At 68.2% G+C, this 56,191-nt stretch carries 55 protein-coding genes (2 of these 55 only partly in view); 28 read left to right on the forward strand and 27 right to left on the reverse strand.

What is annotated here, in order from left to right; translation table 11 throughout:
- The 4 genes in view from ABE546_RS08890 to ABE546_RS08905 are tightly spaced (at most 53 nt apart) and all read left to right on the forward strand, a layout consistent with a single transcriptional unit that may run on beyond the window.
- Positions 1-18, forward strand: the 3' end of a protein-coding gene (locus ABE546_RS08890; RefSeq protein WP_346463360.1) for a D-tagatose-bisphosphate aldolase, class II, non-catalytic subunit. Its footprint begins 1,311 nt before the window's first position; 18 of the gene's 1,329 nt are visible here — the last part of the coding sequence; the start codon falls outside the window, past its left edge; it ends in the stop codon at positions 16-18.
- A gap of 34 nt (positions 19-52) precedes the next feature.
- Positions 53-829 carry a DeoR family transcriptional regulator gene (locus ABE546_RS08895; RefSeq protein WP_123729905.1) on the forward strand — a complete coding sequence of 259 codons (777 nt, stop codon included), beginning with the start codon at positions 53-55 and terminating at the stop codon, positions 827-829.
- A complete protein-coding gene (nagA, locus tag ABE546_RS08900; RefSeq protein WP_346463362.1) occupies positions 826-1,941 on the forward strand; it encodes an N-acetylglucosamine-6-phosphate deacetylase in 1,116 nt (371 codons plus the stop codon). The genes ABE546_RS08895 and nagA overlap by 4 nt, the downstream gene beginning before the upstream one ends.
- Positions 1,942-1,994: 53 nt before the next feature.
- Entirely contained in the window at positions 1,995-3,800 is a 1,806-nt protein-coding gene (locus ABE546_RS08905; RefSeq protein WP_346463364.1) for an MFS transporter, read from the forward strand.
- Between the two features lie 23 nt (positions 3,801-3,823).
- Here ABE546_RS08905 and ABE546_RS08910 read toward each other — a convergent pair whose 3' ends face one another.
- From ABE546_RS08910 to ABE546_RS08920, 3 genes are all read right to left on the reverse strand, one after another.
- Positions 3,824-4,324: a hypothetical protein gene (locus ABE546_RS08910; RefSeq protein WP_346463366.1), complete on the reverse strand. Its 501-nt coding sequence runs from the start codon at positions 4,322-4,324 to the stop codon at positions 3,824-3,826.
- A gap of 47 nt (positions 4,325-4,371) precedes the next feature.
- Positions 4,372-4,932 (reverse strand): HdeD family acid-resistance protein, encoded by a 561-nt coding sequence (locus ABE546_RS08915; protein ID WP_346463367.1) that lies wholly within the window; start codon positions 4,930-4,932, stop codon positions 4,372-4,374.
- Between the two features lie 71 nt (positions 4,933-5,003).
- Complete coding sequence (locus ABE546_RS08920) at positions 5,004-5,717, reverse strand: ComF family protein (protein ID WP_346463368.1); 714 nt, start codon at positions 5,715-5,717, stop codon at positions 5,004-5,006.
- A 70-nt stretch (positions 5,718-5,787) separates the two neighbouring features.
- Between ABE546_RS08920 and bioB the strand changes: the two genes are divergently transcribed.
- The 5 genes from bioB to bioC are packed head-to-tail and all read left to right on the forward strand — an operon-like array spanning position 5,788 to position 10,639.
- Positions 5,788-6,858, forward strand: coding sequence for a biotin synthase BioB (gene bioB, locus ABE546_RS08925; protein ID WP_346463369.1), 1,071 nt, complete (start codon positions 5,788-5,790; stop codon positions 6,856-6,858).
- A 26-nt stretch (positions 6,859-6,884) separates the two neighbouring features.
- Entirely contained in the window at positions 6,885-8,096 is a 1,212-nt protein-coding gene (gene bioF, locus ABE546_RS08930) for an 8-amino-7-oxononanoate synthase (protein WP_313219369.1), read from the forward strand.
- Positions 8,097-8,112: 16 nt separating this feature from the next.
- Positions 8,113-8,874: a pimeloyl-ACP methyl ester esterase BioH gene (bioH, locus tag ABE546_RS08935; protein ID WP_346463370.1), complete on the forward strand. Its 762-nt coding sequence runs from the start codon at positions 8,113-8,115 to the stop codon at positions 8,872-8,874.
- Between the two features lie 60 nt (positions 8,875-8,934).
- On the forward strand, positions 8,935-9,717 hold the full coding sequence (locus tag ABE546_RS08940) for an SDR family oxidoreductase (RefSeq protein WP_313209358.1): 783 nt from the start codon (positions 8,935-8,937) through the stop codon (positions 9,715-9,717).
- Positions 9,718-9,754: 37 nt separating this feature from the next.
- Positions 9,755-10,639 carry a malonyl-ACP O-methyltransferase BioC gene (gene bioC, locus ABE546_RS08945; protein ID WP_313209360.1) on the forward strand — a complete coding sequence of 295 codons (885 nt, stop codon included), beginning with the start codon at positions 9,755-9,757 and terminating at the stop codon, positions 10,637-10,639.
- Between the two features lie 84 nt (positions 10,640-10,723).
- On the opposite strand, the gene ABE546_RS08950 is transcribed toward bioC, so the two are convergent.
- Together ABE546_RS08950 and ABE546_RS08955 are read right to left on the reverse strand one after the other, a co-directional pair.
- The gene (locus ABE546_RS08950) at positions 10,724-11,335 is read right to left on the reverse strand and encodes a YdcF family protein (protein WP_313209362.1); all 612 of its coding nucleotides are present in this window, start codon (positions 11,333-11,335) and stop codon (positions 10,724-10,726) included.
- Positions 11,320-12,279, reverse strand: coding sequence for a pyridoxal-phosphate dependent enzyme (locus ABE546_RS08955; RefSeq protein ID WP_313209364.1), 960 nt, complete (start codon positions 12,277-12,279; stop codon positions 11,320-11,322). The genes ABE546_RS08950 and ABE546_RS08955 overlap by 16 nt, the downstream gene beginning before the upstream one ends.
- 148 nt (positions 12,280-12,427) lie before the next feature.
- Between ABE546_RS08955 and ABE546_RS08960 the strand changes: the two genes are divergently transcribed.
- The 9 genes from ABE546_RS08960 (at position 12,428) to ABE546_RS09000 (ending at position 22,990) form a co-directional block, all read left to right on the forward strand.
- On the forward strand, positions 12,428-12,952 hold the full coding sequence (locus ABE546_RS08960) for a hypothetical protein (RefSeq protein WP_346463372.1): 525 nt from the start codon (positions 12,428-12,430) through the stop codon (positions 12,950-12,952).
- 492 nt (positions 12,953-13,444) lie between these two features.
- Positions 13,445-15,334 carry a tRNA uridine-5-carboxymethylaminomethyl(34) synthesis enzyme MnmG gene (gene mnmG / locus ABE546_RS08965; RefSeq protein WP_346463374.1) on the forward strand — a complete coding sequence of 630 codons (1,890 nt, stop codon included), beginning with the start codon at positions 13,445-13,447 and terminating at the stop codon, positions 15,332-15,334.
- Positions 15,335-15,469: 135 nt separating this feature from the next.
- Positions 15,470-16,000, forward strand: a complete 531-nt coding sequence (locus ABE546_RS08970) for a gamma carbonic anhydrase family protein (RefSeq protein ID WP_313209370.1) — start codon at positions 15,470-15,472, stop codon at positions 15,998-16,000.
- 121 nt (positions 16,001-16,121) lie between these two features.
- A complete protein-coding gene (locus tag ABE546_RS08975) occupies positions 16,122-16,811 on the forward strand; it encodes an RDD family protein (RefSeq protein ID WP_346463376.1) in 690 nt (229 codons plus the stop codon).
- Positions 16,808-17,800 carry a stage II sporulation protein M gene (locus ABE546_RS08980; RefSeq protein WP_313219364.1) on the forward strand — a complete coding sequence of 331 codons (993 nt, stop codon included), beginning with the start codon at positions 16,808-16,810 and terminating at the stop codon, positions 17,798-17,800. The genes ABE546_RS08975 and ABE546_RS08980 overlap by 4 nt, the downstream gene beginning before the upstream one ends.
- Positions 17,790-19,481, forward strand: a complete 1,692-nt coding sequence (locus tag ABE546_RS08985; protein ID WP_346463378.1) for a DUF4129 domain-containing protein — start codon at positions 17,790-17,792, stop codon at positions 19,479-19,481. The genes ABE546_RS08980 and ABE546_RS08985 overlap by 11 nt, the downstream gene beginning before the upstream one ends.
- The gene (locus tag ABE546_RS08990) at positions 19,478-20,656 is read left to right on the forward strand and encodes a DUF4350 domain-containing protein (RefSeq protein WP_313209379.1); all 1,179 of its coding nucleotides are present in this window, start codon (positions 19,478-19,480) and stop codon (positions 20,654-20,656) included. The genes ABE546_RS08985 and ABE546_RS08990 overlap by 4 nt, the downstream gene beginning before the upstream one ends.
- The gene (locus tag ABE546_RS08995; protein WP_346463380.1) at positions 20,653-21,660 is read left to right on the forward strand and encodes a MoxR family ATPase; all 1,008 of its coding nucleotides are present in this window, start codon (positions 20,653-20,655) and stop codon (positions 21,658-21,660) included. Before ABE546_RS08990 ends, ABE546_RS08995 begins: the two co-directional genes overlap by 4 nt.
- Before the next feature lie 31 nt (positions 21,661-21,691).
- A complete protein-coding gene (locus ABE546_RS09000) occupies positions 21,692-22,990 on the forward strand; it encodes a DUF58 domain-containing protein (protein WP_346463382.1) in 1,299 nt (432 codons plus the stop codon).
- A 3-nt stretch (positions 22,991-22,993) separates the two neighbouring features.
- Here ABE546_RS09000 and ABE546_RS09005 read toward each other — a convergent pair whose 3' ends face one another.
- A complete protein-coding gene (locus ABE546_RS09005) occupies positions 22,994-24,172 on the reverse strand; it encodes a glutathionylspermidine synthase family protein (protein ID WP_313219357.1) in 1,179 nt (392 codons plus the stop codon).
- Positions 24,173-24,175: 3 nt separating this feature from the next.
- Positions 24,176-24,739 carry a DUF1190 domain-containing protein gene (locus ABE546_RS09010; RefSeq protein WP_259262015.1) on the reverse strand — a complete coding sequence of 188 codons (564 nt, stop codon included), beginning with the start codon at positions 24,737-24,739 and terminating at the stop codon, positions 24,176-24,178.
- 204 nt (positions 24,740-24,943) lie between these two features.
- Between ABE546_RS09010 and ilvD the strand changes: the two genes are divergently transcribed.
- On the forward strand, positions 24,944-26,782 hold the full coding sequence (ilvD, locus tag ABE546_RS09015; protein WP_313209533.1) for a dihydroxy-acid dehydratase: 1,839 nt from the start codon (positions 24,944-24,946) through the stop codon (positions 26,780-26,782).
- A 164-nt stretch (positions 26,783-26,946) separates the two neighbouring features.
- Here the strand turns inward: ilvD and dinG are convergent, their stop codons facing one another.
- The 3 genes from dinG to aroE form a co-directional block, all read right to left on the reverse strand.
- Entirely contained in the window at positions 26,947-29,007 is a 2,061-nt protein-coding gene (gene dinG, locus ABE546_RS09020) for an ATP-dependent DNA helicase DinG (protein WP_346463443.1), read from the reverse strand.
- Positions 29,008-29,190: 183 nt separating this feature from the next.
- Positions 29,191-29,553, reverse strand: a complete 363-nt coding sequence (locus ABE546_RS09025) for a hypothetical protein (RefSeq protein WP_313209390.1) — start codon at positions 29,551-29,553, stop codon at positions 29,191-29,193.
- A 10-nt stretch (positions 29,554-29,563) separates the two neighbouring features.
- Positions 29,564-30,409, reverse strand: coding sequence for a shikimate dehydrogenase (gene aroE, locus ABE546_RS09030; protein WP_152152162.1), 846 nt, complete (start codon positions 30,407-30,409; stop codon positions 29,564-29,566).
- A gap of 52 nt (positions 30,410-30,461) precedes the next feature.
- Here aroE and ABE546_RS09035 point away from each other — a divergent pair, with 52 nt between their 5' ends.
- Entirely contained in the window at positions 30,462-31,334 is an 873-nt protein-coding gene (locus tag ABE546_RS09035; protein ID WP_346463384.1) for a TolB-like protein, read from the forward strand.
- A 66-nt stretch (positions 31,335-31,400) separates the two neighbouring features.
- Here ABE546_RS09035 and ABE546_RS09040 read toward each other — a convergent pair whose 3' ends face one another.
- From ABE546_RS09040 to ABE546_RS09055, 4 genes are all read right to left on the reverse strand, one after another.
- On the reverse strand, positions 31,401-31,670 hold the full coding sequence (locus ABE546_RS09040; RefSeq protein WP_284128632.1) for an SHOCT domain-containing protein: 270 nt from the start codon (positions 31,668-31,670) through the stop codon (positions 31,401-31,403).
- 33 nt (positions 31,671-31,703) lie between these two features.
- Positions 31,704-32,693, reverse strand: coding sequence for a porphobilinogen synthase (gene hemB, locus ABE546_RS09045; RefSeq protein WP_313209399.1), 990 nt, complete (start codon positions 32,691-32,693; stop codon positions 31,704-31,706).
- A gap of 39 nt (positions 32,694-32,732) precedes the next feature.
- Positions 32,733-33,650, reverse strand: a complete 918-nt coding sequence (locus tag ABE546_RS09050) for a bestrophin family ion channel (protein WP_313219351.1) — start codon at positions 33,648-33,650, stop codon at positions 32,733-32,735.
- A 134-nt stretch (positions 33,651-33,784) separates the two neighbouring features.
- The gene (locus ABE546_RS09055; protein WP_019185442.1) at positions 33,785-34,033 is read right to left on the reverse strand and encodes a hypothetical protein; all 249 of its coding nucleotides are present in this window, start codon (positions 34,031-34,033) and stop codon (positions 33,785-33,787) included.
- A gap of 181 nt (positions 34,034-34,214) precedes the next feature.
- Here ABE546_RS09055 and ABE546_RS09060 point away from each other — a divergent pair, with 181 nt between their 5' ends.
- Positions 34,215-34,673, forward strand: a complete 459-nt coding sequence (locus ABE546_RS09060) for a hypothetical protein (protein ID WP_019185443.1) — start codon at positions 34,215-34,217, stop codon at positions 34,671-34,673.
- 83 nt (positions 34,674-34,756) lie between these two features.
- Here ABE546_RS09060 and ABE546_RS09065 read toward each other — a convergent pair whose 3' ends face one another.
- The 5 genes from ABE546_RS09065 to ABE546_RS09085 form a co-directional block, all read right to left on the reverse strand.
- Positions 34,757-36,568: a DUF885 domain-containing protein gene (locus tag ABE546_RS09065; protein WP_313209416.1), complete on the reverse strand. Its 1,812-nt coding sequence runs from the start codon at positions 36,566-36,568 to the stop codon at positions 34,757-34,759.
- A 109-nt stretch (positions 36,569-36,677) separates the two neighbouring features.
- On the reverse strand, positions 36,678-37,940 hold the full coding sequence (locus ABE546_RS09070; protein ID WP_313209418.1) for a M12 family metallo-peptidase: 1,263 nt from the start codon (positions 37,938-37,940) through the stop codon (positions 36,678-36,680).
- 159 nt (positions 37,941-38,099) lie between these two features.
- The gene (locus tag ABE546_RS09075; protein WP_346463386.1) at positions 38,100-38,600 is read right to left on the reverse strand and encodes a cytochrome c oxidase assembly factor Coa1 family protein; all 501 of its coding nucleotides are present in this window, start codon (positions 38,598-38,600) and stop codon (positions 38,100-38,102) included.
- A 39-nt stretch (positions 38,601-38,639) separates the two neighbouring features.
- Positions 38,640-40,868 (reverse strand): S9 family peptidase, encoded by a 2,229-nt coding sequence (locus tag ABE546_RS09080; protein WP_346463388.1) that lies wholly within the window; start codon positions 40,866-40,868, stop codon positions 38,640-38,642.
- Positions 40,869-41,038: 170 nt separating this feature from the next.
- The gene (locus ABE546_RS09085; RefSeq protein WP_313219347.1) at positions 41,039-41,728 is read right to left on the reverse strand and encodes a glutathione binding-like protein; all 690 of its coding nucleotides are present in this window, start codon (positions 41,726-41,728) and stop codon (positions 41,039-41,041) included.
- A 106-nt stretch (positions 41,729-41,834) separates the two neighbouring features.
- Between ABE546_RS09085 and ABE546_RS09090 the strand changes: the two genes are divergently transcribed.
- Together ABE546_RS09090 and ABE546_RS09095 are read left to right on the forward strand one after the other, a co-directional pair.
- The gene (locus tag ABE546_RS09090; RefSeq protein WP_346463390.1) at positions 41,835-42,470 is read left to right on the forward strand and encodes a TIGR00645 family protein; all 636 of its coding nucleotides are present in this window, start codon (positions 41,835-41,837) and stop codon (positions 42,468-42,470) included.
- A 187-nt stretch (positions 42,471-42,657) separates the two neighbouring features.
- Positions 42,658-43,653 (forward strand): energy transducer TonB, encoded by a 996-nt coding sequence (locus tag ABE546_RS09095; RefSeq protein ID WP_313209428.1) that lies wholly within the window; start codon positions 42,658-42,660, stop codon positions 43,651-43,653.
- A gap of 82 nt (positions 43,654-43,735) precedes the next feature.
- Here the strand turns inward: ABE546_RS09095 and ABE546_RS09100 are convergent, their stop codons facing one another.
- The 6 genes from ABE546_RS09100 to ABE546_RS09125 all read right to left on the reverse strand — a co-directional run bounded on the left by ABE546_RS09100 (position 43,736) and on the right by ABE546_RS09125 (position 50,258).
- Positions 43,736-44,398 (reverse strand): LysE family translocator, encoded by a 663-nt coding sequence (locus ABE546_RS09100; protein WP_346463392.1) that lies wholly within the window; start codon positions 44,396-44,398, stop codon positions 43,736-43,738.
- Positions 44,399-44,613: 215 nt separating this feature from the next.
- A complete protein-coding gene (locus ABE546_RS09105; RefSeq protein WP_121040808.1) occupies positions 44,614-45,798 on the reverse strand; it encodes an ABC transporter permease in 1,185 nt (394 codons plus the stop codon).
- Entirely contained in the window at positions 45,795-46,541 is a 747-nt protein-coding gene (locus ABE546_RS09110; RefSeq protein WP_313209434.1) for an ATP-binding cassette domain-containing protein, read from the reverse strand. Before ABE546_RS09110 ends, ABE546_RS09105 begins: the two co-directional genes overlap by 4 nt.
- A gap of 34 nt (positions 46,542-46,575) precedes the next feature.
- On the reverse strand, positions 46,576-48,093 hold the full coding sequence (locus ABE546_RS09115; protein WP_346463394.1) for an alpha/beta hydrolase: 1,518 nt from the start codon (positions 48,091-48,093) through the stop codon (positions 46,576-46,578).
- Between the two features lie 116 nt (positions 48,094-48,209).
- The gene (locus ABE546_RS09120; RefSeq protein WP_313219339.1) at positions 48,210-49,379 is read right to left on the reverse strand and encodes a GGDEF domain-containing protein; all 1,170 of its coding nucleotides are present in this window, start codon (positions 49,377-49,379) and stop codon (positions 48,210-48,212) included.
- A 129-nt stretch (positions 49,380-49,508) separates the two neighbouring features.
- Complete coding sequence (locus ABE546_RS09125; protein WP_346463396.1) at positions 49,509-50,258, reverse strand: ferredoxin--NADP reductase; 750 nt, start codon at positions 50,256-50,258, stop codon at positions 49,509-49,511.
- A gap of 104 nt (positions 50,259-50,362) precedes the next feature.
- Between ABE546_RS09125 and ABE546_RS09130 the strand changes: the two genes are divergently transcribed.
- From ABE546_RS09130 to ABE546_RS09145, 4 genes are read left to right on the forward strand one after another with little or no spacing between them, the layout of a single operon-like run.
- Complete coding sequence (locus ABE546_RS09130; RefSeq protein WP_346463398.1) at positions 50,363-51,322, forward strand: ABC transporter ATP-binding protein; 960 nt, start codon at positions 50,363-50,365, stop codon at positions 51,320-51,322.
- A complete protein-coding gene (locus ABE546_RS09135) occupies positions 51,319-52,119 on the forward strand; it encodes an ABC transporter permease (protein WP_259261992.1) in 801 nt (266 codons plus the stop codon). Before ABE546_RS09130 ends, ABE546_RS09135 begins: the two co-directional genes overlap by 4 nt.
- Positions 52,119-53,057, forward strand: a complete 939-nt coding sequence (gene panE / locus ABE546_RS09140; protein ID WP_313209443.1) for a 2-dehydropantoate 2-reductase — start codon at positions 52,119-52,121, stop codon at positions 53,055-53,057. The genes ABE546_RS09135 and panE overlap by 1 nt, the downstream gene beginning before the upstream one ends.
- 5 nt (positions 53,058-53,062) lie before the next feature.
- Positions 53,063-53,959 carry an NAD-dependent epimerase/dehydratase family protein gene (locus ABE546_RS09145; protein WP_346463400.1) on the forward strand — a complete coding sequence of 299 codons (897 nt, stop codon included), beginning with the start codon at positions 53,063-53,065 and terminating at the stop codon, positions 53,957-53,959.
- Between the two features lie 79 nt (positions 53,960-54,038).
- Here the strand turns inward: ABE546_RS09145 and ABE546_RS09150 are convergent, their stop codons facing one another.
- Positions 54,039-54,836: a TatD family hydrolase gene (locus ABE546_RS09150; protein ID WP_346463402.1), complete on the reverse strand. Its 798-nt coding sequence runs from the start codon at positions 54,834-54,836 to the stop codon at positions 54,039-54,041.
- A gap of 52 nt (positions 54,837-54,888) precedes the next feature.
- The gene (locus tag ABE546_RS09155; protein ID WP_346463404.1) at positions 54,889-55,365 is read right to left on the reverse strand and encodes a hypothetical protein; all 477 of its coding nucleotides are present in this window, start codon (positions 55,363-55,365) and stop codon (positions 54,889-54,891) included.
- Positions 55,366-55,501: 136 nt separating this feature from the next.
- Between ABE546_RS09155 and hrpB the strand changes: the two genes are divergently transcribed.
- Positions 55,502-56,191: the beginning of an ATP-dependent helicase HrpB gene (gene hrpB / locus ABE546_RS09160; RefSeq protein WP_346463406.1), read on the forward strand. Its footprint extends 1,815 nt past the window's final position; 690 of the gene's 2,505 nt are visible here — the first part of the coding sequence; it begins with the start codon at positions 55,502-55,504; its stop codon lies off the right edge, out of view.

Genomic DNA, 56,191 nt, shown 5'->3' on the forward strand with positions numbered 1-56,191 from the left:
GAGCTTTCGGAACGGTAAGCTTCGGCTTTCCCTTTCGAACGGAATCGCCCCCATGCGAAACACCCGGCAGCGCCGCCAACAGATCCTCCAGACCCTGGTCGAGCACGGCAACGTGCAGGTCAGCGAGCTGGTGGCGCGCTTTGCGGTCTCGGCGGTCACCATCCGCGCCGACCTGACCCACATCGAGTCGCAGGGGCTCGCCACGCGCACCCATGGGGGTGCGACGCTGGTGCGCACGCCGCCACAGGAACAGGACATCCACGAGAAGGATGCCTTGAACCTGCCGATGAAGGACCGGATCGGTATCGAGGCGGCCAAGCTGGTCAAGGCCGGCGACAACATCATCATCGACTCCGGCTCGACCACGATGACCCTGGCGCGGCACCTGCGCGGGCATCGCGACGTCACGGTCATGACCAACGGGCTCAACATCGCCTGGGAGCTGGCCAATGCGCCCGGCGTGGAGCTGCTGCTCACCGGCGGGTTGCTGCGCAAGCAGTCGCTCTCGCTGCATGGCAGCCAGGCCGAGGCGAGCCTCAACACCTACAGCTTCGACACCCTGTTCCTGGGCGTGGATGGCCTGGACCTGCAGTTCGGCCTCACCACCCACCATGAGGCCGAAGCCAGCCTCAACCACCGCATGGTCGAGCGCGCGCGCCGCATCGTGGTGCTGACCGACGCCTCCAAGTTTGGCCGGGTCAGCCTGCACCGCATCGCGCGGCTGGACCAGGTCCATACCATCATCACCGACGGCAGCATCGAGCCCGAGTACCTGGAAGGGCTGCAGCGGCTGGGCGTCGAAGTGATCATCGCCGAGTCCCCGCCTTGACCGAGTCCCGCTCCCTGCACGGCCGCCTGCTCACCGACACCGGTTGGGTCCGCGGCGATATCCATTTCGACCAGCGCATCACCGCCATCGATACGGTGCACGCCGATCCGCGCGGCGACAATGAGGTGCCGCTGATCCTGCCCGGCTTCATCGACCTGCATGTGCATGGCGGTGCCGGGGTGGACATCATGCAGGGCGGCACGACCGCGCAGACGGTGGCCCGCGCGCACGCCCGGCACGGCACCACCGCGCTGCTGGGCACCACCATGACCGCGCAGGAAGACGACATCACGCGCGCGCTTGAAGGCCTGTCCACCGCGATCGCCACGCGCGCACCCGGCATGGCCCGCGTACTCGGTGTGCATCTGGAAGGCCCCTTCATCAGTGCGCAGCGCCTGGGCGCGCAGCCACCGCTGGTGGTGGAGGCCACCCTGGCCGACGTGCAGCGCCTGCATGCGATCGCCCCGATCAAGGTACTCACTCTCGCCCCGGAAATCGGCCAGCACCTCGCGCTGATTCCCGCGCTCAGTGCGCTCGGCATTCGCGTGCAGCTCGGCCACAGCGCCGGCAGCTACGAAGACGGCGTCGCCGCATTGAACGCCGGTGCGGCCGGCTTCACGCATCTGTTCAACGGCATGACCGGCGTGGACCACTACCAACCCGGCATCGCCACCGCCGCGCTCGCGCACGCGCAGTACGCCGAACTCATTCCCGATCTGCAGCACGTGCATCCCGGCGCGATCCGCACCGCCCTGCGCGCGATCCCGCGTCTGTACTGCGTCACCGATGCGACCGCAGCGACCGGCATGCCCGATGGCGAGTACGCGCTCGGCGTACAGCGTGTGCACAAATGCCTGGGGTGCGTACGGCTGTCGAGCGGCTCGCTGGCCGGCAGTGCGCTGACCATGGACCAGGCGCTGCGCAACCTGGTCTCGCTCGGTCTGGACATCGCCGATGCCTCCCACCGGCTGTCGCGCTACCCGGCCGACTACCTCGGCATCGACGACCGCGGCCGCATCGCGACCGGCGCCTGGGCGGACCTGGTGGTGCTCGACCACGACCTGCGCGTGCGCGGCGTGGTGGTGGAAGGCGACGACATCGCGCTCGACTGAGCGTGGACTCCCGCGCCGCCATGGCGCACGCACTTGCAGACAGGACCGGCACGATGAACGACGTTTCCGCAGCCATGCCCGTGCACGCCGGCGCCTCCGCGCCGCGCTGGCCGGTACGCTATCTGTTGTTCATCGGCGGCATGGGGGGGCTGCTCTACGGCATCGACATCGGCATCATCGCCGGCGCCCTGCCCTATCTGGAGGCCACCGCCACCGCGAGCTGGCACCTGACCAGCCAGCAGCTGGGTTTCGTGGTGGCCGCGGTGCTGCTGGGCAGTGTGCTGTCTTCGCTGTTTGCCGGGATGGTCGCCGACCTGATCGGCCGCCGTGGCGCGATGCTGCTGGCCGGCGTGCTGTTCACCGCCAGCATTCCGGTGATGGCCCTGTCCGATGGCTATGGCGCGCTGTTGATGGGACGCCTGCTGCAGGGCATCAGTGGCGGGCTGATCGGCGTGGTGGTGCCGCTGTATCTGGCCGAAGTGCTCAGCCCGGAACGACGCGGGCGCGGCGCGGCGATGTTCCAGCTGCTGCTGACCATCGGCCTGGTGCTGGCTGCGGTGATCGGGCTGTACCACGCGCATGCCGTGGATGCCGCGACCGCCGCGGTGCGCCATCTGCCCGGTGCGGAGCAGCAGCGCCTGCTGTTCGACGTCAAGGACCATGCCTGGCGCACCATTTTCTGGAGCTGCCTGCTGCCCGGCCTGGTGTTCACCGGCGGCGTGCTGCTGATCAGTGAATCCCCGCGCTGGCTGGTGCGCCGTGGCCGCATCGAGACAGCGCGCCACGCCCTGCAGCGTACCGTCGCCGCGAGCGACGTGGAGCCGACCCTGCAGCGCATGCAGGCGCCGGAGGAGCTCCAGATCGGCCGCAACGGCAAGCGCGACCCGCTGCTCAGCCGCCGCTACGTGTGGCCGTTCGTGCTGGCCTGCCTGGTGCTGGCCTTCACCCAGGCCACCGGCATCAACTCGGTGCTGGCCTACGCGGTCAACATCCTCAACCAGGCCGGCCTGCCCGGCTCTGTGGCCAACGGCGCCGATGTGGCGATCAAGCTGCTCAACGCGGTGATGACCGTGGTCGCACTGGTGCTGGTCGACCGCAAGGGCCGCAAGTTCCTGCTGATGCTGGGCAGTGGTGGCATCACGCTGTCGCTGCTGGCGGCTGCGTTGTTGTTCGTGCAGAGCGAGCGCGGGCGGCTGGATGTGCAGGCCGCGCTGCAGCAGCAGGTGAGCGGCACCACCCTGTTGCTGCCGCTGGATGCCGCGCACTGGCAGCGGCTGGAGGGCAACGCCGGCGGCGCGCCGCAGCAGCTGACCGTGTCGTATGCCTACGGTGGCTTCAGCAACGTGCGCTCACTGCGCAGCGACAACCCGATCGACGCCACGCTGCAGATCCGTCGCGAAGACGCGGTGTCGGCCGACAGCGTGATCGGCCGCTTCTTCCGCACGCTGCATCTCAATCCTTTCCCGGATCCCGCCCAGGCCGCCAACGCGCCGCTGGTGATCGAACGTGCGGTGATCGGCCCGGTGCCCTCGCCCACCCACGGCTGGCTGGTCGCCGGCTGCATTCTGCTGTTCGTCGCGTTCTTCGCGGTGGGCCCGGGCGTGTGCGTGTGGCTGGCGCTGTCCGAGCTGATGCCGACCCGCATCCGCTCCAACGGCATGAGCATCGCACTGCTGATCAACCAGTTCGTCTCCACCGTGATCGCCGCGATCTTCCTGCCCACGGTCGGCCATCACGGTTACGCCAGCATGTTCTTCTTCTGGGCCGGCTGCACGTTGCTGTATTTCCTGATCGCCGCGTTCTGGCTGCCGGAAACCAAGGGCAAATCGCTGGAGCAGATCGAAGCGAATTTCCGCTGAGGCCGTCAACAGCGGCGAGGCACTCAAGGCGCCTTGCCGGTGACCTCGGTATAAAGACGGTGGGCGTCGGCGGTGCTGTCCAGCCCGGTCACCTGCATGGACTGCGCGAAGGGGCCGGCGATGACGGCGACATTGAGGACCTGATCGCCGACGGTAAATGCCACACGCTTGGCGACGCGCGCTTCGGTCGCGGCGAGGATGCGCGGTGCCGCGGCCTCCGTGAAACGCAGGATCAGGGTCCCGTGTCCGGTAGACCCGTCGCTGCCCACGGCCACCGTGGCGATGTCGGCCGTGGTGATGAAGGCCGGCTCGATCAAGGACAGCGCGTTGCCGTCGCGGTCCTTGAGCGTGGTGACGCCGGGGTGGCGGGCATCCTCGGCCACCTCACGCATCTGGATGCGTGCGTTCGCCAGCGGTGCGACGCCCGCCGGCGTCTCGGACGCGGCGGGTGCGGGCGGCGCCTGGGTGCAGGCGCTGAGGCCGGCCCCCAGCGCCATCGTTACGATCAACAGACTGCTGCGCATGCGTGTCTCTCCATCAGGACGGGCACGAGTATCGCCGCTGCGCGTGCTCAGCGCAGGCGGCGGATGCGCCAGGCGACCATGATCTGCAGCACGCCGTAGAGCAGGCTGCCGATGCCGACCCACAGCGTGGTGACGGCAATGCCTGCCATCGGATTGGCCACCATCATCGCGCCGAGCACGATCGCCAGCACACCGCTGAGGATCAGCAGCCACTCGCCCTGGATTTCCTTGCGCACCCGGATCGCGAACACGATGCGGTAGATGCCGGCGACGATCAGCCAGGCGGCCAGCAACAGGATCAGCACACTGGCCGTGGCCAGCGGGTTGAGCACGGCCAGCACACCGAATGCCACCGAGGCCAGCGCGTAGACCAGCAGCCACCCGCGCGGCACGCCACTGCGGCCAAACAGCGCGAACAGGCTGATCAGGCCTTCCACCAGCGCCATCACGCCGATCGCCCAGGCCAGTGCGGTCGCGGCCGAGAGCGGCCGTGCAATCGCGATCAGGCCGAAGACCACGGCGACCACGCCGTACAGCATCAGCACCCACCAGCTGCGGCCGATGGCAGTGAGAAGCGGTGAGGTGCGCGGATCCGGCGGCAGGTTCATGGGACGTCCTTGCGAGGGTGATGACCGCCCGATGGTACGTCCTGGCAGCGTGCAAGGCGCGGCAACGGCGCTTACGGCACCCGCGCACAGACCCAGACCTGCATCGGGCCGGCACCGGCGTACTGCAGCGCGCGCAACGCGGCATCGGTGGTTGCCCCGGTGGTCATCACATCGTCGAGGATCGTCAGCCCGGCGGGTGGATGGCCGCGTACCGCGAACGCATCGCGCAGATTGCAGCGCCGGGCATCCGCATCCAGGTTCGATTGCGCCACGGTCTCGCGGGTACGCTGCAGCCCGTTCCAGAGCGGGCAGCACAGCCCGCGCGCCAGCGGCTTGCTCAGTTCCAGCGCCTGGTTGTAACCGCGCTGGCGCAACCGGCGGCGGTGCAGTGGCATCGGCTGCAGCGGCCCGGCCAGAAACGGCGGCACGCGCTGCAGCATGAGCTGCGAGAGCAACCGTCCCGCGGCCAGGTCCTGGTGGAATTTGAACCGGATCAGCAACCGGTCGATCGGCGGCGCGTACAGGAACGCGGCACTGGCCGCCACCTGGCGGGGATACTCGTCCACGCAACGCTCGCAGTGATCCCCCGCTGCATCACCGGGATCGTTCGCCATCAACGGCAGTGCGCAGCGACGGCAGGCACGGTCGTTCCACGGTAGCGCCTGATGACAGGCGCGGCACAGATCCATCCCGTCCTCGCCCGGGCACTCGCAGACCAGGCAGCGCAGCGGCAGGATCTGCCAGCCGAGCCAGCCCAGGGCTCCGTAAACTTTTGATAAGGCCATATGGTTGACAGATGCAGGCAGCCTCACCAGACTGCCGCCCTTTCGTTCCACTATCTGTCAGGACACCCCCATGGCTTCTGTCATCCGACACGACTGGCACCGCGAGGAACTGCTGGCGCTGTTCGCGCTGCCCTTCCCGGTGCTGCTGCACCGCGCGGCCAGCGTGCACCGCGAGCAGTTCGATCCGGCGGAAGTGCAGGTCTCGACCCTGCTGTCGGTCAAGACCGGCGGCTGCCCGGAAGACTGCGCGTACTGCCCGCAGGCGCAGCGCTACAGCACCGGGGTGGATGCACAGAAGCTGATGGCCACCGACGACGTGGTCGCCAAGGCCCGCCAGGCCAAGGCGGTGGGCGCCTCGCGGTTCTGCATGGGCGCGGCCTGGCGTTCGCCCAAAGACCGCGATATCCCCAAGGTGGCAGCGATGATCCGCGAGGTGAAGGCACTCGGCCTGGAGACCTGCGCCACGCTGGGGATGCTCAGCGGCGAACAGGCCACCGCCCTGCGCGACGCCGGGCTGGACTACTACAACCACAACCTGGATACCGCGCCGGATTACTACGATTCGATCATTCACACGCGCCAGTACCAGGACCGCCTGGACACGTTGGCGCACGTGCGCGATGCCGGGCTGAAGACCTGCTGCGGTGGCATCGTCGGCATGGGCGAGACCCGCGAGCACCGCGCCGGCCTGCTGCTGGCGCTGGCCACCCTGCCCGCGCACCCGGATTCGGTGCCGATCAACTGCCTGGTACAGGTCGCCGGCACGCCGCTGCATGGCACCGCCGAGTTGGACCCCGTCGAGTTCGTGCGGATGGTCGCGGTGGCCCGCATCGTGATGCCACGGGCGATGGTGCGGCTCTCGGCCGGGCGCGAGGCGATGAGCGACGAGCTGCAGGCGCTGTGCTTCCTGGCCGGGGCCAACTCGATTTTCTACGGGGAAAAGCTGCTGACCACCGGCAACCCGGACACCGAACGCGACCTGGCCCTGTTCGCACGGCTGGGCCTGCGCCCGATGCCGGTCACGGTGGATGCCGACGGGCACGACCACCCAGGCACGGTCCACGCCGACATCACCGCCGGCGGCCGCGGCGGGCGGGCGGCCTGGGCCCCGAGCAGCGGGCCCGGCAACCGGGTACGCTAACGGCCCACCCGGACCCCCTGACGACCATGGCCCGCCCTGACCTGCACGACCGCATCCAGGCCCAGCGCAAGCTCCGCGACGCGCAGGGGCGCCTTCGCGTGCGCCGCGTGGTGAACCGGCGCGATGGCGTGCGGCTGGACGTCGATGGCCAGTGGCTCACCGGTTTCTGCAGCAATGACTATCTGGGCCTGTCGCAGCAGTTCGGCGTGGTCAGCGCATTGCAGGATGCTGCCGCGCGCGAAGGCACCGGCGCCACCGGATCGCACCTGATCTGCGGCCACCACGCGCTGCATGACGCGCTTGAACGGGAAATGGCCGATTGGCTCGGCTATCCCCGTGCGCTGCTGTTCGGCAGTGGCTTCGCCGCCAACCTCGCGGTGCAGCAGGCGCTGCTCAGCGAAGAAGACGATGTCTGCGTGCAGGACCGGCTCAACCACGCCAGCCTGCTCGATGCATCGCGCCTGGCCGGTTGCCGCCTGCGCCGCTACCCGCATCTGGATACCGAAGGCGCGCTGCGCCAACTCAAGCACGCGCCCAACGGCGCGGCGATGCTGGCCACCGACGGCGTCTTCAGCATGGACGGCGACATCGCCCCGCTGCGATCCCTGTCGCTGGTGGCGCGCATGCAGGAAGCGCTGCTCTACGTCGATGACGCGCACGGCATCGGCGTGGTCGGCGAACACGGCCGCGGCTGCGTGGCCGATGCGGGCCTGGGTGTGAACGATGTGCCGCTGCAGCTGGCCACGCTCGGCAAGGCGCTTGGCGGCAGCGGTGCGGTCGTGCTCGGCGACGAGGCGATGATCCAGCACCTGGCCGAAACCGCGCGCCCCTACATCTACACCACCGCCGTGCCGCCGGCGCAGGCCGCCGCCGCCCTGGCCGCGGTGAAGCTGGCCCGCCGCGACGACTGGCGCCGCGAAAAGCTCACCGAACTGATTGGCATCTTCCGCACCGGCGCCCGCCAGCACGGCCTGGAACTGATGCCATCGGATACCCCGATCCAGCCCCTGCTGTGCGGCGCCGAATCGACGGTGATGGGCATGTCGGCCGCGCTGGAAGCCGCCGGTTTCCTGGTCAGCGCGATCCGTCCGCCCACCGTACCGGAGGGCAAGGCGCGCCTGCGGGTGACCCTGTCCGCCCTGCACGCACCCGCCGAGGTGCGCGCACTGGTCGATGCGATCGCGCACGCCCGCGACACCGTGGTGCAGCCGCCATCGCTGACTGCCCTGACCGCGTGACAGCGCTGGGTTGAGCATGCAGATCGATGTCATCGGCCAAGGCCCCGCGCTGGTCCTGATCCACGGCTGGGCCCTGCACGGCGGCGTGTTCGCGCCGTTGGTGGACCGCCTGTCGGCGAACCTGCAGCTGCACCTGGTGGATCTGCCCGGCCACGGCGCCAGCCGCGATGACACCACGCCGCTGCGCCTGCCGTACGTGGTCAACGCCATCGCCGCCGCCACGCCGCCGGCGGTCTGGTGCGGCTGGTCGCTCGGCGGGCTGTTCGCGCTGCATGCGGCCGCGACCCTGCCCCAGGTGCGTGCCCTGGCGATGATCGCCGCCACGCCGCGTTTCGTGCGCGGCGACGATTGGCCGCATGCGGTGGAGCCGGCGGTGTTCGAACAGTTCGGTCAGGACCTCGCGCAGGACTATCGCGGCACGCTGGAGCGCTTCCTCGCGCTGGATGCGATGGGCTCCGAACACGCCCGTCAGGAACTGCGCACGCTGCGCGAGATGCTGGTCGCGCGCGGTGCGCCGGCCCCACGTGCGTTGCAGGAGGGCCTGCGCCTGCTGGAGAACACCGATCTGCGGGGCGCCCTGGCCCAGCTGGGCAAGCCCAGCCTGTGGCTGGCCGGCCAGCGCGATCGGCTGGTCTCGGCGCGGGCCATGCAGGCTGCCGCCGCGCTGGCGCCGGGCGCGCAGGCGCATGTGATCGCCCAGGGCGGGCATGCGCCCTTCCTCGGCCATACCGACGAAGTGGCCGCGCAGCTGCAACACTTTGTTGCCGCGCTGCCTTGACCTGTTCCGGCCGCGCATCGCCGATCATGTACGCCTGCCTTTCCCCACAGGACTGACCCCATGGATCTTGGAATCGCCGGCCGCTGGGCCCTGGTCTGCGCCGCCAGCAAAGGCCTCGGGCTGGGCTGTGCACGCGCACTCGCCCGCGAGGGCGTCAACGTGGTCATCGCCGCGCGCGGTGAAGCGGCCCTGGAACGCGCCGTGCTCGAACTGCAGGCCCTGCCGGGCGCACGCAGGGTGATCGGCGTGGTTGCCGACATCACCACGCCGGAAGGCCGTACCGCCGCGCTGGCCGCGTGCCCGCAGGTCGACATCCTGGTCAACAACGCGGGGGGCCCGCCGGCGGGCGATTTCCGCCAGTTCACCCGCGAGGACTGGATCGCCGCGCTGGATGCCAACATGCTGGCCCCGATCGAGCTGATCCGCACCACGGTGGATGGCATGATCGAGCGTGGTTTCGGCCGCGTGGTCAACATCACCTCTTCTTCGGTGAAGGCCCCGATCGACATCCTCGGGCTCTCCAACGGTGCGCGCTCCGGGCTGACCGGGTTCGTGGCCGGGCTGGCACGCAAGACCGTCGCCCACAACGTCACCCTCAACAATCTGCTGCCGGGCCAGTTCGATACCGATCGCCTGCGCGGCAACTTCGCGTACCTGGCGCAGCAGCAGGGCATCGATGCCGGCCAGCTGGCCGAGCGCAAACGCACGCATATTCCCGCCGGCCGCTTCGGCACCGCCGATGAGTTCGGTGCCGCCTGCGCCTTCCTGTGCAGCGCACAGGCCGGCTATATCACCGGGCAGAACCTGCTGATCGATGGCGGCGCCTACCCCGGCACCTTCTGAGTCCACCCGCACCACCGTTTTGAGCCGTGAGTACCCCATGACGTCCAGCTTCGATCCCCATCATGTCCGCCGCGCCTTCTCGCGCGCCGCCAGCAGTTACGACGCCGCCGCGGCGCTGCAGCGCGAGGTGGAAAAGCGCCTGCTCGAATCGCTGGATTACCTGGAAAGCCGCCAGCCGCAGGTGGTGCTCGATGTCGGCAGCGGCACCGGCCATGCCAGCGCGCTCATGAAGAAGCGCTGGCCGAAGGCACAGGTGATCGCGCTGGACCTGGCCCAGCCGATGCTGCGCGAGGCGAAGAAGCAGGCCGGCTGGTGGAAGCCGTTCTCGCGGGTGTGCGGCGATGCGCAGGCGTTGCCGGTGCTGGACCAGAGCGTGGATGTGATCTTCAGCAACCTGTGCCTGCAGTGGGTGGAGGATCTGCCGGCGGTGTTCGCCGGGTTCCGCCGCGCGCTCAAGCCCGGGGGCCTGCTGCTGGTCTCCACGTTCGGGCCGGAGACCCTGATCGAACTGCGCGATGCGTTCGCCGCCGCCGACGACGTACCGCACGTCAGTCGCTTCGCACCGATCGCACAGTTCGGCGATGCGCTGATGATGTCCGGCTTCCGCGATCCGGTCCTGGACCGCGACCTGTTCACCCTGACCTACGACGACCTGACCGCGCTGATGCGCGAACTGCAGGCGATCGGCGCCACCAACGCGCGCCAGGACCGCCGCCACACGCTGACCGGGCGCGGGCGCTTCGATGCCGCGCGCGCAGCCTACGAGCCGCTGCGGCGCGAAGACGGCAAGCTGCCCAGCAGCTGGGAAGTGATCTACGCACACGCGTGGGCGCCGGAAGGCGGCGCGCCGATCCGCGAGCGGGGGCACGATGTCGCCACGGTGCCGATCTCGGCGATTCCGATCCGCCGCAAAACGCCCTGAGCCGACCACGCTGATCGCGTAGAGCCGAGCGTTGGTCGGCTGGACCGCCGAGCCACCATGCGTCCAGCCGACCAACGGTCGGCGCTACGACGGGAACAGATCGCGATGGAAGAAGTAGATTTCCTGCGCCAGGAACCGCCAGCTGGTGTGGAAGCTGCGGAAGCGCGTGCTCGGCGTGGACGAGGCCAGCGCATCGATGCCCAGCTCGCGGCACAGGCGCAGCGCGCGGGCCATGTGCAGCGGGTCGCTGACGATGATCACGCGGTGCAGCTTGCGCTGATCCATCAAGCGCCGCGCCTCGATCAGGTTCTGTCGCGTGGTGCGTGAAGCGGTCTCGATCAGGATCGCATCGTCGGGGACGCCCTGCTTGAGCGCGTAGCGGCGCGCCACCTGCGATTCGGAAAAGCGTGCGCCGGTGCCGCCGTAGCCGCCGGTGAAGATCAGCAGCGGCGCATAGCCCTGCTGGTACAGGTCCAGCCCGTGCCGGATGCGCTCTTCGAACACCGGCGACGGCTTGGCGTCATAGGCCGCGGCGCCGAGCACGATGATCGCATCGGCCTTCTGCGCCTGATCGCGCTCGCCGATCCAGACGATCCACGCGGTGACCCCAAGCAGCCACACCGCCAGCACGATGCACAGCCGCCACAGCCACCCGAACAACCCCACCCGCGTGCGCCGGCTCATGCCGCGCCCCACGGCAGGGCATCCAGATCGACATTGCCACCGGACAGCACCACGCCGACCCGTTTGCCGGCAAAGCGCGCCGGTTCGGCGAGGATCGCCGCCAGGGCGATGGCCGAGGATGGCTCCACCACCTGCTTGAGCACCTGCCAGATCTGCCGCATTGCGGCCACGGTGGCCGCATCGGCGACGGTGATGACCTGCGCCGCGCCCTGCAGCAGGGCGAAGTTGGGCGCGCCGAGCGTCCCGCGCAGGCCATCGCAGACGGTGTCGGGGGTGAAGTCGATGCGGCGCTCGCCAGCCGCCAGCGAGCGTGCGGTATCGGCCGCGCCCAGCGGTTCGGCCAGCACCAGCCCGGTCGCCGGCGCGACCGCCTGCAGCGCCAGCCGCGTGCCCGAGGCCAGGCCACCGCCGCCCACCGGCACCACCATCATGTCCAGGCCCTCGCTGGCGTGCACCAGCTCCAGCGCAGCCGTGCCCTGGCCGGCAATGACCTGGGGGTCGGTATACGGATGCACCAGGGTCGCCCCGGTTTCGGCCTGGACCTGGGCGCACATCGCTTCGCGCGCGGCGATCGAGGCATCGCAGCGCCACAGCGTGGCCCCGTGACGGCCGATGTTGGCCAGCTTGGCGGCCACCGCGCCGTCGGGCACGACCACGTGGCAGGCGATGCCGCGGGTGCGGGCGGCCAGCGCCAAGGCCGCGCCATGGTTGCCGGAGGAGTGGGTGACCACCCCGCGCCGCGCCTGCGCCTCCTCCAGCGCCCAGACGGCATTGCAGGCACCGCGGAACTTGAACGCCCCGCTGCGCTGCAGATGCTCGGCCTTGAAGAACACGGTGGCGCCGGTCATCGCATCCAGCGTGCGCGAGCGCAGTACCGGCGTCACGCAGGCGTGCACGGCAATGCGCGCCGCCGCCGCCAGCACGTCGTCAACACAGGGCAAGGGTGAATCGCTCATGACGCAAGATTAACGTATGCCCCACGTCCACACCCGCCTGGATGAACGTGTCAGCATGGCAACCATTCATTCGGATCGGGCCGAGTTAAGGGCCGATTCAATGCCCTGGGCGGAAGCTGGCCCTACAGCCCTTTGGGGGGACCCCATCATGAAAATGCGCCTTGTTCTTGCCGGTGGCCTGTTATTGGCCCTGTCCGGCTGCGCGACGTACGACTATGTCGGCGGTGGCGGCGGCAATGGCTACTACCACGGCGCACCTTCGGTCGAGTATCGCTACCCGGCCGGGTATCCCTACGGATACGGCAGCGGCTACTACGGGGGTGGCTACTACGGTTACGGCGGTGGGTATGGCGGTGGCTACGGCTATCCGGTGTATCGCCCGTACCCGAACTATCGCCCGCCGCACAATCATCGGCCGCCGCCGCGCCCCGGCAACGGCAACGGCAACCCCACCCGTCCGCCGGATCGCCCGCGTCCGAACAACGGCGGCTCGCCGTGGCGGAACATGGATTCGGTCGGTGGCCCGCGCCGCCCGCAGCAGCGGCAACAGCAGCGCCCGTCGCCGCCGCCCCAGGCACGCCCGGCCCAGGCACCGCGTCCGTCTGCGCCGAGGATGAACGGTTCCCCGTGGCGGAATCTCAACAATGCGAACCAACGCACAGTTGAGCCTTGAGATGGCTTGATTTTCACGCGCCCGGCAGTTCACTCTAGCTGGGCGGTGACAGTCACGGTCACAAAGTGCCAAAAGCGACAAGTGGCGTCACATTCGGCTCTATGTCGATATCCGCCAGGAACATCTGGATCCCCCCTGTTCCGGCCCTGTCGGATGTCGGCACCTACAACGCAGAAGGCCCCGCCAATGGCGGGGCCTTTTGTATCTGGCGCCCATGAAACCGGCGCGGGCCGGCAAAAAAACAGGGCCGGCAGTCCCCCGACTACCGGCCCCTCTGCTTCCCCACGATGCGCTTGGACCGGCCCCTGTTCCAATTCCGGTCCGTTACGCACAAGGCGCATGCCATCCTGGGTGCTATTGGGTTATCTGCAGAAAACGTGCCAACTTGAGGGTGGATGTTATGGCCCCCGACGAATGGCGCTAAAATCGCCACCCGCGCCCTGCCTCCAGGGCTGATCCGGGCTGCCCGGCCCCGTCCCGAGTTCCTCCGCCATGACTGACACCTTCTACCGCTACGACGTGATCGTCATCGGCGGCGGCCACGCCGGCACCGAGGCCGCGCTGGCGGCCGCGCGCAGCGGTGCGCGCACCCTGCTGCTGACCCACAACGTGGAAACGATCGGCGCGATGAGCTGCAACCCGGCCATCGGCGGGATCGGCAAGGGCCACCTGGTCAAGGAAATCGACGCCCTGGGCGGCGCGATGGCGCATGCCGCCGACCGCGCCGGTATCCAGTGGCGCACGCTCAATGCCTCCAAAGGCCCGGCCGTGCGCGCCACGCGCTGCCAGGCCGACCGCAATCTGTACCGGATGGCGATCCGCCAGATCGTCGAAGCCCAGCCCAACCTGACGGTCTTCCAGGCGGCGGTCGATGACCTGATCATCGAAGGCGATGCCGTGCGCGGTGCGATCACCCAGACCGGGCTGCGCTTCAGCGCGGCCGCGGTGGTGCTTACCGCCGGCACCTTCCTGGCGGGCAAGATCCACGTCGGTGAAACCCAGTACGCCGCCGGTCGCATGGGCGACCCGCCGGCAACCACGCTGGCCGCGCGCCTGCGCGAGCGCCCGTTCGTGATCGACCGCCTCAAGACCGGCACGCCGCCACGGATCGACGGCCGTTCGCTGGATTACACCGTGATGGAAGAACAGCCCGGCGACGATCCGCGCCCGGTGATGTCCTTCCTCGGCAGCGTGGACGAGCACCCGGCGCAGGTGAGCTGCTGGATCACCCACACCAGCGAGCGCACCCACGAGATCATCCGCAACGCCCTGCACCGCTCGCCGCTGTACAGCGGCCAGATCGAAGGCATCGGCCCGCGCTACTGCCCCTCCATCGAGGACAAGGTGGTGCGTTTCGCCGAAAAGGCCAGTCACCAGATCTTCGTCGAGCCGGAAGGGCTGGATGTGGTCGAAATCTACCCCAACGGCATCTCCACCTCGCTGCCCTTCGATGTGCAGCTGGAACTGGTGCGCAGCATGCGTGGCTTCGAGAACGCGCACATCACCCGCCCCGGCTACGCGATCGAATACGACTTCTTCGATCCGCGCGGGCTGAAGAACACGCTGGAGACCAAGACCGTCGGCGGCCTTTTCTTCGCGGGCCAGATCAACGGCACCACCGGCTATGAAGAAGCCGCCGCGCAGGGCCTGCTGGCCGGGCTCAACGCCGCGTGCTTCACCCGTGACGACGCCGGCTGGTGCCCGCGCCGCGATGAGGCCTACCTGGGCGTGCTGGTCGACGATCTGATCACCCACGGCACCAACGAGCCGTATCGCATGTTCACCAGCCGCGCCGAGTACCGGCTGCAGCTGCGCGAGGACAACGCCGATGTGCGCCTGACCGGCCTCGGCCGCGAGCTGGGCCTGGTCGACGACCGCCGCTGGGCCGCCTTCCAGACCAAGCAGGACGCCGTGACGCAGGAAACCGCACGGCTGCGTGCGCTGTGGGCCACGCCGGGCAATGCGCTGGGCCGCGAAGTGGAGGCCACGCTGGGCGTGGCGGTCAGCCGCGAAACCAATGTGCTGGATCTGATCAAGCGCCCGGAACTGGACTACGCCACGCTCATGCAGGTGCCCTCGCTTGGCCCGGCCGTGGCCGATGCCAAGGTCGCCGAGCAGGTCGAGATCGGGGTGAAGTACGCCGGCTACCTGGACCGCCAGCGCGACGAGATCGAACGCCAGCAGCGCCACGAGAACACCGCGATCGCGGCCGATTTCGATTACGCCGGCGTGCGCGGCCTCTCGGCGGAAGTGCAGCAGAAACTCGAACGCGTGCGGCCGCAGACCCTCGGCCAGGCCCAGCGCATCCCCGGCATGACCCCGGCGGCGATCTCGCTGCTGCTGGTGCATCTGGAGCGCGCGCGCCGCACCCGCGCCGCGTAACACAGCACCCACCGCCGGTAGAGCCGACCGTTGGTGTACGGGTATCGGCGGGTGGCGGGCGCCCCCGCGCTATCATCGGGGGCCGGGACAACGCTGCAGGCGGCGTCCCAGCCCCTGCGTTGCCGGAGTTTGCGCATGTCCCCGATCCGCCCCTTCCTCGACAAACTGCCCGTGCTCGGCGAGCGCGTCTACATCGATCCGGCCTGCACGATCATCGGCGATGTGGTGCTGGGCGATGACGTCTCGGTGTGGCCGGGCACGGTGATCCGCGGCGATGTGAACCACGTGCGGATCGGTGCGCGCAGCAACATCCAGGACGGCACCATCATCCACGTCAGCCACCACAGCCCGTTCAACAAGGGCGGCTACCCGACGATCATCGGTGAGGGCGTCACGGTCGGCCACGGCACCATCATCCATGCCTGCACGATCGGCGATTACTGCCTGATCGGCATGGGCGCCTGCATCCTGGACGGCGCGACGGTGAGCACCCATGGTTTCCTCGGCGCCGGCGCGGTGCTCGGCCCGGGCAAGGTGGTCGGCGAAGGCGAACTGTGGCTGGGCAACCCGGCACGGCTGGCGCGCACGCTCAGCGACAAGGAGATCGAGTCGCTGCATTACTCGGCCGATCACTACGTGCGCCTGAAGGACCAGTACCGGGGTTGATTGCGGTAAAGTCCTCAGCCGACCAGGAAGCAGTCGAGAACCCCATGCCCCCGCTGGCAGACCGGAGAGGAATCCGGCGTCCCCCGTGGCCTTCCGTACGATCCACCGTGAAGCGCCGCCGATGAGCGCACCCATGCTGGATACCTACCGGGAGGTCATCACCCCTGAAGGCGTGCCCCTGCACCTGCCGGTCGCCGGGCCGTTGCCGCGTGCGCTGGCGTGGGCGATCGACTTCGTGATCCGGGTCGGCGCATTGATGATGCTGAGCATTCCGCTGGCCTTCCTCGGCGGGTTGGGCCAAGGGCTCTACCTCGGCCTGATGTTCCTGCTGATGTGGGCCTACACCATCGTCCAGGAAGCCTGCTGGGGCCGCACGCTGGGCAAGCGCGCGATGGGCCTGCGCGTGGTCGCGCGCGATGGTGGACCGATCGGCTGGATGAGCGCGATCACCCGCAACCTGCTGCGCACCGTGGACATGCTGCCGTTCGGCTACGCGCTGGGACTGCTGTCGAGTCTGTTCGATGCGCATGGCCGCCGCCTTGGCGATCTGGTCGCCGGCACCGTGGTGATCCACCAGGGCGCAGCGCCGCTGGGGGGTACCGTGCCGGTCGGCAGCGTGCTGCCCCCGCCGCAGCCCCTGCAGCCGGCCGAACAGGCTGCCGTGGTCGCCTTCGCCGAACGCGCGCCGCGGCTATCGGCCCCGCGCCAGCAGGAGCTGGCCGACATCGCGTCGCCACTCACCGGCAGCCACGGCCAGGTCGGCGTGCTGCGCCTGTATGCGATGGCCAACTGGCTGCTGGGGCGGCGATGAGACAGGAGCAGTTCGTCGCCCGCTACCAGGCCGAATGGCAGGCGCTGGAGGAGTGGCTGGCCCAGCGCGGTGAGCGCCCGCGGCAGGCGCGCCGGCAGCCGGTCCACGAGGGCCTGGACGATGGTGATTTCCCGCAACGCTACCGCCGCCTGTGCCAACAGCTGGCACTGGCGCGTCGGCGCGGTTACAGCCCGCAGCTGGTGGCACGCCTGCAGCAGTTGATGCAGCAGGGCCACACGTTGCTCTACCGCACCCCGCGTCCGCAGTGGCAGCGTGCACTCGCCTTCCTGTTCGCCGATTTCCCGCAGCTGGTGCGCAGCCAGGCGCGCAGCATGTGGGTAGCCGCAGCGTTGTTCGTGGTGCCGCTGGTGGGCAGCTTCGCGCTGATCCTGTGGCGCCCCGAGCTGATCCATCTGCTGATGGACAACGCGCGCATCGCCGAATTCGAACGCATGTACGACCCGGCCTCGCCGAACCTGGGCCGCGACAGCGGCACCAACTGGACGATGTTCGGCTACTACATCATGAACAACATCAGCATCGGCCTGCGCACGTTCGCCTTCGGGCTGATCGCCGGCGTCGGCACGGTGTTGGTGATGCTGTTCAACGGCGTCGGCATCGGATCGGTCGCCGGCCATCTGCAGCACGTCGGCCACGGCGATCCGTTCTGGCGCTTCGTGGCGGGCCACGGCGCGTTCGAACTGACCGCGATCGTGATCGCCGGCGGCGCTGGATTGCAGCTGGGCATGAAACTGCTCGCGCCCGGCCGCCGGCGTCGCATCGATGCGCTGGTCGAGGGCGGTGTGATCGGGGCCAAGCTGTGCGTTGGGGTCGCGGCGATGTTGCTGATCGCCGCCTTCATCGAAGCGTTCTGGTCCTCTATCGCCGCGATTCCGGCCTGGGGCAAATACAGCGTGGCGGCCGTGCTGTGGACCGCGGTGTTGGTGTGGTTGTGGCGCGGCGGACGCGGAGCGGCCGATGCAGATTGACCGGCTCAACATCGTCCTTCGCGCACGCTCCGGCTGGGAAGCCATGGAGCTGGGCATGGCCCTGGTGCGCCGGCATGCCGCGGCGATCTGGACGCCGTGGATCATTGTGTCACTGCCGGTGTTCGTGTTGCTCAACGCGCTGGCCTGGTGGACCGACAGTTTCGGCTGGGCCTGGTTGGCGATGTGGTGGCTCAAGCCGTTGTTCGAGCGCATCGCGTTGTATGTGATCTCGCGCGGGGTGTTCGGCGATGCATCCACCACCCCGCAGACATTGCGCGCGCAGCGCACGTGGGGCTGGGAGGGCTTCTGGGGCTATCTGGGCTGGCGGCGCCTGAGTCCGCTGCGCTCGGTGCTGCTGCCGGTGAATCTGCTGGAGGGCACCGACGCCGCGCATCGTCGCCAACGTCGGCGCGCCATCGCCGGTGGCGCGATGGGCCATGCCGTACTGCTGACGCTGGTGTGCATGGTCTTCGAGATCGTGCTGGTGGTCGGCGGCATCGCCGCGGTGTTCCTGTTCATCCCGGTGGACCTGTTGTCCGAGTCCTGGCGCGCGGCGTGGGAACTGGCCAAGCAGGACATGCCGGCGTGGATGCAGCTGGGCGTGAACCTGCTGTTCTGGTTGGCCGCCACACTGATCGGGCCGTTCTATGTCGGTGCCGGCTTCGGCCTGTATCTGGACCGGCGTACGCAGATGGAAGCATGGGACCTGGAGATCGCCTTCCGGCGCCTGCATGCACGGTTGCAGCGCGCTGCGCCACTGCTGGTGCTGGCCCTTGTGCTGGTCTGGCCGGGCGCGGCACTGCACGCCCAACAGGCACCGGCGCAGTCGAACACCAAGGGTGCGTTGCCGACGCCGGCCGATGACGCTCCGTCGCCTGCGCAGGACGCCGATACGGCTTCGGACGCGGACGCGGACGCGGTCGCGGATGCCGACGGTGGCGACGACGATGACGCCGATGACCCGCCGCGTACGTACGACAATGATCCGGACAACACGCCCCCGGTCATCTTTGGCGCTGAAGCGGTGGATACGGCTGGCTTCCGCCAGGCCGTGCAGCGCGCGTATGAAGACCCGCTGCAGAGTCCGACCCGTGAGGTCACCGAGTGGACGCGCATCGAGCGCGATGCAACCGAGGCGGAGAAGGCGAAACGTGAGGCCGCGGCCAAGGCCAATGGCCAACGCGGCAGCAAGGGGCCGCTGTTGCCGGCCCGGATCGCCGAATGGACGCTGTGGGCGGTGGTCGGGGTCCTGGTGTTGCTGCTGCTGGCCACCGCACCGCGCTGGCTGCCGTGGCTGCGCGGCTCCGGCCAGCGCCGCCGGGCAAAGGCGGCGGCCGTGGTGGAAGAGCCGATCCGGGTACCGGACGTGGCGCCGCCCGATCCCGCCGCGCGTGCGCGTGCCCTGTGGCAGGAGGGCCGCCCACGCCAGGCGCTGGCGCTGCTGTACCGCGCGAGTGTGGAGTCGATGAGCGAACGGGCGCAGATCAACCTGCCCCCGGGTGCGACCGAGGCCCAATGCCTGCGGGCCTCGCGACGGATGCCGGCCGAGGCCGACCGCAGCCTGTTCGCGCGCATCGTGCGGGTCTGGCAATACGCGGCCTATGCCGGCCGACTGCCCAGCGATGATGACTTCGATGCGCTGGCGACGATTCTGCAGGCCCAGTTCGGGTGGCGCGCGTGAGCGCCCGCCTGCGCTGGCTGCTGGTCGGCCTGGGCCTGCTGGTGATCGGCGTACCGCTGGCGATCCTGTTCCTGCGCACCCACGAGCGGGTGACGCACACAGAGCACCTGCCGCCACAGGGCGAAGCCAGCTACAACCCGCTGTACGTCCTCGGCCAGGCGCTGCGTGCGGACGGGCTGACCGTGCAGTCGCGGCCACGCCTGGACCTGACCCGGATGCCGCTGGCGCCGGGCGATACCCTGGTGCTGCTGCAGGACAGCGCGGAAGTGCCCGCACCTGCCGTAGCAACGCTGATGGCCTGGGTGGAGCGTGGTGGGCACCTGATCGTGCGCACGCCACCGGTGGGCAAGGACACCGCCCGCAATGGCCCGCTGCTGGACGCGCTCGGCGTGGACAGCGCGGACCGCGGAAGTTATTGCCAGCAGTTCCACGTGCGCGATGACCCGCAGCATGTGGAGTTCTGCACTGGCCGCCGCTTCGCGGTGGAGCCACCCGCGGGCATGGGGCTCGAGCGCGAGTGGGGCAACGCGGCCAATCGGGTCTTCGCCCGCCTGCGCCACGGCCAGGGGCGCATCGATGTGCTCGCCGACATGGCCTTCATGCAGGGCAAGGGCCGGCCCAACCCGACCGTTCCGCCAAACGCTGCCAACGCCCTCGTTGATGGCCTGCACGACAAAGCCCACCGCGATCTCACCCGCTACGTGCTGGCGCCCAACTACGGCAAGGGCACGATGTGGCTGGTCTACGCTTCGCGCCCGCCGTCGTTGTGGAACCGCGTGTTCTACCTCGGCTGGCCGGTGTGGGCGCCGTTGCTGCTGGCCCTGCTCGGCTGGCTGTGGCAGCGCACCCAGCGCCTGGGCAGTGAATTGCCCTCGCCTGCCGCGGAACGCCGCTCGCTGCTCGAACACATCCGCGCCAGCGGCGACCACCTGTTGCGCTTTGGCAAGGCACCGCTGTTGTATGACGCGGTCCGCCGCGCGTTCCTGGCGCGTCTGCGGCGGCGTTCGCCGAGTGCGGCCGCACTGACCGGCGAGGCCCGGGTACAGGCCGTCGCCACCTTGCTGCAGTGGTCGCACGAGCGCGTGCAGACCGCCTTGACCCCACCCGCTTCCCACGACGTCGCCGGCCTGCGCGACCGCATCCGCCTGCTGATCCAGATGAGAAACCTGCTATGACCGAGCCGACGCTTCCGCCGCCGTTGTCCCCGCCTGCCGTGACGCCATCCCCATCGCCGTTGTCCGAGCGCGTCGATGCCGTGCGCGAGGCCGTGGGCCGCGCCTTCATCGGCCAGCCCGAGGTGCTCGACCAGATCCTGATCGCGCTGCTGGCCGGCGGCCACGTGCTGATCGAAGGCGTGCCCGGGCTGGGCAAGACCCTGCTGGTGCGCGCCCTCGCCCAGGCGTTGGAGCTGGACTATGGCCGCGTGCAGTTCACCCCGGACCTGATGCCCAGCGATGTCAGCGGCCATGCGGTGTACGACCCGAAGACCGAGAGCTTCAAGATCCGTCGCGGCCCGGTGTTCACCAACCTGCTGCTCGCCGATGAAATCAATCGGGCCCCGGCCAAGACCCAGTCGGCCCTGCTGGAAGTGATGCAGGAAGGCCAGGTCACCATCGAAGGCAAGGCGTTCGCGCTGTCCCCGCCCTTCCTGACCCTGGCCACGCAGAACCCGGTCGAGCAGGAAGGCACCTACCCGCTGCCCGAAGCACAGCTGGACCGCTTCCTGCTCAAGGTGCTGATCGATTACCCGACGCTGGACGACGAGAAGCGCATGGTCGATGCGATCACCACCGGCCGCAGCGCGGCCGACTTCGATCTCTCGCAGGTGCCACGCGTGCTCAGCGGGGCCGAGGTGGTCGCGCTGCAGCAGGCGACCGCGGCGATCACGGTCGATCCGGAAGTGATCGACTACGCGGTGCGGATCGTGGCTGCCACCCGGCAGTGGCCGGGTATCGCCCTCGGCGCCGGGCCGCGCGGCAGCATCGCGCTGGTGCGTGCGGCGCGTGCGCAGGCGGTGCTGTCCGGCCGTGATTTCGTCACCCCCGATGACGTACGCGACATCGCCAAGCCGGCGTTGCGCCACCGCATTGCCTTGGCACCGGAACTGCAGATCGAAGGGCAAAGCGCCGACGATGCCTTGACCGCGCTGCTGGCCAAGGTGGACGCACCGCGCAAATGAGGGCGCGCGTCCTCCATCGCGAGCGATCGGCATGAGGCCGGGCGCGCTGCTGCTGGCATTGCTGGCCGGCTGGGGCCTGCTCGGCGTGCCGGTGGTGCTCGGTGCCTGGCCGCAGGCGGTCTGGTGGGCGATCGGTGGCGGCGTGGCGCTGATTGCGCTGGTGGACCTGCTGCGCCTGCGCCGCCAGCCCTCGCCGAGTGTGCACCGCGAGCTGCCGGAGTCGCTGGCACTGAACGTTGAACGCGAGGCGACGCTGCGGCTGGAATCGAGCCGGCACCAGCGCGTGGACGTGTTCGATCTGGTGCCCGGCGGCTGGAGCCTGCAGGGCCTGCCGCGGTCGCTGGCGCTCAAACCGATGGTCACCAGCAGCGTGGCGTACCGACTGACCCCGACCGCGCGTGGCCGTTTCGTGTTCGAGGGCGTGCACCTGCGCATGCACAGCGCGTGGCGGCTGTGGCATCAGCGGCGGCAGCTGCCGCCAGCGATGACGGTGCGCGTGTATCCCAACTTCGCGCCGCTCACCCGCTTCGCGCTGTTCAGTGCCGAACAGGCCTCGCGCCTGGTGGGTGCGCACCTCAAGCGCCGCCGCGGCGAAGGCACCGACTTCCACCAGATGCGCGAGTACCGCGTCGGCGACAGCCTGCGCCAGATCGACTGGAAGGCGACCGCGCGGGCGCGCAAGCTGATCTCCCGCGAATACCAGGACGAGAAGAACCAGCAGCTGGTGCTGATGATCGACACCGGCCGGCGCATGATGGCCAGCGAAGGTGGCCTGTCGCACTTCGATCATGTGCTCAACGCGGCGCTGGTGGTGTCCTACCTTGCGCTGCGCCAGGGCGACGGTGTGGGCCTGTTTGCGGCCGGGGGCGACAGCCGCTGGGTCGCGCCCAGACGCGGCATGGGCACCATCGATACCCTGCTGCGCGCCAGCTACGATCTGCAGGCGCAGCCGGTGGCCACCGATTACCTCGCCGCTGCCACCGAGCTGTCGCTGCGTCAGCGCCGGCGCTCGCTGGTGATGCTGGTCACCAACGTGCGCGATGAGGACATCGAAGACCTGCTCGCCGCAGTGCGCCTGCTGCAACGCCAGCACCTGGTGTGCGTGGCCAGCCTGCGCGAACGCGCGCTGGACGATGCGCTGGCCCAGCCGGTGGAGACCCTGCAGGACGCCACCCAGGCCGGCGCGATCGCGCGTTACCTGCAGCAGCGCAGCGACGCACATGACGCGCTGCGCAGCCACCGGGTGATGGTGCTGGATGTCACCGCCGAAGCACTGCCCGGCGCGCTGGTGGAACGCTACCTGGCGGTCAAGCGGGATGGGTTGCTGTAACGATCAGAGATAGATGCGCGTCGGCGCTTCGTCGATGATCGCGTGCGGTACGAAGCGGGCGCTGTCGCGGGTGATCCGGCTGTTGTCTTCGCGGATGCCCATGCCACAGGCGTGGTCACCCACCACCCAGCTGCCGATCAGCGGATAGCCGCCATCGAACGCGGTGAGCGGATGCGCGGCCTGGCGGATCGCCGGGCCGGTGTACGGGCCTTCGCTTTCCTGCCAGCTGCCATCGGCCAGGTGCATGGCCACATTGGCGCCCTCGCGTGAAAACAGCGGCTTGCGCACCCAGCCACGCGGCAGCTCGCTGCCATCGTCGAACTCGGCGGCGAGCAGGTTCGGGTGGCCACGGTGACGCTGCCACAGCAGCGGCAGCACGCCCTTGTTGCTGAGGATCGCCTTCCACGCCGGTTCCAGCAGCTGCACGCCCGAGGCGGGCAGCGCCTGGCCGAACGACTCGGTCATCAGGTCTTCCAGCGGGTACAGCTTGAACAGGCTGCCGATCACGGTGTCGTCGAGCGCAGTGAAGCGCCCGTCCTCGGACAGGCCGATATCCTCGATCGCGATCGCTTCGCCGCGCAGGCCGGCCTGGGCCGCGCAGTCGCGCAGGTAGGCGACCGTGCCCTGGTCTTCGTCCGACGCACCCACCGCGCTGAAATACAGCGGCGGCGGCAGCTGCGCGGCCAGTTCGCCGAAGCGTTCGACCAGCGCCTCATGGATCGCGTTGAACTGATCGGCATCCGGCGGCAGCCGGTTCTGGTTGCGCTGGTCCTCCAGCCACTGCCACTGGAAGAACGAGGCTTCAAACAGCGAGGTGGGCGTGTCGTAATTCAGCTCGTAGAGTTTGGCCGGGCCGGTGCCGTCGTAGGCAAAATCCAGCCGCCCATACAGGTGCGGCTCGCGGCGACGCCAGCTGTCAGCGATCCAGTCGCGGAACGGCGGCGGGATCGCCAGCTGGTCCATCAGCTGCTGGCTGCCCACCACCTCGTCCACCAGGTCCATCGCCATCGCATGCAGCTCGGCGCTGGGATCTTCGATGTCCTGTTCGATCTGGCGCAGGGTGAAGGCGTAGTACGCGGTTTCATCCCAGTACGGCAGGCCATCGATGGTGTGGAAACGGAAGCCCGACTCTTCGGCCCGGGCGCGCCATTGGCTGCGCTCGGCGATACGCACGCGCTGCATCGATCAGCCGCCGACGCTGCTGCGGTTGCTGCTGGTGTTGCCGAAGCCACCGCGGCTGGCGGTGACCGCCCGGTTCGGGGTGGCATTGACCGGGGCCAGGCCGGCCTTGCCGGCGCCGATGCCGCTGGCGGTGTTCATGCCACCGGTCGACGGACCCGGGCGTGCCCAGCCCTTGGCCTTGTCCTGGTAGGCCGGGCTCGCGGCCGGCTGCTGGGCCAGGCCTGCGCCGCCACGGTTGCTCAGCATCTGCGACATGAAGAAGCCCATCATCATCGGGCCGATGAACGAATGGCCGGTGGAGGTCTTCTGTTCCACGCACTGCTCGGCGTTGTATTCGGCCTCGCAGGCTTCACGCGTGGCGTACTTGGGGGCGGCATCGGCCGACTGCTTCTGCGCCTCGGCGAAGGCAGTGCGGCAGCTGGACGGATCGCCGGTGGCTTCGGTACAGGCCTGCACCGAGGTGTAGAGCCCTTCCTGCACCTGCACGGCCTCGTTCTTCTGGCAGGCGGTGAACAGCAGCGGCGCGGCGCTCATCAGCAGCAGCGCAGTGGTCCTGGAACGTTTCATGGCGTCATGCCCCCTAGTACGGTTATCTCCCCAATCATGCCTGATCGGGGCGAACAACCAAAACCGGCAAAGTCGCCCAGCTGAACGCGGTTTCAGGTTTTGCCCGGAAAACACCGGTGGCAACGGTTGCAAACGCAACCGGAATTTTTCGGCAGAATCGAGGTGAAACGCGCCCCCACGGCCCGCCAGATCCTGCCAGCCACCATGCCTGAATACCGCTCCCGCACCTCCACCGCCGGCCGTAACATGGCCGGCGCCCGCGCCCTGTGGCGCGCCACCGGCATGACCGATGGCGACTTCCACAAGCCGATCATCGCCATCGCCAATTCGTTCACCCAGTTCGTGCCCGGCCACGTGCACCTCAAGGACCTGGGCCAGCTCGTGGCGCGCGAGATCGAGCAGGTCGGCGGCGTGGCCAAGGAGTTCAATACGATCGCGGTGGATGACGGCATCGCGATGGGCCACGACGGCATGCTGTATTCGCTGCCCAGCCGCGAGATCATCGCCGACTCGGTGGAGTACATGGTCAACGCGCATTGCGCCGATGCGCTGGTGTGCATTTCCAACTGCGACAAGATCACCCCCGGCATGCTGATGGCCGCGCTGCGGTTGAACATCCCGGTGGTGTTCGTCTCCGGTGGGCCGATGGAAGCGGGCAAGACGCGCTTGTCCGAGCACAAGCTGGATCTGGTGGATGCGATGGTGATCGCCGCCGATGAAAGCGCCAGCGACGAGAAGGTGGCCGAGTACGAGCGCAGCGCGTGCCCGACCTGCGGCTCGTGCTCGGGCATGTTCACCGCCAACTCGATGAACTGCCTGACCGAAGCGCTGGGGCTGTCGCTGCCCGGCAACGGCTCCACGCTGGCCACCCACGCCGACCGCGAGCAGCTGTTCCGCCGCGCCGGCCGCGTGGTCGTGGAACTGTGCCACCGCTGGTACGGCGGCGAAGACGTGGGTGCATTGCCACGCGGCATCGCCACCCGCGAAGCGTTCGAGAACGCGATGACGCTGGATATCGCCATGGGCGGCTCCACCAACACCATCCTGCATCTGCTGGCCGCGGCGCAGGAAGCGGAGGTGGACTTCGACCTGCATGCCATCGACGAACTCTCGCGCCGTGTGCCGCAGCTGTGCAAGGTCGCCCCGAACACGCCGAAGTACCACATGGAGGATGTGCATCGCGCTGGCGGTGTGTTCGGCATCCTCGGCGAACTCGCGCGCGGTGGCCTGCTACATACCGACGTGCCGACCGTGCACAGCCGCACCCTGGCCGAGGCGATCGCACGCTGGGATGTCGCGGTGAGCACCGATGAAAAGGTGCACGATTTCTTCCGTGCCGGCCCCGCCGGCATCCCGACCCAGGTCGCCTTCAGCCAGGCCACGCGCTGGCCGACGCTGGACGTGGACCGTGCCGAAGGCTGCATCCGCGCCGTCGCGCATGCCTATTCGGCCGAAGGCGGGCTGGCGGTGCTGCGCGGCAATCTGGCCGTCGATGGCTGTGTGGTGAAGACCGCCGGCGTCGACGAATCCATCCACGTGTTCGAAGGCAACGCGCGCGTGTTCGAGAGCCAGGACGCCGCCGTGGCCGGCATCCTCGCCGATGACGTGGTGGCCGGCGACGTGGTGGTGATCCGCTACGAAGGCCCGCGCGGTGGCCCGGGCATGCAGGAGATGCTGTACCCGACCAGTTATCTGAAATCCAAGGGGCTGGGCAAGCACTGCGCCCTGCTCACCGACGGCCGTTTCTCCGGCGGCACCTCGGGCCTGTCGATCGGGCATGCCTCGCCGGAAGCGGCCTCGGGCGGCACCATTGGCCTCGTCCGAAACGGCGATCGCATCCGCATCGACATCCCCGCACGGCGCATCGATCTGCTGCTGGATGACGCCACGCTGGCCGCACGCCGCGCCGAGCAGGATGCACTGGGCTGGAAGCCGCGCGAGGCGCGCCCGCGCAAGGTCACCGGTGCACTGAAGGCGTATGCGTTGCTGGCCACCAGTGCCGACAAGGGTGCGGTGCGGGACCTGGCGAAGCTGGAAGAGTAGGTCCACGCCATGCGTGGATGCGTGCAGTTTCAGGCTGCGGCGGGTTCTCATCGGAGAGCAGCCACGCATGGCGTGGCTCTACCCCGTTCTGATCGGAGAGCAGCCACGCATGGCGTGGCTCTACCGTTGTGAACGCCACGGCCACGTGGCTGTCTGATGCATCCCTACCCGATCACCCGCTTGAACGGCGGCAGTGAATCGATGATGCGCTTGCCGTAACGGCGGGTCAGCAGCCGCGAATCGAGGATGATCACGCGGCCGGTATCGGTGGAGGTGCGGATCAACCGGCCGGAGAACTGGGTCAGCGTGCGCAGCGCATGCGGGATCGCGATCAGGTTGAAGGCATTCAGGCCGCGGCTTTCGAACCACTCGCTCAGGGTGGAGGTCTGCGGGTCGGTCGGCACCGCGAACGGCACCTGGGTGATCACCACCGTGGTGCAGGCTTCGCCCGGCAGGTCGAGGCCTTCGCCGAAGGAATTGAGCCCGAACAGCACCGAGCCCTCGCCGGCCGAGGTACGCCGCAAGTGCTCGTCGATCATCTTCTGCTTGGCGGTTTCGCCCTGCACCAGCACCTGCTTGCGCTGCGCGGCCGGCATCAGCTCGGCCACCTTTTCCATTTTCCAGCGCGAGGTGAACAGCACGATGCTGCCCTTGCCCCAGTCCAGCTCCTTGACCAGGTACTTCGCGATTTCCTTGGGGTGACCTTCCTTGTCATCCGGGGTGACCGGGAATGCCGGCACGATCAGCTGCGCCTGGTTCGGCAGATCGAACGGCGAGGCCAGCGAGACCATCTCGGCCTCGGCCGGAATGCCGTTGTCGATCGCCAGCGCCTGGAAATCGCCACCGCCGGTGAGCGTGGCCGAGGTCATCACCACCGAGTCCACTTCGTCCCAGAGCAGCTTGCGCAGCACGTTCGCGGCCGAGACCGGTGAGCCATGCAGAATCAGATCGCCATCGCGCGAGAGGGTGATCCAGCGCGCGGTCGGCGGCTGGCCCTCCTTGTCCTCGCGGCGCCAGCCGGTCCACAGGTTGTGCTGCTGCTCGATCATCTCCAGCGCCATGCCGAGGTTGCGCTGCAGGCGCTCGCGCGCGGCATCCTCGGGCTTGCCTTTGGCCACCTGCGTCAGCGCGGCGTGCGCCCAGTTGAACAGCGCGCGGGTGTCGTCGGCGATGGCCTCGATATCCGGCATCCAGATGTCCGGCAAGCGGCCATTCGGAGCGCGCCACATCGGCTCCTGTGCGGAAGGATCCGGCCGCCAGCTGCGGTCGATCACATCGCGGAAGGCCTTGAGCTGCTTGCTGACCTTGGCGGCGGCTTCGATGGCCTCGTTGGGCAGCAGGTTGCCCAGCTTGTCCTTGTCCACCGCGCGGTAGGACGCGGCGATCAGCACCTGCAGGCGGCCGGTGCGCTTGGCCATTTCGTCCAGCGCGAGGCTGGCCGCGCCCTGGTCGATGGCGACGTTGCCGATGTGATGCCCTTCATCAAGCACCAGCAGCATGTCCGAGGGCGGGGCGATCAGCGGCTGGCCGTTGTCGCTCTCGCCGATCGACAGCGCCGACAACAGCAGCGCGTGATTGGTCACCACGATCTGCGCCTCGCGCACGGTGTTGCGCGAGCGCAGCACCGCGCACTGCGCCGAGTAGGCGCACTTGCGCCCGGCGCAGCCGGAGGCCGGCGTGGTGATGCGCGAGCGCAGGGTGTTGCTGATCGTTTCCGGCGCGTTGTCCAGGTCACCGTTCCAGCGGCCTTCCAGGAAGGCCTTGCTCAGCGACTGCGCCAGGTCCATCTCGATCGGCGCCAACGGCCGGTCGAACAACGGCTGTTCGTCGTCGAACATGCCTTCCTGCGCGCCATCGCCATGCGCTTCGGCCGCGTTGCGGGTGCACAGGTAACGGGTGCGGCCCTTGGCCAGCGCCACGGTGGCTTCGATGCCGGTGGCCTTGAGGAAATTGGGGATGTCGCGCTCGACCAGCTGCGACTGCAGCGCCACGGTGCCGGTGCTGATCACCAGTTTCTTCTTGGTCGCCAGCGCGATCGGCACGCCGGCGGTCAGGTAGCCCAGCGACTTGCCGACGCCGGTGGGCGCTTCGACCACGCCGACGCCGCCGCTGTGCGAGAGCGCACGCGACACCACGCCGATCATCTGGCTCTGCGAGCGCCGGGTGCTGAAGCCGGGGGTATTGGCCTGCAGCTTGGCGTAGGCATCGCGGATGGCGGCCTTCATGTCGTCGTTCAGGGCGCGGGGGGCTTCAACTTTTTCGGTCACGCCGGAGGACTGCCTGACTGGATCACGGCCCCCATTTTCTCACGACCCGGGGGCCGTGACCGGCGCCATTTTCCGCGCCGGTTCATATCCGTGACGCGGCCCACGTCAACACGGTGGACTGCGACAGCCTGCTGCACCCGCTCAGCGTGGCGGCAGCGGCGCAGCGGGGGGAACGGCGCGGCCGCGCAGCGCGCGGGTCATCGCCCAGACCAGCAGCACCAGCGCGAGCGCCTCGAACAGATTGAGCGCGAAGTGGCCGGCACCGAGCAGCTTGGACATCAGCTGCAGATTCTCGTAGTTGCCCTGCTGCACCATCCACATCGGCACCAGGTTCAGCACCAGGCCGGCCAGGGTGGTCAGCGCCATCACGCCCAGCGCAGCCAAGGCCACGCTGCGGATCGCGCCGCGCGGGGTATCCACCACCCAGACCACGGCGATCGCCAGCGCGATCAGTACCGGCAGGCGCACGCCCACCATGGTCAGCATCGAGATCAGCAGATCCATGTCCACCGGCTCAGTCCTCGCCGGCCAGCGGGGCCAGTTGGGTCCGCAGCTCGGTGTAGACCGCATCGGTCTGCGGGCGCACGGCGTGCCACTGCAGGAAGCTCTCCGCCGCCTGTTCGACCAGCATGCCCAAGCCATCAACGATGTTGCGGCAGCTGGCCGAGCGCGCCCACGCAGTGAAGGCAATCGCGGCCTCGCCGTAGTTGAGGTCGACCGCGGTGGTCATGCTGTTGACCAGCGACAGCGGCAGCTTGAACTCCGCGGCGCGGTCGCGGCCGGCCGAGGTGGCATTGATGATCAGCTCGAAATCGCCCAGCTCGCGGATGTCTTCCCAGTAGCGGGTGATGGCGCGACCCGGCTCACCCATCGCATCGATCAGCGCGTCGGCGCGCTCGGGGGTGCGGTTGACCACCACCAGCTCCAGGATGCCGGCATCCAGCAGGGCCGGGGCCACGCTGCGGGCCGAGCCGCCCGCGCCGATCAACAGGGTGCGGCGGCCACGCAGGTCCAGGCCGTGACGGTCGGTGAGGTCCCGGACCAGGCCGATACCATCGGTGGTATCGCCATGCCAGCGATCGCCCTTGCGCAGCAGCGTGTTGACCGCACCGGCGCGGCGCGCGCGCGAGGTCAGCGTGGTGCACAGCGCGAAGGCGGCTTCCTTGTGCGGCGCGGTGATGTTGGCGCCCACGCCCCCCTCGGCGGCAAAGGCCTCCAGGGCCGCCAGGAACTCGCCCGGCGATGCCTCGATCGCACGGTAGTCCAGCGCCAGGCCTTCCTGCCGGCCGAACGTGGCATGGATGTGCGGCGACTGCGAATGCGCGATGGGCTGGCCGAATACGGCGTAACGGTCGGTCATGGGTTTCCTGCTCCGGGCCTAGAATGGAACGCAAACCCCAACGGACGCGATGATGCGCATTCCATTGTCTCTGCTCGCGCTGAGCGCCAGTTTACTCTGCACACCCGCCGCGATGGCGCTTTCCGAATTCGGCATCGAGGGCATGGGCGTGGTCTCCACCAAGGCCAACGAGGCGCAGGCCACGATCGCAGCGGATGGCCAGCGCATCGTCTGGGCCAGCGACCGACCCGGCGGAAAGGGGGGCTGGGACCTGTGGCAGGCGGTGCTGCGCGAGGGCCGCTGGCAGGACCCTGCCCCACTCGCGCTCAACAGCGCCAACGACGAGCGCGACCCGTACTTCAGCCACGATGGCCGCTGGCTGTACTTCGCCTCCGACCGCAGCGGCGGAAAAGGCGGCTTCGATCTGTACCGTGCCCCGGTGACCGCCGACGGCACCATCGAGGCCGTGCAGGCCCTGCCGGCGCTCAACACGCGCGACGACGAACGGGCGCCCGCGCTGCGTCCGGATGGGCGCACGCTGCTGTTCTCACGCAACAGCAGGCAGACCCAGGGCGGCTTCGATCTGTATCTGGCGCCCGTGCAGGGCGAGGGATTCGGTACCGCGCAGGCCCTGCCGGCCCCGCTCAACACGGCCGCCGCCGAACTTGGGGCGGCGTGGCTGGACAATGACGGCGCACTGGCGTTCACCCGCGCGAGCGACGGGCATTCGCAGGTCCTGCTGGCGAGCTGCGATCACCGCCAGGCGGCGGTGCCGCTGATGCTGTCCTTCAATACCGCCGACGGCCAGACCGGTGCGCCGGTGGTGGACGCGTCGAAGCCGTCGGAGATGGTCCTGGCTGGCATGGCACGCGCACCGCGTGCCGGCGGGCTGGATCTGTACCGGATCAAGGCGCCGTCAGCGCCGCAGGGTCCGGGCTGCGGTTGATGTTGCGGGGCCGAAGGGCAGCGACGCTTGGCGTCGCTCTACCCGTGGAGGCGGCGCCGCCCAGGGTCAATGGCCCTGCAGCAGCTCCGCGCGCAGCTGCTCGTACTGCGCTTCGCTGATCTCGCCGTGATCCTTGCGCTGGTTCAACGCGGCCAGCTGTGCCTGCAAGGCGGGCGACAGCTGCGCCTCACGGGCGATGCGGGCCGCGGCGGAGGGTTGCTCCGGTGCCTGCCGCGCGGCGCGGCGCACGCCACGGATCACCAGCCCGATCACCACGGCGAAGGCCAGCACACCGGCCGTCCAGGTCACCCACTGTAGCCATCCCATCGTCTGCATCATCGTCGTCCTGTATCGGGTGGGCGCGTATTGTCAGCGCTCACGCAGCCAACGCGCCACCTGCGGGGCGAAATAGGTCAACACGCCATCGGCGCCGGCGCGCTTGAAGCCGATCAACGACTCCATCACGCACGCCCGCTCGTCCAGCCAGCCATTGGCGAAGGCCGCCTTCATCATCGCGTACTCGCCACTGACCTGATAGGCGAAGGTCGGCACGCCGAACTGCTGCTTCACCCGGCGCACCAGGTCCAGGTAGGGCATGCCCGGCTTGACCATCACCATGTCCGCCCCTTCTTCCAGATCCAGCGCGATCTCACGCATGGCCTCGTCGCCGTTGGCCGGGTCCATCTGGTAGGTCTTCTTGTCCGCCTTGCCGAGGCCGGTGGAGCTGCCGACCGCGTCGCGGAACGGGCCGTAGAACGCCGAGGCGTACTTGGCCGAGTAGGCCATGATCCGCACATTGACGTGGCCGGCGGCATCGAGCGCACGGCGGATCGCACCGATGCGGCCGTCCATCATGTCCGAGGGCGAAATGATGTCCACGCCCGCTTCGGCATGCGACAGCGACTGCTTGACCAGCGCCTCCACCGTGATGTCGTTGAGCACATAGCCCTTGTCATCGATGATGCCGTCCTGGCCGTGCGTGGTGTACGGATCCAGCGCGACATCGGTCATCACGCCCAGCTCGGGGAAGCGCGACTTCAATGCGCGGATGGCGCGCTGTGCCAGGCCGTTCTCGTCCCATGCCGCCGCGGCATCGAGCGACTTGCCGGCCGGATCGATCACCGGGAACAGGTCGATCACCGGAATGCCCAGCTCCAGCGCTTCTTCCGCCACTTTCAGCAGCTCGTCGATCGACAGCCGTTCCACGCCCGGCATCGAGGCCACCGGCGCGCGGCCGGCCAGCTCGTGCACGAACACCGGATAGATCAGGTCGTCGGTGGTCAGCGTGTTCTCGCGCATCAGACGGCGCGAGAACTCGTCGTGACGCATGCGGCGGGGGCGGTAGTCGGGGTGTGCCATGAGGAACTCCGGAACGGAATGCAGGAAGGAGTGCAGGACCTACTGCAGCAGGTAGTGCCGCGGTTGCAGCGGCTCGGGCAGCGGCTGGACGCCCAGGCTGTCGAGCAGGTCGATCTCGATGATGCGCACCATGGCATCCAGCGGCAGGTCGTTGGATTCCAGCCCGAAGGGTTCTTCCATCTCCTCGCCGAGCTGGTCCAGGCCGAAGAACGCATAGGCGAGCACGGCCGAGACCACGGGAGTGGCCCAGCCCAGCGAGCTGGCCAGGCCGAAGGGCAGCAGCACGCAGAACAGCCATGCGCAGCGGTGCAGCAGCAGCGTGTAGGCGAACGGCAGCGGCGTGGTCAGGATGCGCTCGCAACCGGCCTGGATGCTGGACAGTGCATGCAGGCGCGTTTCGAACTGGGTGTACAGGAACGGATCAAGCTGGCCGGCGCGCAGCGCCTGGGCGAGATCGGCGGCGATCATCGCCAGCAGCTGGTCGGGCGCGTTGAGGCGCTGGCCGAACCGCGCGCGATCGGCCTCGGGCACCCACGGCAGCGCCGCCAGCGCCATGTCGCGGCCACGCAGGCGGGCGGCCAACGCATGCGCGAAGCCGATGCACAGCCGGCACACGCGGTCGCGCAGCGCAGGATCGTCGACCAGCAGCGCCTGGCACAGGCGGGCCAGGCTGCGGGATTCATAGATCAGCTGGCCCCACAGCTTGCGGCCTTCCCACCAGCGCTCGAAGCAGGCGTTGTTGCGGAAGCTCAGGAAGATCGACAGCACCAGGCCCAGCAGCGTGAACGGTGCCACCGAGACGCGCTCGATGCCCGGCGGGTGCCACAGCTCGGCCAGGGCAGCCACCGCGATCGACAGCAGCAGGATCGCCACCACCTTCGGGGCCACCGCCGGAACGATGGAGCCGCGCAGGATGTAGAGCAGTTGCCAGCCGTGGGGACGAGGACGAATGATCATCGGTGCAGGGAGAGCGCCCGGACGGGCGTGGACCGCCGGCAGAGCCGGATGCGGCAGCCGGTCATTCTACGCCGATGGTACCGGGCGGCCGTGAGCTGCGACGGTCGGTCGCACCCGGGCCGCGCACGGGCCGCTCAGATGATGCCGCCACCCAGCCCCAGCCGGACGATGCCCACCACCACCACGATGCCGTTGAGCACCAGCCCGGTCCAGGCCCGGCCGCGCTTGCTGGCGTGGGTGAACAGGATGCCGATCGCGGCGATGACCGCGCCCACCGCCGCGAACGGGATCAGGAACCAGTTGCCCCACCCCAGCAGCGGGATCAGGGCCACAATCATCCAGAGCAGCGCGACGATGCCCCACAACAGACTGATCAATCCCATGCCCGGCTCCTTGAGGTGAATGCGTGGCCCACCATAGCGGTTCCCGGCGCAGGCGCAAGCGGCAGCGAGACGCCGTTGGCGGGGGCCTCACCGGGCCGGTGCTAGGGTGCGCTGGCAGGGGTTGGGACCGATTCAGTCGCCAGCGCCGATCATCCCAGCCATCACACACAGGGGTAACGCCATGAACATCCGATGCGCTGCATTGCTGGGCCTGGCGCTGCTCAGCGCCGGCTGCGCCAGTACCTCCAAGGTCATGCTCGGCCAGGCGCGTGCGCCGGTCGATCCGGCCACGGTGCAGATCTACTCCACTCCGCCGGCCGGGTCGCAGGAAATCGCCCAGCTCGAATCGGCCAGCGCGGTGGGTTTCGGCACGCAGGGCCAGACCGATGCCGCGGTCATGCGGCTCAAGCGTGAGGCCGCCGCCCTCGGGGCCAACGGCGTGATCCTGATGGGCGTGGGTTCCAGCGGCTCGCCAGTCGGCATGTCCGTCGGTGCGGGCAGCTACGGCTCGCACGTGGGCGGTGGTGTGGGCATCGGCATCCCGACCACGCAGAAGCGCGCGGCCGGTGTGGCGATCTGGGTACCGAATCCGCCGCCGGCGCCGCGTCTGCCGACGCAGACGATCACGCCGCAGCGCTAACGAAGGCCGCGGTAGGCCACGACCGTTGGTCGTGGCTGCTGGGATAGCGCACCGACCAACGGTCGGTGCCTACCGCAAACGCGTCAGCGCTTGGCCGCGCTTTTGTACTTCGGCACGAACACGTCATTGACGGCCTTGGCCAGCTGGTCCGGCGGCAGCAGACCCTGGTCGAGCAGGAAGTTGTTGAACGCCAGCCGGTCGAAGCGATCGCCCAGCGCCAGCTCGGTCTGCATGCGCAGCTCAAGAATCCGGGTGTAGCCGTAGAAGTAGCTGCCTGCCTGGCCGGGCATGCGCACCATGTAGCGGTCCAGCTCCTGCGTGGCCATCGCCTTGGACAGGCCAACCTCATCGATCAGCACGCGCTCGGCGTTGGCCCGGTCGATCTGACCCAGGTTGAGCATCGGGTCCAGCATCGCGCGCGCGGCCCGCAGCAGGCGGAACTGCAGCGCGATCAGCTGACCGTCCAGCGGCTCGTACGGCACCATCTCCGCTTCGGCATACAGCGCCCAGCCTTCCACGTTGACCGAATTGAAGGCGAACATCGTGCGGGCCAGCGAGATGCCGCGCTCGACCATCGCGGTGAACTGCAGTTCGTGGCCCGGGCGGCCTTCATGCGCGCTCAGCGTCCAGGCGGCCGAGCCGAAGTTGAAATCGTCGTACTGCGCGGCCTTGTCGCCGGCGGCCGGGTTGCCCAGCGGCAACACGAAGGTGCCCTGCTGCCCGGTATTGCCGACCAGCGGCGCCGGCAGGAAATGCGGTGCCGGCGAGGCGGCGCTTTCGGCGGCCGAGCCCAGGCGCATCTGCATCGGACGCTGCGGCACATCGACGATCCTTTCCTTGCGGATGATCGGGTCGATCGCATCGATCACGCCGCGGTAGTGGTGCTCGAGCTGATCGTCGGGAATCTTGTCGCCCTTGAGCGCACGCACCACCGCCACCGGATCGGTGCTGTCGGTGACCTTCAGGCCCTTGGCCTGCACCACCAGCGGCGCCAGCTGGCGCATCGCCGAGCGGGTTTCCATGAATTCCAGCTGGGCCCGCTGCATCAGCAGCGCCGGGGCGATGTCGATGCCCACGCGCTTGAGCTGGTAGGCATACAGCGGCTCGGGCAGACGCGCATCGGTGCGGGCCTTGGGCAGCACCTCGCGGCGGGTCCAATCGCGGTACTCGCGCAGCTGGCTGGCGATGGTCTGCAGCGCCTGCTCGGCGCCAGCCACCTTGTACTTGCCGAACAGCTGCTCGATGCCGGTGATGTAGGTGTCCACATTGGCCAGCGACTGCTCGACTTCGATCTTCGTCGGCTGCAGCAGGGTCTTGTCGCCCAGGCGTTCTTCATAGCGCTGGCGCGACAGGGTGGTCACCGGCTGCGTGCCCGGGGCAAGCCCGGCGTAGGCCTTCAGGCGATCCAGCGCCTTGGCCCGGCGCTCGGCCGGCACCTGATCGGACAGCAGCAGGTTGAGGCCGCTGAACACGGTCTGCGGGGTGTCGCTCCACGGCAGCAGGTATTTCTCGTTGAGTTCGCTGCCTTCGATGTTCTGGTCGGCGGCGGCGATCATGATCGCCAGGTCCTGGCGGACGTTGGGATCGCGCTCGGTGGCAAGCTTGGCCTGCAGTTCACTGCGCGCCTTGGCCATCGCCGCGCGGTAGCGGGCACCGTTGTCGGGGCCGAAGTCGGCCACCTTGTCGTCATAGCCCGGCACGCCGAAGAAGCCGGTCTCTTCCGGCTGGAACGGGCCCTGCGCATCCAGCAGGATCTGCGCCAGCTGGTTGCTGCGGGTGACCCATGCGGGCGAAGCGGCGGGCTTGGCGGCAGCCGGGGCGGCCAACGCCGGCGGGGCCGACAGCGCGGCGGGAACGGACAGGGCCAACGCAACAGCAAGGACAAGCGGCTTCATGCAGGAACTCCAGGGCAGGATGCCTGCGACCCTACGCACTTGGCGGGTCGGGGGCAATTGGCCGGAGGTCATGGCTTGATTGTTAACCTCCCGGCCCGGGTCAGTCTGCTCACGGGTCTGGATAGAATGCAGCTATTGTGGCTCGTGTCTCATTCAACACGCGGACGTTGTCATGCAGACGCGCCGTTCCAGCCGGCAATCCGTTGTGGCTCACCCGCGGAGATGACCAGCGGTTGACCCGTCCGCATGCACGATCACTGCAATCGTAAGCCATCACTGTCCTCCACCGGTCAGGTGTATTCAATGGTGATTGATAGCCATGCCCGTATTGGAATTTTGGAGGGCTGATGGACGCGTGTGCAGGATCATGGTCGGCGCCCAAGAGGTGGCCGATTTCATGGGCGAGGCTGTTGATCTCATTAGGAAGGCAGCGACGTTCAACCACCGCAAATGCCGTTTCCTTCGTTGCCAGAAGCCGTTGTGCTTGACCGCAGACGGATTCCGGATCTTTCGTGTCGATGATCATCAGCATCAAATCCGCCTTTTCGAGATGCCTCATCCTATGCACCAGCCAGAGCGGGCCGTTAGAGCCCAGAACAAGGTCATCCAGCGTCTGTACCACGCTGGATTCAGCGTAGCCGGGCAGCGCATTTCCAGCCCGCTGTAGTTCAACCCGAATACCGCTAGCGAGGAAGCCAGCAGTTGCGTGTTCGACCGCTCCCTCCATCATTCTGAAAACCTGCTCCCTACCGTTGGCAAGCGCACCATTTCCGTACCCAAAAGCCACGCGTATCGTCGATACCGCGGTTGATGGGGAAGCAGCCTTATCCAGGATGAGCGGGTCCGCCGGATAGGGATCACGCACCGTGGGTGCTTCATTGGGAACCCGGCGCAGATCGATGCGCACCAGTAGATCCCCAAACAGCTGATACAGCAAATGGCCACGTGAAAAACTGGACATGAGGTCGCCGTTGCCCAGCTCGGTGATTTCGACAGTGCTCGACATTCCCCCAGGCCCCCGCACGCCGATGATCGTCCCTGCCCACAGTTGCCGCGACGTGGGCGAGCGCTGGACATCATGCGTGCTGACATCCGCCACATATAGAGGAACATCTTCCGGCTCTCTGGCGATCAGGGGCGTGCGCTCGATAATGAACACGTCGTCGAACAGATCGACCTGGATCCGATCGGACGCCAGTGCCGTGCGATCTACCTTGACCCGGCGCACCCAGTCATACATTCCGCCGGCATAGTGCTTGCGCGCCTCCAGCCCGGGATCCCACCCACCAGTGGGAACCTCGATGAACGGTAGCGCCGCAAAGGTTGTCGGCGCTAAAAACAAACCACACAACACAGCCATCAAGCCACTCAAGATTCGTTCCACCGCTCCACCTCGCCCGCAGCATTGCCCAAACGGGCAGGTGCATCGAGACTAGAGACCGCGGGTACGCAGAACCCAGCGTGGCATCACGGTATCAACGAAAACAGCAGTCATTGCGAATCCAGAAGGCAGCAACGTCAGCTTCGCCTCTCAAAGACTGAGCGACGGCGGACACTCGCCCTTGGCGCGGCACTCAGCCAACGCACAGCGCTCGGCCGCCTCGGCATCATCCAGCGCGGTCAGATCGATGGCGTCGTTGGCATCGGTGACCACATACAGCATCGGGTAGTCCCAGTGCTCGCCACTGCGCTTGGCATTGAGGAACAGGCGGCCCTTCCCTTGTGGACCGCTCACCCCGATCACGAACTGGCTCTGGCCATTGGAATGCATCGAGCCGGCCGGCAGGTAGCCATCGCGCAGGGGCTCACCCAGCGCTTCAACCAGCTCGACGTTGCAGCGCGCGCGGCGCATGGCCTCCTGGTAGGGCGTGCTGGATTTGCTCCAGTACGCCCACTGGGACAGCGCGAACCACACCGCGCCCGCTGCCGCCGCCATGCCGACCACCACCGCCACTGGCATGGCCCAGCGCCAGTGACGGCGCCACCAACCGGTGCGCACGGTGGTACCAGGAAGTGCGGGCGGCAATGTCATCGGCAAACTCCTTGTCAGGCCGGTGGCAGCAACGGCGGATCAGGGCGCCAGGCAGCGCCCCAGGAAGTCCTCGGCCAGGCGGTAGCGGTGCAGCGCGTTGCTGCCCGACAGGCCGTGCTTGGCGCCGGGATAGGTCATCAGTTCGAACGGCTGGCCGCGTTTCTGCAGGGCGCTCATCAGCACCGTGGAGTTGGTGAACAGCACGTTGTCATCGGCCATGCCGTGGATCAGCAGCAAGCGCGAGCGCAGGCCGTCGATATGCGCCAGCACGCGCGCTTCTTCATAGCCCTTCGGGTTGTTGCCCGGCAGGTTCATGTAGCGCTCGGTGTAGTGGGTGTCGTACAGGCCCCAATCGGTCACCGGTGCACCGGCCACGCCGCAGGCATAGCTGTCCGAGGCCTTGGCCAGCAGCATCAGGGTCATGTAGCCGCCATTGGACCAGCCCTGCACACCGATGCGCGCCGGATCAACCCAGGCCTGCTGCTTCAGCCAGGCCACGCCGCGCAGCTGGTCAGCCACTTCCACCGTGCCCTGCACGCCGTACAGCGCACCGCCGAAATCACGGCCACGGCGTGGGGTACCGCGGTTGTCCAGCGAAAACACCACGTAGCCCTGCTGGGCCAGGTACTGGTTGAACAGGTGATCGCCACGGCCGGGCCAGCTGTTGGTGACCGTCTGCGAGGCCGGGCCGCCATAGACGTACACCACGACCGGATAGCGCTTGGCCGGATCGAAACCGGTCGGCTTGATCAGGCTGTAGTTCAGTTCTGTCTTGCCGTCGGCGGCGGTCAGGGCGCCGAACTCGACCGGGCGCTGCGCATCGAGATAGCGTGCGTACGGATGCGCCGGGTCTTCAAGATTGTTCTCGACCAGGGTGGCGATCTTCTCGCCGTTGGCACGGTGCAGCGCGATCTGCGGCGGCGTGGTGGTGTTGGACCAGCTGTCCACATAGACGCTGGCGTTGCGCGCGAAGCTGGCGGTGTGCATGCCCGGGGCCTGGGAGAGGCGCTTCGGCACCCCACCCTGCAGCGACACGGCGTACAGCTGGCTTTCGCGCGGGCTGTCCATGCCGGCGCGGAAGTAGACCTTGCCAGCATCTTCGTCCACGGCCAGCAGTTCGTCCACCGGCCAGTGGCCGGCGGTCAGCGCGGTGACGGTCTTGCCGTCATCGGAGATGCGGTACAGGTGCTCGAAACCACTGCGCTCGGACGACCACACAAAACCGCCCTGCTTGAGGAAGCGCAGGCTGTTGTGCAGTGGCACCCAGGTCGGCGAGGTTTCGGTCACCAGCGTGCGCTGCTGGCCGCTGGCCAGTTCGGTCTGGATCAGTTCGAGCGTCTTCTGGTCGCGCGACTGGCGCTGGAAGGTCAGGTGCTTCGGATCGCGCCAATCGACGCGGGCCAGGTAGATATCGGGGTTGCGGCCCAGGTCGATCCAGCGCGGCGTGGCGTTGCGGCGCGGCGCGATCACCGCCAGTTTGACGGTGACGTTGTGGTCGCCAGCCGCCGGGTAGCGCTGCTCGATCATCTCGGTGCGGTCGGCATACATCTCGTAGCGCTTCTGCACCGGCACCGGCGATTCATCGATGCGGGCGAAGGCGATCGCCGAGTCATCCGGCGCCCACCAGTAACCGGTGTGGCGGTCCATTTCCTCATCGGCGACGAACTCCGCTACGCCATTGCCGATGGTGTCGCTGCCATCGTCGGTGAGCTGGATCTGCTGGCCACTGGCCAGATCGATCACCCACAGGTTGCGGGCACGCACGAAGCTGACGAAGCCGCCCTTCGGCGACAGCTTGGCATCGGTAGCGAAGCCTTCTCCATGGGTGAGCTGGCGCACCGCGGCCTCGCCCTGCTTGCTCAGGTCGTACAGGTACAGCTCGCCGCCGAGCGGGAACAGCAACGTGCGTGCATCCGGCGACCACTGGTAATCAACGATGCCGGTCATCGCGGCGATGCGCTGGCGCTCGCGGCGGGCCTTCTCGGCGTCGCTCAGGGTTTCCGTGCCGGGCAGCACCACCTTGGAATCCACCAGCAGATGGGTCTGGCCGCTGGCGATGTCGTACGCCCACAGGTCCAGCTGGTTGCGGTCGACGTCCTTGCCGCGCAGGAAGCTGACCTGCGAGCCGTCCGGGGCCACCTTGGGTTTCATCAGGGTCGGGCCGGACAACGGCAGCGGGCCGGTGATGGCATCCAGGGTCAGTTTTTCAGCGTGGGCGATCGAGGTCGAGGCGAGCATCAGGGCGAGCGAAGCAAACAGGTGGCGCATGGAGGGTTCCGGCAGCGTCTGGGCAGTCCCCGGCCAGGAAAACGGCACGGGGAACGCTTCATCCTAACCAAAACCGTTCCGGTCGTGCCGGGAATGGCGGGCGTCCGGGCGCGCCCACCGCTGCGGGGAGCCGGCCAGCGGCCGGCACGACCGGGCAAGCGACCACCGCGTCAGCGCTGGCCGAACAGGTGCTTGCGCTCTTCTTCGCTGAGCGGCTTGCCGGCCTGCGGGTTCACCTTCTCGCGCAGGGCGTAGGCCCGCTGGGTGGCCGGGCGCGCAGCGATCGCGTCATGCCAGCGCTTGAGGTTCGGGAAGGCGCTGAAATCGACCGGAAGCGTGTCGTAGGCCCCGATCCACGGGTAGCTGGCCATGTCGGCGATGCTGTAGTCATCGCCGCCGAGGTAGGCACTCTGCGCCAGGCGCTTGTCCATCACCCCGTGCAGGCGGCGCACTTCGTTGTTGTAGCGCTCGATCGCATAGGGAATCTTTTCGGGCGCGTAGACGTTGAAATGGCCCATCTGACCGCTCATCGGGCCAAGGCCGGCCATCTGCCAGAACAGCCATTCCAGCACCGCCACCCGGCCGCGGCTGTCGGCCGGCAGGAAGCGGCCGGTCTTTTCGGCCAGGTACAGCAGGATGGCGCCGGACTCGAACACGCTCTGCGCCGCGCCGCCGTCGGTGGGCTGGTGGTCGACCAGCGCCGGCATCTTGTTGTTGGGTGAGATCGCCAGGAAGTCGGGCGTGAACTGGTCCCCGGCGCCGATGTTCACCGGCTGGATCCGGTACGGCAGGCCGGTCTCCTCCAGCATCAGCGTGACTTTGTGGCCATTCGGGGTAGGCCAGTAGTACAGGTCGATCATGGCGACGGCTCGCGGATTGGGAATACCGAGTCTAGTCCGTCATTCGGCTTGGCAGGGTCAAGCCGGACCGTTACGCTGCGCCGTCCCCGCAACGCAGCATTCCAGCATGAGCTCGACCCAGACCCCCATCAGTCCCCTGTCCTCCCTGATCTTCGCCTCGCGCTGGCTGCAGCTGCCGCTGTACCTGGGCCTGATCCTGGCGCAATGCGTCTACGTGTTCCTGTTCGGCAAGGAACTCTGGCACCTGCTGCACAAGGCCAACAGCATGGGCGAGCAGGAGATCATGCTGCTGGTGCTGGGCCTGATCGACGTGGTGATGATCTCCAACCTGCTGGTGATGGTGATCGTGGGCGGCTACGAGACCTTCGTATCGCGCCTGCGCCTGGAGAACCACCCCGACCAGCCGGAGTGGCTGAGCCACGTCAATGCGAGCGTGTTGAAGGTGAAGCTGGCGCTGTCGATCATCGGCATCTCCTCGATCCACCTGCTGAAGACCTTCATTGCAGCTGGCAATCTGGATGGGCTGCCATCGTGCAACAGCGACGCGTACCTGCAGGCCGTTTCGGCCGCTGTCGCAGCCGCCGGGCCCACGGCCGCCGTAGCCTTCAAGTGCTCGGCCATGACCTCCACCGGCGTGATGTGGCAGACCATCATCCATGCCGCCTTCATCCTGTCGGCGATCGGTATCGCCTACACCGACAAGCTGATGAACGGGACGCCGAGCAAGACGTTGTCTCACTGAGGCTTGCCCGGCAGCAGCGGCATCGGTGAGGATGCCCCCTGCCCTGGCCGCCCGGCCCCCGGGCCGGGCGGGGTGATGCTAGATTGCACACCTGCGGGTCCGCCGTGGACGTCGGGAAACGTCCATGGCCTTCGGTCGGCCTGACCGCATCAGGCCCTACGTATCGTCGTCTTCAAAGGGGAGTTGGATGTCGCACGTCAAGACTCATGGCCCGGCGCGGCTGTTCGCGCCGATGATCCTGCTGGTGGCCCTGTCCGCCTGCTCGGGCAAGGACGAAACCGTACCGGCCGCGCCTGCGGCACCGGCAGCCCCCACTGCTGCGCCGGCCGCACCGGCGGTGTCGGCCAAGGTCCAATCGTTGGGCACCGAAGAACTGCGCGAGCTGGCCGGCAAGGCGCTGCGCGAGAACCGCATGTACGCCCCGGCCGGCGACAACGCCATCGAGTATTACCTGGCGCTGCGTGACAAGACCCCGGATGATGCCTCGGTCAAGAGCGCGTTGACCGATCTGCTGCCGTACACCCTGATTGCCGCCGAGCAGAACCTGGGCCGCGAAGACTTCGCTGAGACCCAGCGCCTGGTCGCGCTGATCGAGAAAGTCGACCCGACCGCCCCGGCGTTGCCCCGCCTGAAGCAGGGCATCAGCGGCAGCATGCAGACTGCGCTCAAGCGCACCCAGGAAGAGACCGACAAGGTCAAGAAGGACGCCGAGACCCGCGCCAAGCAGCTGGTGGAACAACAGCGCCTGGCGCAGCAGCAGACCACCGAAGCCGAGGCCGCGCGCCAGATTGCTGCCCAGCAGGAAGCCGCGCGCCGTGATACGCAGGATGCCGAGCGCCAGGCCAACGCCCGTCGCGAGGCCGAACAGCGCCAGCAGCAGGCGGCCGCCCAGCAGGCTGCGGCGACCCGCCAGGCCGCCGCCGCACCAAGCCTGCGCCCGGTCAGCACGCCCGCCCCGCGCTACCCGGCCGACGCGCTGCGTTCGGGCACCTCCGGCGAAGTCCTGGTCGAACTCACCGTCGGCACCGACGGCTCGGTGACCGCCGCCCGCGTGCTGCGCGCCACCCCGGCCCGCGTGTTCGACCGCGAAGCACTCAATGCCGTCAAACGCTGGAAGTTCGAACCGGTCGGTGCACCGGTCACCACGCGCCGCACGCTTGCCTTCGCGCCGGAAGGCGGCTGATCGCGACGTAAGCTGGTATGACGAAAGGCCCGGAGTGATCCGGGCCTTTTTTCTGATTTCAGTGGCGCATGCAGCACTGCCGCTATAGGGCAGTCGAAGGTTCTTGCAACGCCATGGTGGCGGGCAACCCAGCGCTGACGAGATCACGCCCTGCCATCCCCACGCCGAGCAGGGCAATCAGCATCAGCAAGACGCCTGAGACGCGCAGCATCCCCAGGTGCACGTTTGGTTTCACCAACCGCCGGACCAACAGGCAGACCGTCATCAGGGTGGCGAAGTCCAGCACGATCCACAGTCCGGTCAGCAGCCCCAGGCTCACCGTTGGCTGAGGCGTGATCTCGAGGAACTGCGGAAAGAACGATGCGAAGAAGATGATGTCTTTAGGGTTCGAGATCGACATCACGAAGCCCTTTGTGAAACTCCCGTGCGTCGCCACCGGCGTGGCCGCCGCCCTTCCGGCATCGTGCAGCATCTGGTAGCCGAGATAGCCGATGTAGAGGGCGCCGCCGCCTTTGAGCAAGGTAAACACCGTCTCATTGATGGACAGCAGCCCTTGGACGACCAGCATCGACAGCACGATCAGTACGAGGGAGCCAGCGTTGGTGCCGGCAATCGCCCGAAGCGCCAGCTTCGGTCCACCGACGATGCCGGTGCCTGCCACGAACACCGCAACAGGGCCTGGCATGGCGATCATCACGACCACGCTGAAAACGTACAACACGACAAGATTGGCATCGATATGCATGGGCGGGCTCGCTCTCCGTCTCCGAAAGCTCGTCACCCATCAATCTAGCCGGACAGCATCGCGGTAAGCGCAGATCGCCTGCGAGTGCAGCCTCTACCAGTGATCCCATGTGTCGTATCCAACACGGACCGCGCCTCACCGGTCAAGCGCTGAGGCGCGCTGTCGTCATGCGAATCCACCCCTGAAGAAGGGCCCCTTTCGGAGCCCTTCGTGGATCAACCCGAAATCGCCAACCGCTCCTGATGGTAACGACGCACCGCGGCATACCAGAACAGCGCCGCCAGCCCGAAGCCCGCACCGAGGTAGACCGCCCACATCTGTGGGCTGATCGCTTCGTGGCGGATGATCTTGAGCAGCATCTGGTTCTGTGCCAGGAACGGCACCGCGAACTGCCAGAGCTCACTCTTGATCGGGTACACCATCAGCGCATACCCCGGCAGCATCGGCAGCAGCATCAGCCAGGTCATGTGGCTCTGGGCTTCTTTCATGCTTTTGGCGGCGGCCGAGAGGAAGGTCAGCAGCGACGTACCGATGAACAGCATCGGCAGCATGATCAGCAGCATCTGCAGCATCGGCAGGAAACCCATGTTGAGCTGCCGGCCTACCCCGCCCGAGGAAAGCTGCGCGCTGATCTTGAAGGCCGCCAGGGTCAGCAACAGCGATGCCACACCGACAGCGCAGGCTGCGGCGATCTTGCCGCTGACGATCGCACTGCGCGGTGCGGGGGTGGCGAGCAGCGGCTCCAGCGATTGCCGCTCACGCTCGCCGGCCGTGGTGTCCATCACCAGGTAGGCGCCGCCCAGGAACGAGGTGATGGTCAGCAGGATCGGCAACAGCACTGACAGCATCATGCCGCGCTTGGCTTCGGCGGTGGCCAGATCCTGTGCGGCGACGTCCAGCGGTCGCGCCACCTGTGCATCGATACCGCGCGCCAGCAGGCGCAGCGCACCGACCTGCTGGCTGTAGCCGCCCAGTGCCGCCTCCAGGCGACTGCTGGGAATATCGGCGGCGCGGCGGGTGCTGTCCTTGATGATCTCGACCAGCGCCGGGCGGCCGTCGGCCCAGTCCTTGCCGAAGTCCGGGCTGATGCGCAGCGCCACATCAATGCGCTGGCTGCGGATCGCCTCGGTGAGGTCTTTCGGTGCCTCGGTCGCATTCAGACCCTGCGATGCCAGGAAACGCACCAGATTGGGGGCATGCTCGCCGCCGATCATCGGGATTTCCAGCGGCTGCTCGATCTGCGTCTTGACCCGGCTTTCGGCCAGTTTGCTCATGCCCAGGATCAGTACCGGGTACAACAGCGGCCCCAGCAGCAGCGTCAGCGCGAGCGTGCGGCGGTCACGGGAGAGATCGCGCAGTTCCTTGCGCATCACGGTCAACAGCGTGGCGAACGAACTCATGCGTGCAATCCTTCTTCGGTACCGATTGCCTTGACGAAGGCATCTTCCAGGTTGCTTTCCCCGGTCTGTGCGCGCAGCTCATCGGCACTGCCGGCGGCCATCACCGTGCCCTGCGCGATGATCACCACGTGGTCACACAGCGCGGCCACCTCCTGCATGATGTGGCTCGAGAAAATCACGCAGCGACCTTCGTCACGCAGCCCGCGCAGGAACCCGCGCAGCGCGCGCGTGGTCATCACGTCCAGCCCGTTGGTGGGCTCATCCAGGATCACGTTGCGCGGGTCGTGCACCAGGGCGCGGGCGATCGCGGTCTTGGTGCGCTGGCCTTGCGAGAAGCCTTCGGTCTGGCGGTCGAGGATGTCCTCCATCTCCAGCGCCGTGCACAACACCTTGGTGCGCTCGCGGATCCGCGCGGCACTCATGCCGTGCAGCTGGCCGAAGTAGGCGATGTTCTCGCGCGCGGTCAGGCGCTTGTACACCCCGCGCGCGTCCGGCAGGACCGCCAGCTGGCGACGCACCGCGACCGGGTCCACCGCCGCGTCGATGCCATCCACCAGCACGCGGCCCTGGTCGGGCTTCATCAGCGTGTACAGCATGCGCATGGTGGTGGTCTTGCCGGCACCGTTCGGCCCGAGCAGGCCGGTGATGCGGCCGTCTTCGGCCTGGAAGCCGACGTTCTGGACGGCCTGGATCAGGCCGGTCTTGGTCTTGAACGCTTTATGCAGGTTCTCGGCGACGATCATGCGCGCACCTCCCCGGTGCGGTGGGAGAAACGGTTCATGGGGCCCATCCGTTGAACGAGGTGAAGGCGGGCACCGGGCTGAGGGTATCCAGGCAGGTGGCGTCGAGGGATTTGGCATCCGCCGTGTCGATGAACTGGCCGAGGATGCGCGGCATGCAGCCGGCGTTGATCGTGCCGTGGCCCTGCCCCTTGGCGAGCAGGTGACGCCCGTTGGGCAGCTGCTTGAGCACCTGCTCGGCGTAGCGCGGCGGCGTGACCGGATCGAACTGGCCCGACAGCAGCAGCACCGGCAGCGTCGAGGCGAACGGCGCGGTGAAATCCTTCGGTCGCGAACCGGCGTTCCAGGCCGGGCAGGCGGCGAAGAACATGCGCGCCACTTCCGGGCCGAGCACACGGTCGCCCTGGGCGCCTTCCTGGTAGCGATCGGCATCTTCGGCGCACAGCACCGACCACTGCATGCCACGGTTCATCTGCACCCCGAGCGTGCGGCTGGCCATCTTGCTCAGCGACATCAGCGGCGCATAGCGACCCTGCGCGGCCTCATCAAGCATCACCGGCAGCAGCGAGGACAGCTCGGGCATGTACGAGAACATGAAGGCCAGTCCGGTCACCGAATCGGCGGTCAGCACATCACGCTCGGCCTGGCCGGTGCCGGGATTGCGGTACTCGACCTCGACCGGCGCCCTGGCCAGCGTGGCCATGACGTTGCGCAGCTGGGTGCGGGTGTCCACCGGGAAGCGCTTGGCGCAGATCGGATCCTGGCGGCACTGCGCCGACTGCAGGGTGATCGCATCTTCGAAGGTGTTGGCGAAGTCGCCACCGACCACCAGGTCGTTCGGCACCACGCCATCGATCACGACGGTGCGGGTGTGCTGCGGATAGTGCGCGGCGTACTGCTGTGCCACGCGCGTGCCGTAGGAGCCACCGATCACGTTGATCTTGTCCACGCCCAGTGCCTTACGCACCGTATCGAGGTCGCCGATGGCTTCGGTGGTGGTGTAGAAGCGGGTATCGGCGCGACCGGTCAGCGACTGCGCGCAGCGGCGGGCATAGTCTTCGATCAGGCGCGCGCTCGGCGCCGCGTTCTCATCCAGCGGCAGCTCCTTGCCCTGTGCATCCAGGCAGGTGAGCGGGTTGGATTTGCCGGTGCCGCGTTGATCGATCAGGAAAATGTCGCGCTGCTTGCGCACATCGCGAAGTGCCATGTTCACCGGTGCGGCGACCTCGGTCGCGGCCTGGCCGGGGCCACCGGCGAGGAAGAAGACCGGGTCGGCCTTGCCAGCGCCGTCATTGCCGGCCTCCAGCCAGGCGATGTTCAACCCGATCCGGCGGCCGTCGGGTTCGGCCGGATTCTCCGGCACCTGCAGCGTGGCGCACTGTGCCTCCACGTTCGCGCTGGCCTGCGCGCTGGTCAGGGTGCAGGGCTGGAACGCGAGCGTGCCGAAAAGGCGTTGAGCGGCGGCGGCGCCGGATGCATCTTCCGGTACCGGCGCACAGCCGGCACACAGGGCGGCGACCAGCGCACCGGCCAGCCTCAGGTGGTGTGTAGACATCTTCCGTACTTCCCCTTGTTGAAGGTCATGCCACCACGACGCGCGGGCGTGGCCGATGTGACCCAACTTACACGGCTGGCCCCGTGCCGGGGAAGGCGGCGGCGTCGCCGCGCACCTCACTGCACCGTCAAGGCCGCCGCGCTGATGGTGCGGTCGCGGCCCTCGGCCTTGGCCCGGTACAACGCGGCATCGGCTGCACCGAGCAGGCGCGCCATGTCGCCTGTGCCCTGATCGATCGCCAGGCCGATGCTCGCCGTCACCGGCACCGGCATGCCGTCCAGCCGCGCGGACGACTCACGCAGCGCCTGGCGCAGGCGATCGGCGCACTGCCGCGCCTGGGCCTGATCGGCCCCCGGCAGCAACAGGACGAACTCCTCCCCGCCATAGCGGCCCAGCAGGTGCTCGCGATCGGCGACGCAGCTGCTCAGCACGTCGGCGACATGCCGCAGTACCGCATCGCCGGCCGGATGTCCCCAGCGGTCATTGATCTGCTTGAAGTGATCCACGTCCAGCAGCAGCAACGCCAGTGGCCGGCCGGGGCGGCGGTTGAGCTCCAGCAGGCTGGCACCGTCGGCCAGCACCGCCCCGCGGTTGAGCAGGCCGGTCAGCACGTCGGTGCGTGCCAGTCGCTGCAGGTCCACCAGCATGCGTTCCACCAGCAGCAGCACCAGCGCGAAGCACCGCGCCAGCTCCAGGATCAGCCCGACCAGATACGTGGCAAAGACCGGCGCACCCGCGCGCAGGAGGTCGTCACCCGCATCCGGGGCCACCGGCAGGAACAGGCGGGCCAGGTACAGCAGCGTCTGCGCGGCGAACACCGCCGCCGCCAGCCGGCAGCTGGTGCGCTGCGCCGGCGGTGCGTGGCGCAGCAGCAGCCAGGTCATCCAGCCGTTGAGCAGTACCGCGAACACGCTGAACACGTGCAGCCGGATGACCAGGCTGGGATGGACCACCAGGAAGAATGCGATCGCGCCAAGATAGGTGGCCGTCAATGCCACCGGCTGCCACGCCGGCAGTCGGCGGCCAAGATGGCGCGCCACGCCGTACAGCATCAGCACGCCGGACAGCGCGACCGCGACGTTGCCCGACAGGATTCCGGCAACCTGCGGCAGGTAAGGCCGCAGCGCGACCAGGGTCAGGCTGACCGACAGCATCCACAGGCTGGCCGTCCACAGCCGCAGCGCCGGCTGCCGACGCAGCACCAGCAGCAGCAACGAAAAACCCATGGCGATGCCCAGGCACAGCAGGAAGCCGAGCACGGCAATGGTGGGGAAATGCAGGGGCATCGAGTCAGCCAGGCGGAAGCGGCGCGCGGCGCATCTTACCGCTCGCCACGACGCTCCGCTGCCCGGTCCGGGACCGGGCAGCGGCACCTGGCTGCCGCGCACCGGCCAGCGGCGCGCCGGGAAGCGGGGTTACTTGCTGCTGACGTACTTCTCGCGCCGCACCTGCGGTGTGGGCAGGCCGGCCTCTTTCAGCGCCTCGAAGGTCGCATCGACCATGTCCGGGTTGCCGCACAGGTAGGCGATGTCGGTGGCCGGGTTCGGGGCGAACTCGGCCAGATGCTGCTGCACGTAGCCGTGGCGCACGTCCGGATGGGGGTTCTCCGGCAGCTCGCGCGACAGGCACGGCACGTAGCGGAAGCCCGGGTGGGCGGCCGCGAAGGCATAGAAGTCGTCGCTGTAGAGCAGCTCGGTGGGGGTGCGGGCGCCCTGCAGCAGCACCACCTCCACCCCGCGCTCGGCCATGGCGGTGGCCAGCAGCGGCAGCATCGACCGATACGGGGTGACCCCGGTGCCGGTGGCGATCAGCAGGTAGCGGGCGTTGTGGTCGCCTGGCTGCAGGCAGAACCGGCCAAACGGGCCGCTGGCGGTGACGTGGCCGCCGATATCCATGCCCTCGAACAGGGCTGTGGCGGCGCCGCCGGGGACGAAGCTGACCGCGATATCGACCGCTTCGCCCGCGCCAAGGGCGTGGTTGTGAATGGTGGCCAGCGAGTAACTGCGCTTGGTGGCGGTGCCGTCGGCGTACTCGAAATGGACCTGGATGAACTGGCCGGGCTGGAAATCCAGCGGCTGGCCGTCATCACGCAGGAACTGGTAGTGGCCGACGGTCGGGGCCAGCATGCGCCGGTCGACCAGTTTGAGGGGGAATTGAACAGGCACGGCTTTTCGGGACAGTGTGTAGCCGGGGCAAGCCCTCGGGGTCTTCTATAATAGCCCCTCCCCGCCCCTATCCAGCGCCAGCCCATGGGCGCGAAGGCAAGAGCTTGGCTTCCCAGAACACTCCCGCGTCCACCGCCGCCCCCGCCCTGCGGGTGCGCGACCTCCGCAAGACCTACGACAACGGCACCCAGGCGCTGAAGGGCGTCTCGCTGGACGTGGCCCCGGGCGACTTCTTCGCCCTGCTGGGCCCCAACGGCGCCGGCAAGTCGACCCTGATCGGCATCATCAGCTCGCTGGTGAACCTCAGCGAGGGCCAGGTCGAGGTGTTCGGCAGCGACCTGGTGCGCCACCGCAGCGCCACGATGCGCCTGATCGGCCTGGTCCCCCAGGAGATCAACTTCAACCTGTTCGAAAAGCCCTTCGACATCCTGGTCAACTACGCCGGCTTCTATGGCGTGGCCCGTGCCGAGGCCGAGAAGATGGCCGAGGAGGAGCTCAAGCGCGCCCACCTGTGGGAGAAGGCGCAGGTGATGAGCCGCACCCTGTCCGGCGGCATGAAGCGCCGGCTGATGATCGCCCGCGCGATGATGACCCGCCCGCGCCTGCTGATCCTGGACGAGCCCACGGCCGGCGTGGACATCGAGATCCGCCGCGACATGTGGCGGGTGCTCAAGGAGATCAATGCCGCCGGCACCACGATCATCCTCACCACGCATTACCTGGAAGAAGCCGAGCACCTGTGCCGGAACCTGGCCATCATCAATCACGGCCAGATCGTCACCCAGGGCCCGATGCGCGAGCTGCTGGCCAAGCTGGACGTGGAAGGCTTCCTGTTCGATATCGACGGCAGCCTGCCGGCCCAGCTGCCGGAGATCGACGGCGCGATCCTGATCGCCACCGACAGCCACACGCTGGATGTGGACATGCCGCGTGCGATGGACCTCAACCGCGTGTTCGACGCCTTGAACGCCGCTGGCATCCGCGTGCGTTCGATGCGCACCAAGAGCAACCGCCTGGAGGAGCTGTTCGTGCGCCTCACCGGCAACCAGGAGAACGTGGCATGAGCAGCACCCCGACCCCGGTCATCACCGACGGCCAGCGCAACCGCATCGCCCTGATGACCATCGTGCGCCGCGAAGTGGCGCGCATCCTGCGCATCTGGGGCCAGACCCTGGTGCCGCCGGCGATCACCATGACGCTGTACTTCCTGATCTTCGGCGGGCTGATCGGCTCGCGCGTGGGCGAGATGGGCGGCTACAGCTACATGCAGTTCATCGTGCCGGGCCTGGTGATGATGAGCGTGATCCAGAACAGCTACGGCAACATCAGCTCCTCGTTCTTCGGCGCCAAGTTCGGCCGCCACGTGGAAGAGCTGCTGGTCAGCCCGATGCCGAACTGGGTGATCCTGTGGGGCTATGTGTCCGGTGCGGTGCTGCGCGGGCTGATGGTCGGCGTGATCGTGCTGATCATCGCCATGTTCTTCACCCCCGTGCGCATCCCGCATCCGCTGGTGACGCTGACCACGGTGCTGCTGGGCGCGACGATCTTCTCGCTGGCCGGCTTCATCAATGCGGTGTACGCGAAGAAGTTCGACGATGTGGCGATCGTGCCGACCTTCATCCTGACCCCGTTGACCTACCTGGGCGGCGTGTTCTATTCGGTGAAGCTGCTGCCGACCTGGGCCGAAGCGGCCACGCACGCCAACCCGATCTTCTACATGGTCAACGCGTTCCGCTACGGGCTGCTGGGCACCAGCGACGTGCCGCTGTGGGTGGCCTACGCGCTGATGATCGGCTTCGTGGTCGCATTGACCGCGCTGGCGCTGTGGTTGTTGAAGCGGGGCGTGGGGATGCGCAGCTGATGCGCCTCCTGATCCTCGGCGCCGGCGGAACCGGTGGTTACTTCGGTGGTCGGCTGGCCCAGGCCGGTGTGGATGTGACGTTTCTTGTGCGTCCCGCGCGTGCGGCGCAGCTGGCGCGCGAGGGCCTGGTGCTGCGCAGCCCGCTGGGCGATGCGACGTTCCCGGTCAAGCACGTCACCGCCGAGGCGCTGCCCGCACTGGCGAGCGCCGAGCCGTTCGATCTGGTGATCCTGAGCTGCAAGGCTTACGACCTGGCCAGTTCGATCGAGGCGATCGCCCCGGCGGTCGGCCCGCGCACCACGGTGCTGCCGATCCTCAACGGGCTGCGCCATTACGCCGATCTCGACGCGCGCTTCGGCCGCGACGCGGTGCTGGGCGGGCTGTGCTTCATCAGCGCGACCAAGGCCGCCGATGGTGCGGTGCTGCACCTGGCGCCGGCGGCCAAGCTGACCTTCGGCGAGCGCGACGGCACCGGCAGCAGCGCGCGCGTGCTGGCGTTGGCGGCAGCCTGTGTGCAGGCCGGGGTGGACCACGTCGCCACCGATGCCATCGGGCAGGAGCAGTGGATCAAGTACACCTTCCTGACCACGTTGGCGGCGGCGACGTGCCTGATGCGCGCCGATGTCGGCACGATCGTGGCCACCGATGACGGTGCGGCGATCGTGCGCGGCCTGTACGACGAATGCGTGGCCGTTGCCGAGGCGGCTGGCGAGCCGATTCCGGCCAAGGCACGCGAGATCGCGCTGACGGCGACCACCCAGGCCGGCTCGGCCTTGAAGGCCTCGATGCTGCGCGATCTGGAGGCCGGCCAGCAGGTGGAGGCCGAGCATATCGTCGGCGACATGCTGGTGCGTGCACGCGCAGCCGGACAGGCGGCGCCGCTGCTGGCGGTGGCCTATGCGCACCTGCAGGCCTACCAGCGCCTGCGCAGCGCCTGAGCACCATGCCTGCCACGCTGCCCGCCCGCGTGCTGGTGCTGGGCCTGGGCTACAGCGGCCGGCATCTGGCCGCGCTGCTGCACGCGCACGGCGTGGCCTGCAGCGGCACCGTGCGTGATCCTGCGAATGCGCCGGACGATGGATGGGTCCGCCACCGCCTCGTCGCCGGCGAACCGATCAGCGCGGACCTGCGCGAGGCGATCCGCACGGCCGAGGCCCTTGTCTGCACCGTGCCACCGGATGCCGAGGGCGACCCGGCCTTGCGCCTGCTCACCGAGGCGCTGAGTGACAGCCCTGCCCTGCGCTGGGTCGGCTATCTCTCCTCGACGGCGGTGTACGCCGACCGCGCTGGCGGCCGGGTCACTGAGACGTCCATCGCCGATGCGACTGATGAGACCGCCCTGAAACGGCTGCATGCCGAACAGCAGTGGCAGGCCGCCGCGCAGGCCCGCGGCATCGCCTCGGCGGTGTTCCGGCTGCCTGGCCTGTATGGGCGCGGGCGCAATGCGCTGGTCCAGCTGGCGCAGGGCAAGGCAAGGCATGTGGTGCGGCCGGGGCAGGTGTTCAACCGGCTGCATGTGGAGGATCTGGCCAGTGGCGTGCTGGCGGCAATGCAGCGGGCCGAAGGCCATGCGCTATACCTGCTGAGCGATGACGAGCCGGCGCCGCCACAGGACGTGCTGGGCTACGCCGCAACGCTGAGTGGGCTGCCGCTGCCTGCCGCGCAGGCGTGGGACGCACCGGGGGTGGCCGCCTCACTGCGCCGCTTCTACACCAGCCACAAGCGCATCGACGGCCGCACCACGCGCGCGGCATTGCGGTGGCAGCCGCGCTTCACGACCTATCGCGAAGGGCTGGACGACGCCTGGGCCCACGGCGACGGACGCTCCGCGCTGCGGTAGCCCACGACGGTCGGTCGTGGGTGCGGTTACCAATGCGGGGTCCGACACGCGTACCGACCAACGGTCGGTACCTGCCCGCTCAGGCCGCGTCAGGCAACCGGAAGAAGGTGCGCGTCGCCGCCGTCGCGTTGGCGGCCGTGGTCTTTACGTTTTCGCCCCGATCACGTGCCAGTTCCTCGACGATGTGCGACAGGAACATCGGCTCGTTGCGACGGTCCTTCGGCAATGGCTTGAGCGTGCGCGGCAGCAGGTACGGTGCATCGGTCTCGATCATCAGCCGGTTGGCCGGGATGTGCTTGACCAGCTCGCGCAGGTGCGCGCCACGGCGTTCATCGCACAACCAGCCGGTGATGCCGATGTACCAGTCCTGGTCCAGGTAGTCGAACAGCTCCTGGCGCTCGCCGGTGAAGCAGTGCACCACCGCCGGGCCAAGCCGGCCCTCGAAATTCTTCATCTGCGCCATGAAATCGGCATGCGCGTCGCGCTGGTGCAGAAACAGCGGCTTGCCGTTCTCGGCGGCGAGCTGCAGCTGACGCTCGAAGGCACGGTGCTGCGCCGGGCGCGGGGAGAAATCACGGAAGTAATCCAGCCCGCACTCACCTACCGCCACCACCTCGGCATGGGCGTGCAGCGCGCGCATTTCTGCGTCGCATTCGTCGGTGTATTCCACCGCATGGTGCGGGTGCACGCCCGCGGTCGCGTACAGGAACCCCGGATGCTGGCGGGCCAGATCCAGCGCCATCGGCGAGTGCTCGCGGCTGGCGCCGGTGATCACCATCTGCACCACCCCGGCCTCGCGCGCACGCGCCAGCACGGCGTCGCGGTCGCGATCGAAGGAATCATGGGTGAGGTTGGCGCCGATATCGATCAGTTGCATGGGGCTGCTGCAGGACGGGAAACCCGGCCATTGTACCTGCGCCCCGGCAGGCTCAATCGGACGCCCCGCGCGTGGGGCGATCATGGCGCTCCCACCGCGTGGGCAGGCCGAACGCTGCGCAGTCGCGGCACGTCAGCGCACCGCCGGCGGTAGCGTCGAAACGCAGGCGGCGCGCGGCATCGTCAGCACACTCAGCGGTATCGTCGAGCAGAAGCTCGAAGCCATCCGTCCGCCGGCACAGGTAGAGAATGTCCTTGCGGCGGTCCAGCGTGCTGCGCGCCAGCGCCCTCAGCGTGATGTAAGCCACATCGTCGGCCAGCTGCAGGCTCGGATACACCGCTTCGCGCAGCGTGCCATCGGCCAGTGCGCGCTGGATCGCAGCATCATCGCTCAACCCCGCCGGCAGGTAGCGCGCCTGGATCTGCGCCCGCGCGAGCACGGCCCAGTGGTTGCCATCGTAGGGTGCCTGCAGCGACGTGTCCGCCTCGGCCGTGGCGGGCTCGGCAGCGATGGCAGCGAACGGCGCCATGGCGCCTGCGATCAACAACGACAGCACGCGTAGAGCGCAGCGCAATCGGGGTATCCATGGGGTCAGGGCGGCACAGGGAAACACGCCCGCCGCGCGCTGGCAATGCGCTGCGCAGCGGACGCCGTATCCTTGTGCAATGAGCCCCCCGATTTTCCCCATCGCCACGCTGCTGCCGCAGATCCTGACCACGCTGGAGCGCGGCACCCGACTGGTGCTGGAAGCGCCACCCGGCGCCGGCAAGACCACCCAGGTGCCGCTGGCCCTGCTGGATGCGCCATGGCTGGAAGGCCGGAAGATCATCATGCTGGAGCCGCGCCGCGTGGCCGCCCGCAGCGCCGCGCAGTTCATGGCGCGGCAGCTGGGCGAGAACGTCGGTGAGACCGTCGGCTACCGCATCCGCTTCGAGAACAAGATCTCCGCGCGGACCCGCATCGAGGTGGTGACCGAGGGCATCCTGACCCGGATGCTGCAGGACGACCCGCTGCTGGAAGGCGTGGGGGCGCTGCTGTTCGATGAATTCCACGAGCGCCATCTGGCCGCCGATCTCGGCCTTGCCCTGGCGCTGGATGTGCAGTCGCAGCTGCGCGAGGACCTGCGCATCGTGGTGATGTCGGCCACGCTGGATGGCGAGCGGCTGGCGCAGTTCCTCGATGCGCCCCGATTGAGCAGCGAAGGCCGCAGCTTCCCGGTGACGATCGCGCATTTCCCCGCCCGTCGCGACGAGGCACTGGAACCGCAGGCACGGCGCGCGGTGGAGCAGGCCTTGGCCGAACATCCTGGCGACGTGCTGGTGTTCCTGCCCGGGCAGCGCGAGATCGCGCGCGTG

This window comes from Stenotrophomonas sp. TWI377, from assembly GCF_039674525.1.
Classification (GTDB): Bacteria; Pseudomonadota; Gammaproteobacteria; order Xanthomonadales; family Xanthomonadaceae; genus Stenotrophomonas.

Coding starts and splice junctions, on each gene's coding strand:
- ABE546_RS08895 (WP_123729905.1), top strand. CDS start 53: ATGCGAAACACCCGGCAGCGCCGCCAACAGATCCTCCAGACCCTGGTC.
- ABE546_RS08905 (WP_346463364.1), top strand. CDS start 1,995: ATGAACGACGTTTCCGCAGCCATGCCCGTGCACGCCGGCGCCTCCGCG.
- ABE546_RS08910 (WP_346463366.1), bottom strand. CDS start 4,324: ATGCGCAGCAGTCTGTTGATCGTAACGATGGCGCTGGGGGCCGGCCTC.
- ABE546_RS08915 (WP_346463367.1), bottom strand. CDS start 4,932: ATGAACCTGCCGCCGGATCCGCGCACCTCACCGCTTCTCACTGCCATC.
- ABE546_RS08920 (WP_346463368.1), bottom strand. CDS start 5,717: ATGGCCTTATCAAAAGTTTACGGAGCCCTGGGCTGGCTCGGCTGGCAG.
- bioB (WP_346463369.1), top strand. CDS start 5,788: ATGGCTTCTGTCATCCGACACGACTGGCACCGCGAGGAACTGCTGGCG.
- bioF (WP_313219369.1), top strand. CDS start 6,885: ATGGCCCGCCCTGACCTGCACGACCGCATCCAGGCCCAGCGCAAGCTC.
- bioH (WP_346463370.1), top strand. CDS start 8,113: ATGCAGATCGATGTCATCGGCCAAGGCCCCGCGCTGGTCCTGATCCAC.
- ABE546_RS08940 (WP_313209358.1), top strand. CDS start 8,935: ATGGATCTTGGAATCGCCGGCCGCTGGGCCCTGGTCTGCGCCGCCAGC.
- bioC (WP_313209360.1), top strand. CDS start 9,755: ATGACGTCCAGCTTCGATCCCCATCATGTCCGCCGCGCCTTCTCGCGC.
- ABE546_RS08955 (WP_313209364.1), bottom strand. CDS start 12,279: ATGAGCGATTCACCCTTGCCCTGTGTTGACGACGTGCTGGCGGCGGCG.
- ABE546_RS08960 (WP_346463372.1), top strand. CDS start 12,428: ATGAAAATGCGCCTTGTTCTTGCCGGTGGCCTGTTATTGGCCCTGTCC.
- mnmG (WP_346463374.1), top strand. CDS start 13,445: ATGACTGACACCTTCTACCGCTACGACGTGATCGTCATCGGCGGCGGC.
- ABE546_RS08970 (WP_313209370.1), top strand. CDS start 15,470: ATGTCCCCGATCCGCCCCTTCCTCGACAAACTGCCCGTGCTCGGCGAG.
- ABE546_RS08975 (WP_346463376.1), top strand. CDS start 16,122: ATGAGCGCACCCATGCTGGATACCTACCGGGAGGTCATCACCCCTGAA.
- ABE546_RS08980 (WP_313219364.1), top strand. CDS start 16,808: ATGAGACAGGAGCAGTTCGTCGCCCGCTACCAGGCCGAATGGCAGGCG.
- ABE546_RS08985 (WP_346463378.1), top strand. CDS start 17,790: ATGCAGATTGACCGGCTCAACATCGTCCTTCGCGCACGCTCCGGCTGG.
- ABE546_RS08995 (WP_346463380.1), top strand. CDS start 20,653: ATGACCGAGCCGACGCTTCCGCCGCCGTTGTCCCCGCCTGCCGTGACG.
- ABE546_RS09000 (WP_346463382.1), top strand. CDS start 21,692: ATGAGGCCGGGCGCGCTGCTGCTGGCATTGCTGGCCGGCTGGGGCCTG.
- ABE546_RS09005 (WP_313219357.1), bottom strand. CDS start 24,172: ATGCAGCGCGTGCGTATCGCCGAGCGCAGCCAATGGCGCGCCCGGGCC.
- ABE546_RS09010 (WP_259262015.1), bottom strand. CDS start 24,739: ATGAAACGTTCCAGGACCACTGCGCTGCTGCTGATGAGCGCCGCGCCG.
- ilvD (WP_313209533.1), top strand. CDS start 24,944: ATGCCTGAATACCGCTCCCGCACCTCCACCGCCGGCCGTAACATGGCC.
- dinG (WP_346463443.1), bottom strand. CDS start 29,007: ATGAAGGCCGCCATCCGCGATGCCTACGCCAAGCTGCAGGCCAATACC.
- ABE546_RS09025 (WP_313209390.1), bottom strand. CDS start 29,553: ATGGATCTGCTGATCTCGATGCTGACCATGGTGGGCGTGCGCCTGCCG.
- aroE (WP_152152162.1), bottom strand. CDS start 30,409: ATGACCGACCGTTACGCCGTATTCGGCCAGCCCATCGCGCATTCGCAG.
- ABE546_RS09035 (WP_346463384.1), top strand. CDS start 30,462: ATGCGCATTCCATTGTCTCTGCTCGCGCTGAGCGCCAGTTTACTCTGC.
- ABE546_RS09040 (WP_284128632.1), bottom strand. CDS start 31,670: ATGCAGACGATGGGATGGCTACAGTGGGTGACCTGGACGGCCGGTGTG.
- hemB (WP_313209399.1), bottom strand. CDS start 32,693: ATGGCACACCCCGACTACCGCCCCCGCCGCATGCGTCACGACGAGTTC.
- ABE546_RS09050 (WP_313219351.1), bottom strand. CDS start 33,650: ATGATCATTCGTCCTCGTCCCCACGGCTGGCAACTGCTCTACATCCTG.
- ABE546_RS09055 (WP_019185442.1), bottom strand. CDS start 34,033: ATGGGATTGATCAGTCTGTTGTGGGGCATCGTCGCGCTGCTCTGGATG.
- ABE546_RS09060 (WP_019185443.1), top strand. CDS start 34,215: ATGAACATCCGATGCGCTGCATTGCTGGGCCTGGCGCTGCTCAGCGCC.
- ABE546_RS09065 (WP_313209416.1), bottom strand. CDS start 36,568: ATGAAGCCGCTTGTCCTTGCTGTTGCGTTGGCCCTGTCCGTTCCCGCC.
- ABE546_RS09075 (WP_346463386.1), bottom strand. CDS start 38,600: ATGACATTGCCGCCCGCACTTCCTGGTACCACCGTGCGCACCGGTTGG.
- ABE546_RS09080 (WP_346463388.1), bottom strand. CDS start 40,868: ATGCGCCACCTGTTTGCTTCGCTCGCCCTGATGCTCGCCTCGACCTCG.
- ABE546_RS09085 (WP_313219347.1), bottom strand. CDS start 41,728: ATGATCGACCTGTACTACTGGCCTACCCCGAATGGCCACAAAGTCACG.
- ABE546_RS09090 (WP_346463390.1), top strand. CDS start 41,835: ATGAGCTCGACCCAGACCCCCATCAGTCCCCTGTCCTCCCTGATCTTC.
- ABE546_RS09095 (WP_313209428.1), top strand. CDS start 42,658: ATGTCGCACGTCAAGACTCATGGCCCGGCGCGGCTGTTCGCGCCGATG.
- ABE546_RS09100 (WP_346463392.1), bottom strand. CDS start 44,398: ATGCATATCGATGCCAATCTTGTCGTGTTGTACGTTTTCAGCGTGGTC.
- ABE546_RS09105 (WP_121040808.1), bottom strand. CDS start 45,798: ATGAGTTCGTTCGCCACGCTGTTGACCGTGATGCGCAAGGAACTGCGC.
- ABE546_RS09110 (WP_313209434.1), bottom strand. CDS start 46,541: ATGATCGTCGCCGAGAACCTGCATAAAGCGTTCAAGACCAAGACCGGC.
- ABE546_RS09115 (WP_346463394.1), bottom strand. CDS start 48,093: ATGTCTACACACCACCTGAGGCTGGCCGGTGCGCTGGTCGCCGCCCTG.
- ABE546_RS09120 (WP_313219339.1), bottom strand. CDS start 49,379: ATGCCCCTGCATTTCCCCACCATTGCCGTGCTCGGCTTCCTGCTGTGC.
- ABE546_RS09135 (WP_259261992.1), top strand. CDS start 51,319: ATGAGCAGCACCCCGACCCCGGTCATCACCGACGGCCAGCGCAACCGC.
- panE (WP_313209443.1), top strand. CDS start 52,119: ATGCGCCTCCTGATCCTCGGCGCCGGCGGAACCGGTGGTTACTTCGGT.
- ABE546_RS09145 (WP_346463400.1), top strand. CDS start 53,063: ATGCCTGCCACGCTGCCCGCCCGCGTGCTGGTGCTGGGCCTGGGCTAC.
- ABE546_RS09150 (WP_346463402.1), bottom strand. CDS start 54,836: ATGCAACTGATCGATATCGGCGCCAACCTCACCCATGATTCCTTCGAT.
- ABE546_RS09155 (WP_346463404.1), bottom strand. CDS start 55,365: ATGGCGCCGTTCGCTGCCATCGCTGCCGAGCCCGCCACGGCCGAGGCG.